The sequence below is a fragment of the Chryseobacterium sp. MIQD13 genome, assembly GCF_050496705.1.
Taxonomy (GTDB): Bacteria; Bacteroidota; Bacteroidia; order Flavobacteriales; family Weeksellaceae; genus Chryseobacterium.
The window spans coordinates 403700-461370 of sequence record NZ_JBNWAF010000002.1 but is presented as its reverse complement, the minus strand read 5'-3'; the positions used below and the strand labels follow the sequence as shown (position 1 = coordinate 461370).

The following is a 57671-nucleotide window of genomic DNA, read 5'->3' as shown; positions in this document are numbered from 1 at the left end:
TGGTTTTTTATCAAATTTGTAAAAAAGTACTGTATTGAATTATAACTTTAATTTCTTCAAAGATTAAATGAGCAAGCTAGAGAATATTTTGAGAGAAATAACTCCATTATCTCCTGAGGACAGTTTTCTTGTGTTTGACCGTATAAAGGCATCTTTTGACTTTCCTTACCACTACCATCCGGAGGTAGAGATCAATTTTATCAGTAAAGGAAAGGGATACCGCAGAATGATCGGGGATCATACAGGGGAGATCAGTGACATTGAACTGGTATTAGTAGGACCCAATCTGCCGCATTGCTGGGCAAATCATAAATGCAAAAACCGGAAAACCCATGAAATAACAGTCCAGTTCAACCAGGATTTTTTTAATCAGTCTATGATGAATAAGAATATTCTGAAGCCTATCAGCAATCTGATGAAGGACTCTATCCGGGGGATTCTGTTTTCACAGGAAACAGCAGAAAAGCTTAAAGACTCTTTTTTCAATTTATCCAAAATGAATAGCTTTGAGTCTTTTATTGAAATCATGAAAATCCTCAATGAATTGGCCATTGCCGAAGACAAAACACTTTTGTCTTCTTACAGTATAGAGCTTGAAACCTTTGCAGATAATGATAAAATGAAGATTGTACATGATTTTGTCCATAAGAATTTTGAGAGTAAAATAACGCTTCATGATGCTGCTTCACTGATTAATATGAGCAGTGTAACTTTCAACAGATTTATCAAGAAAAGAACAGGTAAAACTTTTGTGAATTATCTGAATGAAATCAGGATCAGCTATGCTGCCCGTTGGCTGATGGAGAAGAATCTGACGGTTTTTGAGACTGCTTTTGAGGCTGGTTTTAATAATATTGCCAATTTCAATAAAGTTTTCAAATCTATTAAAAAAACAACACCTACTGAATTTAAAGAGCTTTTTAAAGGAGTGAAAAAAATTGAGTAACCCTGTTAAAATTAAGTAAATACATTTTATAAACATAAAGATCCGGATTGTTCTGTCCGGATCTTTTTTGAATCCATATCAGATATATTTTGATCAAAAAATGTTGAAAAAACATCATATAATTACGAATAATCTACAAGCTGGAAACAGGTGTACAGTACTGCAAATCAGTACGTAAATGCTGTATGTAGAAAATGGCTGAAAAAATAATATCGTTTTATGATAAAATAGTATTATATCTGGTTGTTAACAAAATTTAGATTTGTTAATGTGAATTAAATCTTAACAAAACTTTAATTATTTTATGCAAATGCGATGTAATGTTGCAAAAAAATGAAGATAAATATCATTTTTAAATGTAAACAATATTTAAAGCAATGTAGTTGATTCTCAAACAAATCTTAATAAAACTAACCTTATGAGAAAAACTGTTATACCGGTTTTATTAGCTATTTCTTTATCTGCCTACGCACAGGAAACAAAACCGGCAGATACTGCTAAAACAACCAAAATAGAAGAGGTGGTTGTTACTTCTTTGGGGATAAAAAGGCAGGCAAGGTCTTTAACGTATTCAAGCCAGCAAATTGGAGGGGATGAACTTACGGAAGTAAAAACACCCAATCTTTTAAATTCCATCAACGGAAAAGTTTCCAATGTACAGATCAATAAAACGAATGGCGGTGTCGGTGGATCGGTGAGGGTTGTAATGAGAGGAGATAAATCCACAAGGAACAGCCAGCCTTTGTATGTAATTGACGGTATTCCTATCGTTAATAATACAAAGGGGCCAAACGTAGATTTTTTTGCATCCATGCCGGATACAGGAGATGTACTGAGTACAATAAATCCGGAGGATATTGAAAGCATTAACTTCCTGAAGGGGGCTTCAGCTGCTGCATTATATGGTGCTGCCGGAGGTAATGGCGCGGTTTTGATTGTTACTAAAAAAGGTAAAGCGGGAAGAAGTAAACTGTCCTATACAACAAGTTTAACGCTTGATAAGGCATACAGTCTTCCTGAGCTGCAATACAGCTACCTGCAAAGTATTCCTTATGATCACGCAGCAGGGCAGACCGGTTCCCAACAGAGCTGGGGGCAAAAAGGGGCTTCAAAGGATTATCTTAAAGATTTCTTACAGACCGGAACAACATGGGTAAACAATATTTCTTTCCAGTCCGGAAATGAGAAATCCAACAACTTTTTCTCTATAGGAAATACTACAAATAAAGGAATTATCCCAACATCGGTATTTGATCAGTATAACATCAATTTCAGAAATTCAAGTAAATTCCTGGATGATAAGCTGACACTTGATGCCAATTTCATGGGATCTTTACAGAACAGTAAAAACAGGCTGACTCCGGGGTCATATTACTCACCATTGGTAAACCTTTACTGGCTACCAAGAGGGGTTGATTTCGATCAGTTCAGCGGTTCAAACTATACTTATCAAAATAACAACAGATTGCTTCCAGCTCAGAACTGGTGGGCAATAAAGCCGGACGGAAGTTTCAGTGTAGAATCTCAAAACCCTTACTGGATTCTTTATAAAAACCCTGTTACTACAAAGAATAAAAATCTTTACAGTGCAGCAACCCTGAGCTATCAGATCAATCCGTGGTTATCAGCAAGAGTAAGAGGGAATTACAGTTATACAACTTCAGATAGCCAGCGTAACGTTGCCGTTTATTCCCTGCCGGTTTTATTGGGTGGAAATGATAATGGTAAACTTTACAAAGATGTTATAGAAAGTTCATCTACTTATGGGGATGCTTTATTGATAGGAAGTCCGAAAATTACAGATGATGTTTCTCTGGACTTTACCGTAGGTGGAAGTATTAATACGCAAAGATATACATCAAGCAGTATAGAAAATAACCTATTGGTAATACCTAATTTATTTACACAAAATAACTTACAGTGGCCAGGACAAAACGGAAATGGAGTGAGCTATCTGCAGTATAGTACAAAAAAGCAGACACAATCTGTTTTCGCAAGTGCCAATCTTGGGTATAAAAAATTCTTATATCTTGACCTGACATTCAGAAATGACTGGGATTCTACCTTGTCAGGAACCGACAGAATTTCTTTCGATTATGAATCAATAGGGTTAAATGCAATCTTATCAGAGATTTTCAATATTTCAGAATCCATCAATTTCTGGAAAGTAAGAGCATCATATGCAGAAGTTGGAAATGGGTTGTACTCTAACCTGACCGCAAGTAACATTTACCGTTACCAGGTAAATGCAGGAACTATGATTACGCCAAATTCATCGCCGGTTACCAATCCGGAATTTTCTGAACTTTTTGCTAAGCCTGAACTTAACAGGACTTTTGAAGCGGGAACAGAGCTTAGACTTTTCAAAAACCGCTTAACCTTTGATTTCACGTACTATAATTCAATAGTATCTAACCAGTTGCTTCAGGCTGTGGAAATATCCTCCAATCTAGGGTTTGGAACCGGAAGATTTGATGTCAATGCCGGAAAAATCCAGAACAGAGGATTTGAATCAAGTTTATCCTATAAAATATTTGAAGGAAGTAAATTTGACTGGACAGCAACAGTTAATGCATCTGCCAATAAAAATACAATTAAAGAGCTTTTCCCATCCAGATTGCAAATTCCTGCAGATAAAACTTTTGTACTTACAGGAGGAGGATACAACAGGCTGAAAGTAGGAGGATCTTTTGGAGATATTTACGGATCAGTATTCAAAAGAGACGGGCAGGGAAGAATTATTGTAGATGCTGACGGAGTTCCATTGAGAGATGAAAATCAGGTGCAGTATCTTGGAAATCCGAACCCTAAATTTATTCTGGGTTTCAACAACTCTTTCAATATTGGTAAATTAGGAATCAGCTTCCTTATTGATGGTAAATTTGGTGGAAAAGTATTAGGATATACACAGGCTAAAAACGACCAGTACGGGGTAAGTAAGGTTACTGCGGATGCCCGCGATAACGGAGGAGTATCCATTCCAAACGCAGTTTATGAAAACGGAACTCCATATACAGGTTTAACTGATGCTGAAAAGTATTATTCTAAAGTGTCAGGATCCATTGATGAACCGTATATGTATAAGGCAACGGCAGTACGTCTGAGACAGGCTTCAATTTCATATACTTTTGATGTTCATTCAAAATTGATGGAAAATGCTACAGTAAGTTTGATCGGAAGCAACCTGTTCTTTTTGTATAAAGATGCTCCGTTTGATCCGGAACAAGTATCCGGAGTTAACCCGGGAGGTGTAGGAATTGATATGTTTGGAATGCCAATTACCAGATCTGTCGGTTTATCGTTAAAAGCTAACTTCTAATTTTAAGAACAATGAAACTATCTCATATTAAAACAATATCATTCAGTGCATTAATGCTGTGTACTTCTTTAAGCTGTACGAATGAATTTGATAAATATAATCAGGAGTATATTGGAGGTCCTGAAAATTTCAATGCCGATTTTACCCAGATTGTGAATCCACTGAAATTAATGCAGAGAAACCAGCAAAGTTCCACCAACTGGATCTACCAGCTGCAGACTAACCTTAATGCAGACATGTTCAGTGGTTTATTCAGTACAGCTACTCCTTATAACGGAGGAAGAAATAATACCACCTATTTCATAATGGACGGCTGGAATGAAAGAATTATGATGACACAGCTGGAAGATGTTTTTGATAAATCGAAAACAATCAATGCCGTGATCAAAGAAAACTATCCGGGGATAGACTTTAAGGCATCACTTGCCCTTGCAAAAATTTTAAGAGTAATTTCTGCAAGCAAAGTTTCAGATGCACATGGACCTATTATTTACAGTAAATTTGAGACACCAAATCCGTCAACGGGGATTACCGATTTCGATTCCCAGCAGGAAGCTTATAACAACTTTATTGCAGATCTTACTTCAGCTATTTCAGACTTGCAGCAAACTCCGGGTGTAGAAGATAAAGCAGTTGTTAGTAAATCTGACCTTATGTATGGCGGGAGCCTGGCAAACTGGGCAAAACTTGCGAATTCTTTAAAGCTGAGGTTTGCTATGAGAATCAGTTATGCTGATCCTACTAAATCAAGGCTCTACGCAGAACAGGCGCTGGCTTCACCTGTGGGATTTATTGATGATAATTCTGCAAATGCTTTAATCAACTATGGAGGAGCTTCTCCTCTCAGCGATATTATCTATTCCTGGGGCGACTGTAAAATTGGAGCACCATTGATGGCATTTATGAATGGATTTAATGACCCAAGAAGATCTGCCTATGCCAAACCAGCCACCGACCCTTCTGTTGCAGGGCAATACATTGGTATCAGACAAGGGGTTGATATGGGAGGAAGTAAGGATCGCTATGGAGACTTTTCTCAGCCTATAGCGGCATCCGCAAATGGAGATTACTTCTCTAACAGCAGCGGAAAGAATAAAATCTTTACTGCTGCAGAAATCTGGTTCCTGAAAGCAGAAGCAGCTATCAGAGGCTATACCGGAGCGGGAGATGCAGGAACAAACTACAACAAAGGCATTGAAATGTCATTTGCTGAATGGGGGAAAAGTGCTTCCTATGCAACATATATCGCAGATGCGGTTTCAACAGAGGCGCCCTATATTGATACAAAAAATGCATCAAACAGTATTTTGGCAGGAAGCCCGATGCTGAGCACAATTACCATCAAGTGGAACGAAGGAGATTCTTTTGAAAGAAAACTGGAGAGAATCATGACTCAGAAATGGATCGCGATTTATCCTGATGGTTCCGAAGCATGGGCAGAACAGAGAAGAACCGGATATCCTGTTATTTTCAAAAACGTTCTTAATGACAGCCAGGGAACGATCAGTACAGATGCAATGATCAGAAGAGTTCCTATCCCGACCAAATACAGAAACAATACCCTGAACTATGCTCAGGCATTACAGTATCTTGGTGGTCCTGATACAGGCGGAACTAAACTGTGGTGGGATAAAAAATAATAATTTTAAGCAGATCAATTATAAAGATAAAGAGGCCGTCTCAAAAGTTAGATTTAATTTGTGTTTTTTTCATTTCGGCAGGAGAAATTTCTGATAACGGTTGTTTTTAGATTCTTCAATTTTAGTTTCGTTTCAGGTTCGGAATGATACTTTTGAGAGGCTCTCTTTTTCTTTAATATTTTAGTTTGAATATGGAAAGCAACAGCTCTGAAACTCAATCGGTAAAACCGATTCTCTGGATATCAACATTATACTTTGCAATGGGAATTCCCTTTGTAACTATTAATGCGGTCTCCGGAATCATGTATAAAGACATGGGAATTTCAGATTCTAAGATTACATTCTGGACAGCTTTGATCATGTTTTCCTGGACATTAAAACCACTTTGGAGTCCTTTTCTGGAGATTTACAAAACAAAGAAATTCTTTGTCGTAGCCACCCAGTTTGCCATAGGAATTCTGTTCGCTCTGATTGCGTTAAGTTTACCGATGCCTGACTTTTTCAAATACAGCATTGCCCTTTTTGCAGTCGTTGCATTTTGCGGAGCAACACATGATATTGCTGCAGACGGAACTTATATCAATTTTCTGACGAATAAGGAGCAGGCAAAATATATTGGATGGCAGGGAGCTTTTTACAACCTAGCAAAAATCATCAGCAGTGGCGTTCTGGTTTATTTCGCCGGAGTTTTGGAAAAGACAAAAGGGGTTACCAACGCCTGGATGATCATTATGGGAATTTATGGACTTCTGTTTTTTGCCCTGGCAGTATATCATTATGCTGTTTTACCCAAGGAAAATAAAAAGAAGGAACAAAAGGCAGCAGGAAATGTTCGGAAAGAATTATTGGAAGTAATCACTTCCTTCTTCAAAAAAAAGAATATCCTGTGGGCTGTGCTGTTCATCATTCTCTATCGTTTTGCAGAAGGATTTGCCATAAAAATTGCACCCTTGTTTTTCAAAGCGCCGAGAACCTCGGGAGGTCTTGGGTTGTCCACATCAGATATCGGACTTATTTATGGAACTTACGGTTCGGCTGCATTTATTTTGGGATCTGTACTGGCTGGATATTTTATCGCCGCCAGAGGACTGAAAAGATCACTGATCTGGTTGTGCTCTGCCTTTAATATTCCATTTGTAGTATATGCTTTACTGGCATACTTTCAGCCAACAGAACTAATTCCGGTAGGTATTGCTGTTGTAGTGGAATATTTTGGCTACGGATTCGGATTTGTGGGACTGATGCTGTACATCATGCAGCAGATTGCCCCCGGAGAACACAAAACCGCCCATTATGCTTTTGCAACAGGTATCATGAATCTCGGAGTGATGATTCCGGGAATGTTCAGTGGGATGATCAGTGATTGGGTAGGATATAAAATGTTCTTCATCTGGGTTCTTATCGCAACTATACCTGCATTTATAGTCACATTGCTTGTTCCGTTTTCATATCCTGAAAAACTAAAAGAACACTAAATCATTTATCAAATACATTAAATAAAAAAGTAAAAAATACTTTATGACATTTCAACCAGCAAAGATCCCTTGGCAGGATCGTCCGGAAGACAGCCATGATATTATGTGGCGTTACTCTGCAAATCCTATCATCAACAGATATGCGATTCCTACATCCAACAGCATTTTCAACAGTGCGGTGGTTCCTTTTGAAGATGGATTCGCAGGAGTTTTCCGTTGCGACAATAAAGCAGTGCAGATGAATATTTTTGCAGGTTTCAGTAAGGATGGGATCAATTGGGACATCAATCACGATCCTATCGACATGAAAGCCGGAAATACTGAAATGATAGAATCCGATTATAAATATGATCCCCGCGTTGCCTTTATTGAAGACCGTTACTGGATTACATGGTGTAACGGATATCATGGGCCAACAATCGGGATTGCCTATACTTTTGATTTTAAAGAATTCTTTCAGTGCGAAAATGCATTTCTCCCTTTCAACAGAAACGGAGTTCTTTTCCCTGAGAAAATTAACGGTAAATATGCGATGCTGAGCAGACCAAGCGATAATGGGCATACACCTTTCGGAGATATCTACATCAGCTACAGTCCGGATATGAAATACTGGGGCGAGCACAGATGTGTAATGAAAGTGGCACCTTTTGAAGACAGCGCATGGCAGTGTACAAAAATCGGGGCAGGGCCTGTTCCCATCAAAACAGAAGAAGGATGGCTGCTTTTCTATCACGGTGTGATCAATACCTGCAGAGGTTTCAGATATTCTATGGGAGCATCATTGCTGGATCTTGAAGACCCGTCAAAAGTATTGTACAGAACGAAACCTTATTTACTCGCTCCGGCAGAACTGTATGAGCTTACTGGAGATATCCCGAATGTGGTATTCCCGTGTGCGGCACTTTCAGAAGGAGATAAGGTAACAGTATATTATGGCGCGGCAGATACCGTTGTAGCCATTGTGTTTGGATATATTTCAGAAATTATTGATTTTATGAAAAAGAATTCGCTTTAAACTGATTAAAAACCTGTGAAATATGCCGGTCAACTTCATTTCTTCGCTTGTTGAAATCATTATTGAGGTTTTTATATTGTTAAATAAACTCCTATCTTGAGGAATTTTTAAGATTTCCGTATTATGATTATGAAAAAAGAACTGCTGATATTTTTATTAATTGCCCTGTTTTCTTCTTCCGGGAATGCCCAGAAACAGAAAGAAGATGTTCTTTCGTGGGTAGATCCTTTCATTGGAACAGGAGGGCATGGCCATACATTCCCCGGAGCTACAACTCCTTTCGGAATGATCCAGCTCAGTCCGGATCAGAATACCAAAAGCGGCGACTGGGACTGGTGCTCAGGATATCATTACAGCAGTAAAACCATCATGGGATTCAGTCATAATCATCTCAGCGGAACGGGCTGGGCGGATCTTGGAGATATTCTGGTAATGCCAACTATAGGAAATATAAAAATGCTTCCGGGTACTGAGGACAAACCGGAAAGCGGTTACCGGTCAACATTCAGTCATGATAAAGAAACGGCGTCACCGGGATACTATTCCGTAATGCTGGACAGTTATGGAATCAAAGCTGAACTGACGGCTTCACCAAGAGTAGGATTTCACAAATATACCTTCCCGAAAAGTGAAGAGGCCAATATTATCATTGATCCTACCAATAAAATCTTCGGAAATATTTACCACACCCTTGTGAGCATAGAAGGAAACAATAAAATCAAAGGATATTGTTACAGCAACGGATGGGGAGGAAAAAGATTCGCTTATTTTGTAATGGAATTTTCAAAACCGTTTAAATCCTACGGGACTTATTCGGAAGGAAAAATAAAAGAGAATGAGAAAATTGCACTTGCTAAAGATGCAAAAGCCTTTGTCCGTTTTTCTACACAGGAAAATGAAAGTATAGAAGTGAAAGTTTCTCTGTCTCCGGTAAGCACAGAAGGAGCACAACAAAATTTTGATGCCGAGGCAAAGAATGTAGATTTTGCAAAAGCTAAAGAAACAGCCCAGAATACTTGGAGAGATCTCATCGGGAGATTTCAGGTAACAGGAGGAACTAACGACCAGAGAAAGATTTTCTATACGGGCGTTTACCATACTTTCATAGCGCCTAACCTGTATATGGATACCAACGGAGATTATGTTGCTGCACAGGAAAACATGAATACCAAATGGTTTACGAATTACAGTACCTATTCCTACTGGGATGGCTTCCGTGCGACACATCCTCTGCTTACCATTATGGATCAGAAACATACGAAAGAATTTGCCAATTCCCTGATCAGCAGGTATACAGACCGTAAAGATCATATGCCGATCTGGGAACTGTGCGGATACGATAATTTCTGTATGCTTGGTTACCATAGTGTATCGGTAATCTGGGATGCTATTTCCAAAGGAGTGCCAGGAATTGATCAGGAGAAAGCATTTGCTGCCATGAAAGATGCTTCTTTAACGGATAAAATGAGCAGCAGCGATGGGGGCGGAGGTCTGAATGATTATATCAAACTGGGCTATACTCCATCGGAAAACGGAGCTTCAGTTTCTGCCACTCTGGAATATGCATACGATGACTGGTGTATTCAGCAATTAGCCGAAAAATTAGGAAAAAAAGAAGAAGCGGAAGTGTATAAAAAACGTTCCATGAGCTTCCTCAATACATTCAATAAAGAAAATAATCATTTCTGGCCAAAACAGAAGAATGGTGAGTTCCTTGCTGACTTCCAATTAAACGACTGGAAAAAACTTCAGCCGCATTGGGTTTCCGGAAACATCTGGGCTTATGATTTCTTTGTGCCGCATCAAATTGATGAAATGATCAGTCTTTATGGTGGAAAAAAAGGTTTTGAAGAAAAGCTGGACAGAACTTTTACAGAAGCTTTAAAAATGGAAGGCGAGCAGCATGTTGATATTTCAGGGTTCATCGGCTCTCTGGGGTTTGGTGACGAGCCGGGACACCACGTTCCTTATCTGTATAACTATGCAGGAAGTCCTTACAAGACCCAGAAAATGATCAAATTCATCCGCGATAATATGTATGCGGCAAAACCTGATGGAATTGTCAATAATGAAGACTGCGGCCAGATGTCTGCCTGGTATATTTTCTCATCATTAGGATTTTATCCTGTAACTCCCGGAAAACCTGTCTATGCCATTGGAGCGCCACAGTTTCCGAAAGTATCTTTAAAACTGGAGAACGGAAAAACCTTTACAGTGACTGCTGATAAAATATCCGATAAGAATATCTATGTTCAGAAAATGTTTTTGAATGGCAAAGAATTCAAAAGCTGGGAAATCAATCACAGCGATATCATGAACGGCGGCGAACTGAAATTTGTAATGGGAAGTAAGCCTGTAAAATAAATCAATAAAATAACGAAACAAAAATATAATGGAAAGGAGAAAGTTTATAAAGACAAGTGCACTGGCTGGAGCGGGATTAATGTTTACTCAAAATGTTTTCGCCAAAACATTAAGCATAGAAGATTTTCCTGTGGTGCGTGTTCCAAAAGATAAAAGACACTTTACCAGTGAGGCGGTGGAAGGGGCAATTGCAGCTTTTAAAAAGAAGGTGAAAAATAAAGAACTTGTCTGGCTGTTCGAAAACTGTTTTCCAAATACATTAGATACGACTGTTTTTTATAAAGATATAAACGGAACTCCGGATACTTACGTTATTACAGGAGATATCGATGCCATGTGGCTTCGTGACAGTTCTGCACAGGTTTTTCCATACCTGCAGTTCTCAAAAAAAGACGAAAAACTTCACAAACTGATCTCAGGAGTTATTCACAAACAGACAGAATTTATTATCAAGGATCCATATGCCAATGCTTTCTATAACGATGAAAATAAAATAAGCAAGTGGAAAGAATACGATCACACGGATATGAAGCCCGGTATCCACGAAAGAAAATGGGAGATAGACTCACTTTGCTATCCCATCCGTCTGGCTTATCACTTCTGGAAGACAACCGAAGATACAAAGCCTTTTGATAACAACTGGCTGCAGGGAATCAAACTAACCTTGCAGACTTTTAAAGAACAGCAGAGAAAAACAGATCTGGGACCATACAAATTCGAGCGTACCACAGCCTGGGCTACAGACGGGATTCCGATGGGAGGTTATGGCTATCCCACAAATCCTGTCGGCCTTATCAATTCAATGTTCCGTCCGAGTGATGACGCTACGATTTATGCTTTCCTGATCCCTTCCAATTTATTTGCAGTGGTAAGCTTGCGTCAGGCAGCAGAAATGGTTTCACAGATCAAAAATGAAAAAGCACTGGCTCAGCAGTTAAACAGCTTAGCTGATGAGGTAGACGCCGCCATCAAAAAATATGGAATTTATAACCATCCGGAATATGGAAAAATATACGCTTTTGAAACCAACGGATTCGGAAGCTATAATTTAATGGACGATGCGAACTGTCCGAGCCTTCTGGGTCTTCCTTATCTGGATGCCGTAAAGGCAGATGATCCTGTTTACCTGAATACGAGAAAATATGTCTGGTCAAAAGACAATCCATTCTTCTTTAAAGGAAAACTGGCAGAAGGAATCGGTGGCCCACATATAGGCCTTGATATGATCTGGCCGATGAGTATCATCATGAAAGCACTTACTTCCAATGATAAAAAAGAGATCAGATGGTGTATAGAGACTTTACAGAAAACGCATGGAGGAACCGGATTTATGCATGAATCGTTCCACAAAGACAATGATAAGAAATTCACAAGAGAATGGTTTGCATGGGCCAATACATTATTCGGCGAGCTGCTGTGGAAAACATTTAATGAGAATTCAGACTTGTTAGCTTAGGGTTATTGATTTTATAACACCAAATACCAAAACGTAATGGAAAAGAACAAAACTTTTACGCCTGTAGAACTGTCATTTTTAAATGATGTTCCGCGCAACAATAAGGTGAATGTTCCCTATATCGTTGTAGATAATTTTCCAAACTTAGGAATGCTTACTGCCCTGCGGTTCCTGGAGTGGGTCCATGAAAATCCGACCGGAGTCATCAGTCTTCCCACGGGTAAAACTCCGGAATACTTTATATTCTGGACCAAACATATCCTTGAAAACTGGGAAAAAGAAAACATTGTTGAGCTCAGGAAAAAACATCATCTGCTTTTTCAGGAGAAGCCTTCACTGGCTGATCTTTATTTTGTTCAGATTGATGAATTTTACCCCATACGGTCATCACAGGCAAATAGCTTCTACCATTATGTAAACAAATATTATATTGAAGGTTTTGGATTAAAGCGTGAAAATGCACTGCTTATCAATTCCAATGAAATTCCTTTAGCTGAAGGCAAAAGTTTTGAAGAAGTTTTTCCGGAAAATAAAGTGAATCTCGAGCTGAGATATCGTGAAGCTTTAAATCCTTTGGAAAAATTACAGAAAGAATCCATCTTTCTTATTGATAACTGGTGTACGCAATATGAGGAAAAGATCCGTGAATTGGGGGGCATCGGTTTTTTTCTGGGCGGCATTGGCCCTGATGGACATATAGCCTTCAATATTAAAGGATCGGATCCTTATTCCACAACACGGCTCACGTCCACCAATTTTGAGACACAGGCTGTAGCAGCAGGAGACCTTGGAGGGATTGATATTTCAAAGGAAAGGCTGGTGATCACAATTGGATTAAAAACCATTACCTATAACAAAGATGCTGTAGCCATTATTTTTGCAGCTGGAGAAGCAAAAGCTCCTATGATAAAAAATGCACTGGAGCTGCCGTCATCGAACCTTTATCCTGCCTCTGTACTTGCAGAACTTCCGAATGGCAGATTCTATATCACATTAGGAGCAGCAGGAATGCTGAGTGATTATATTGACGACTATTACCGTTCAGGGAGCTGGTCTCAGGAAAAAACAGACAAAGCCGTTATGTCCCTGACCCGGAAGCTGAATAAATATGCAGAACATCTGACCTTGGAAGACCTCAGAGAAGATCAGTATACACAGATTATTCCCGGTCTTGGAGAACATACAGTTCAATCTGTCATTGATTCTATTACTCATAAAATCAAAAAAGGAACGGAGAAACTCAGCAGCGAAGTTTTTTATCATACAGGACCACATCACGATGATATTTCTTTGGGACTGCTGCCTTATATTCACTATCAGTCACGTAATGAGACCAATGCATCACACTATTCGGTTCTTACATCAGGATTTACTGCTGTTACCAATAAATTCCTGATTAAAATTCTTCGTGACACCCTTTCTTTCGTTCAGAAAAAGGAAATTGAAATGCTTAAATATCCGGACTTCTTTGAAGCGGGATATAAAAATAAAAAAGATAAAGACGTTTATCATTACCTTATCAATATTGCCTCCGGAAATGCTTATGAAAGATCAAGAGCCGTTTCTCACAGGATGGTAAGGAATATTGTTGAGCTGTGGAATCTGAAAAACACACAGGATCTGGAAGCCGCAATCGGTGAAATTATTTCCGCCGTAAACTTTAGTTATGATGGGCAAAATCCGGAACCTAAGATCCAGACTTTAAAAGGAATGATCCGTGAATATGAAGAAGAGCTGGTTTGGGCGCATTTTGGGGTAAGAACCAAAAATGTTCACCATTTGAGACTGGGCTTTTATACCGGAGCTATTTTTACAGAGAAGCCCAATCGGGAAAGAGACGTTATCCCTATCCTGAAACAGCTGAGAGAAATTGATCCTACGGTGATAAGTCTGGCATTTGATCCTGAAGGAAGCGGTCCCGATACCCACTACAAAGTCCTGCAGGCTATTGCTGAGGCAGTAAGAGAGTGGGGGAAAGAGAAAGATCTATCGGATATTAAAATTTGGGGCTACAGAAATGTTTGGTACCAGTTTAATGCAGCAGATGTAACCCATATTTTTCCGGTATCGCTTAATGCAATGAGTACAATGGATGAAAGCTTTACCAACAGTTACATGAGCCAGGTGGATGCTTCTTTTCCAAGTTATCGTTACGATGGAAAATTCAGCCATCTTTCTATTCAGACCTGGGTGGAGCAGCTGAAGGATGTTCAGCTGGTTTTGGGTAAGCCTTATTTCTATGACAATGAAAGCCCGCGCCTGAGGGCAACACACGGCCTGCTTTTTTTCAAAGAAATGAATGTGGAAGAGTTTCTGAAATCTGCACGGGAACTGGAGAAATCAACAGAAGGAGCATTCTAGCCTGAATTTGTATTACCAATTTAAATTTCAATAATGAAGTCTTAAATACTACCAAAATAACTTAAAAATAACACTATGAAAAAAGCCATTACTATGTTGATCGTAATGATCATCCATGCCCTTCCTGTGCTTAATGCCCAGCAGCTAAATCCTACGGGAATCTGCTATGTGGAAGTGAATAACAACAACCTTCTGAATGCAGGATCATATAAATTGCAGACATCAGGTAAATATTTGTTTAATGTCGTCAATATCTTTGCCGCCAATATCAATTATGATACTTCCAGAAGCAGACCTTATCTGTACTGTAATAATAACGTTACAAAAGTATTAACCAATCCAGATACCTATATAAAACCGCTTCAGGCAAAAGGAATGAAGGTGGTACTGACCATTCTTGGAAACCACCAGGGAGCAGGTTTGTGCAATTTCCCTACCCGTGAAGCAGCGAGGGACTTTGCGCAGCAGCTTGCCCACACAGTAAATACCTATGGCCTTGACGGAATCGATTTTGATGATGAGTATTCAGACTATGGGCAAAACGGGACAGGACAGCCCAATGCCAGTTCTTTTGTAATGCTTGTACAGGAATTAAAAGCTCTATTGCCGGATAAAATGATCACATTTTATTATTACGGTCCTGCTGCTTCAAGACTTTCATGGAACGGGCTTAGAGTAGGGGATTACGTTAATCACAGCTGGAATGCAATGTACGGAACTTTCTCTGCACCTAACGTTCCTCCTCTTACCAATGCACAGATTTCTCCGGCAGCAGTATGGCTGGGAAATACTTCCAACTCTACTACCACAAGTCTCGCTACCCAGACAAAGAATGGCGGATACGGAGTATTTATGTGGTATGATCTTCACGGAACCAATGAAACAACACAGCTTTCAGCAGGAACGCAGACATTATACGGAGAACAGACTGTACTGAGCACACCTTTGCAATCATGGACACAGGGAACCAATTGCGATGCTCCGATCGGTTTATTTACCAGTAACCTTACCGGAACAAGTGCAAAATTAAATTGGTCAGCAGTAGGAACCAATACTTATGATGTAGATTATAAACTGGCTTCTTCCACCACGTGGACAAATGCTGTAACAGCTACGACTGCCACTTCGATAACGGTATCAGGATTAACAGCCAATACGGAATACGATTGGAGAATCAGAACAAATTGCAGTGTTAAAAGTACTTATATCTTTGCTCCAAGATTCAACAGCGGAACGGGAACAGCCCCTTCGGGTTCTACCTCTCTTTCTCTGGATGGGAGCAGCGAATCCGGTGCAGCGGGAAACCTTAATTTAAGTGGATCAGCACTATCATTAGAAGGATGGATAAAACCATCGTCTTTTAAATCCGCATCGCCTTATATTTCATCTGTTATGGGAACGGAGGTAAGCGACAGCAATTCTGCTTTTTTGCGTTTAGGAGATGCCAATATTGCCAATAACAAGCTTCAGTTTGTGGTAAGTATCAATAATGTACAGCAAAAACTGACTGCAGCTACAGCGTTAACTGCCAATACATGGTATCATGTTGCGGCAACTTATGATGGTTCTGCAATGAAAATTTATATCAATGGCGTTCTTGATGCCACTAAGTCTCAAACCGGAAATATCAGTTCTAATGGGGCTTTCAATGTAGGGTATTTATACAGTACTTCCAGAAATTTTAATGGCAGAGTGGATGAATTCAGAGTTTGGAAAAAAGCATTGAGCCAGACGGAAATCAGTCAGAATATGTGTAGCGTAACAGTTCCGGCAACTTCTCTTGCAGCCTATTGGAAATTTAATGAAGGGAGTGGTTCATCAGTTCAGGACACTTCAGGAAATGGAGTTACATTAACATTGACGGGGGTGGATGCTTCCAACTGGGGCACAGATATACCATGTCCGGCAGGTACTCAAAAAGTTTCGGCTAAAAATCAGAAAGCAACAGATCTTGAGCAGATAACAGCTAAAAAACAGATCAGATTGTACCCGAACCCTGTAAGTGCATCTTCACCACTTACGGTTTCTGTTCCTGAAGAATATAATAGAGGAAAATTATCGGTTTATAATTTTAATGGTGGTATTGTAGAAACAAAAATATTAAAGGCCGGGGATCATTCATATGATCTGTCGAAGCTTTCAATGGGAAACTATATCATTCAGTTTGAGTCTCAGAACGGAGGTTTTAAACAGATAGAAAAACTAATTGTAAAATAAAACAGTCATTGGGCTTCGGCCCAATGATTTTACCGGCCATTAAAATTAATAAACTATGAAAATGAAATCTATTTTTACTGCCCTGATCTTAGTGATTATGCAGGCAGCATCCACACTCAATGCACAGCAGCTTAATCCCGTGGGAGTATGCTATGTGGAAGTGAATAATAATAACATGCTGAATGCAGGATCTTATACCCTGCAGAATACGAACAGACAGCTTTTTGATGTTGCTATTATCTTTGCTGCCAACATCAACTATGATGTTTCCAAAAACAGGGCTTACATTGCCAACAACAACAATGTCTCCAAAGTTCTGAATGATGTAAATACTTATGTAAGACCTTTACAGCAAAAAGGAATTAAAGTACTGCTGGATATTTTAGGAAACCATCAGGGAGCCGGAATTTCAAATTTTCCAAACAGGGAAGCTGCAAAGGATTTTGCACTGCAGCTCGCACATACTGTTTACACTTATGGTCTGGATGGTATTGATCTGGATGATGAATATGCAGACTATGGAAACAATGGGACGGGACAGCCAAACAACAGTTCTTTTGTAATGCTTTTGCAGGAACTTAAAGCCGCAATGCCGGATAAGTTGATCACATTTTATTATTTAGGCCCGGCAACATCAAGACAAAGTTATAATGGTGATGCAGCCGGAAATTATATCAATTACAGCTGGAATCCGTATTATGGAACTTACAGTGCGCCTTCCGTACCGCCTCTTACCAATGCCAAGCTTTCTGCCGCCGCGACATGGATACGTAATACCAATCCTCAATCCACTTCTGCTGCGACACTTACCACTCTTGCAACCAATACTAAAAATGACGGTTACGGTGTATTTATGTGGTATGATCTTAACGGTGTTGATAACGCCAGTTACCTGAGTACAGGATCAAATATTCTTTATACCGAAAATACATTGCTTACAGGACCGCTTTATTCCTGGACTCAGGGAGATACCTGTAATCCGCCACTGGGACTTGAGGCCACGAATATTACAGGAGTCTCAGCTAAATTAAACTGGACAGCGATTGGTTCACAGACTTACAATATTGACTATAAACCTGCCAACTCAACCACCTGGACAAATGTGGCAACTAATTATTCAGGAAGCAATATCATGGTTAATAATTTAACCCTGAATACAGATTATGACTGGAGAATACAATCTAACTGTTCCGCAACCTTAAAAAGTACCTATCTGTTTGCACCAAGATTCAATTCGGGAAACGGATGCGCCACACCATCAGGGGTAAAATCTGAAAGCTTTTTGGGAACTACAACTAAATTATCCTGGGATGCGGTACCAGGTGCGTCTTCTTACAACTTACAGTACAAAACATCAGCAGCGACAACCTGGATTGATGTTCAGAATATTTCTGCAACTACCCATAATCTTTCTAATCTAACGGAAAATACAAATTATATATGGAAAGTACAGGCGGTCTGCAGTGGAACAAATACGAGCTCATATACTGCCGAAACAACTTTTAACAGCGGATTTGCGCCTGTTCAAAGTCCTGGAGCAAGATCACTTTCTTTCAATGGGAGTACGCAGTATCTTAATGCAGGACAGTTTAATCTTAGCGGAAATGCAGTAACGATAGAAGGATGGGTAAAAGTAAATGCTTTCAAAACTGCTTTTCCTTATATTTCGTCGGTAATTGGGATTGAAGTTGGAGACAGTAATTCTGCAATGCTGAGATTTGGTGACGGAAATCTGGCTAGCAACAGACTGCAGTTTATATTAAGCTTCGGATCCGCTCAGGTAAAGCTTAACAGTATTGCAGCATTAACAACGAATACATGGCATCACATCGCTGCAACTTATGATGGATCTGCAATGAAGATCTATATCAATGGTGTTCTTGATGCAAGTGTGGCGGCTTCAGGTAATTTCACAGCAAACGGGATTCTTTATCTGGGAAGAAACTACGAGAACGGCCGTACTCTTAATGGATTCTTGGATGAATTCAGAGTATGGAAAAGAGCATTGACAGCTTCGGAAATTCTTGCCAATAATTGTAATATTCCGGCTAATTCGTCAGATCTTGAGGCTAACTGGAAAATGAATGAGGGAAGCGGAAACGGAGCTTTGGACGCTACGGCAAACACTCACTTTGCAACATTGATCAATATGTCAGCCACAAACTGGAAAACAGATGTAGCCTGTACTACATTATCTACACAGGATATTGCTTATTCTAAAGAAAATGGGAATCAGGCATATCCAAATCCGGTAAAAAAAGGAAATGATCTTCATTTTACCATCAAAGACAATTCTGCCAGTGAAATAACATTATATGATATGGCAGGGAAATTAATAATAAACCAAAAAATTGATAAAAACGATATGGTTATTACGACCAGAAATTTATCTGCCGGAACTTATGTTTATAAAATAAATTCGAAGGACAGTAAAGTTAAATCTTCCGGAAAAGTAATCATAGAATAACAAATTAATCCTCAGTGCGTATAAAAAGTAAAAATAAAATTAGGGGATTTTAGGATGGACAGGCGGGAAGTTCAGATATTTTCCTGTCTGTCTCCTTTTATAAAGGAAATTATTTACAGAGAAAAAATAAAGCAAAAGCATAATGCAGAATATAGTAGGAATAGACATCGGTGGCTCGCATATAACCATGGCGCAGGTTGATCCTGAAAAACGTGAAATTATCAACTCCACCTATGTAAGAGAGCATGTGGATTCTTTCGGGCCAAAGGAAACAATTTTTTCTGCCTGGATCTCTGCCATAGAAAAAGTATCACATAACCTTGACAAAGATGATCTTCTGATCGGTATAGCCATGCCGGGGCCTTTTGATTATGAAAATGGGATTTCGCTGATGCAGCAGGGGAAATTTATCGATATCTATCAGGTCAATATTAAAGAAGAATTAGCAGGAAGGCTATCCATTTCCTCTGATCAGATTTATTTTATAAATGATGCCGGAGCTTTCCTTGAAGGAGAAGTTTTTGGCGGATGTGTACAGGGTTTCAGCAAAATTTTTGGAGTAACGCTGGGGACGGGATTGGGAACTGCTTTTTATAATGGCGAAACTGCAACAGATGAGGACCTTTGGGATTCACCTTTCAAAAATTCTATCTGTGAAGATTATCTTGCAACACGATGGTTTGTGAATCATTATGCAGAATTAACAGGTGGGAAAATATCGGGAACCAAAGACTTGTTGGATCAGTCAGAAGATATACAGTCCAGAATGTTTGATGATTATGCAGATTCCTTTGCTGAATTCATCATAAAATATGTCAAAAACTATGATCCCGAAGTTTTAGTCATAGGTGGAAACATTGCAAAAGTCTATCCTTACTTTAAAAAGAGGTTAAATCAACATCTGGAAGAGCATAAAATCAATCTTCCTATTAAAATTTCCGCTATTTTTGAAGATGCAGCGATTCTGGGTGCTGCAGGCTATGCTTTAAAGAAAAGTTACAGATAAATTAACAAAACGATATAATGAAGTCTCTATTTTCAACTTTTTTTATTGTACTGAATATTTTCGCGTTTGGACAAGGAATATCTCCTGCAGATTATGTGAATCCTTTGATGGGAACCCAATCCAAACCATCACTGTCCAACGGGAATACCTATCCGGCCATCGGCCTTCCGTGGGGAATGAACCTCTGGACTCCTCAGACCGGGAAAATGGGCGACGGGTGGGCTTACACCTATGATGCAGACAAAATAAAAGGCTTTAAACAAACTCATCAGCCATCTCCATGGATGAACGATTACGGAGCTTTTGCCATCATGCCGGGAGTAGGTAAACTGAAATTTAAGGAAGAGGAACGCGCCAGTTGGTTCAGCCATAAGGCAGAGGTTGCAAAGCCTTACAGCTACAGTGTTTACCTTGCAGATATCAACGTAACTACAGAGCTTACCCCAACAGAAAGAGCTGCTTTTTTCAAATTTGATTTTCCTAAAACAGACAGCGCCTATGTGGTTATTGATGCCTTAAATAAAGGTTCTTACATTAAAATTCTTCCTAAAGAAAGAAAAATTCTGGGCTATACCACGAAGTATTCCAGAGGTAAATATGATAATTTTAAAAACTATTTTGTTATTCAGTTTGATAAAGATTTTGACTTAACGACAACCTGGAAAGACAGTGTTTTTGTGAAAAATCAACTGGAGATTACCAGCGATCATGCAGGCGCAATTGTAGGATTTAAATTGAAAAATAAAGAAAGTGTTTATGCAAGAACAGCTTCTTCGTTTATCAGTTTCGAGCAGGCAGAATTAAATCTTAAAAGAGAAATTGCAGGCAGAAATTTTGAACAGGTAAAAGCTGATGCCAAAAATATCTGGAATAAAACTTTGGGAAGAATTGAAGTGAAAGGAGGAACGGATCAGCAGTTGAGAACATTTTATTCCTCTTTGTACAGAACACTGTTTTTCCCTCAAAAGCTTTATGAAATTGATGCCCAGAACAAAGTAAAACACTGGAGTCCTTATAACGGAAAGATTTTAGACGGTAAAATGTTTGCAGGAACAGGTTTCTGGGATACTTTCCGGGCCCTGTATCCTTTCCTGAATCTCGTATATCCAAGCATCAATGTTGAAATGCAGGAAGGTTTGGCCAATACCTTCAAAGAAGGTGGATTTCTCCCGGAATGGAGCAGCCCCGGGTATTCTGATATTATGATCGGAAACAATTCTGCTTCGGTAGTGGCAGATGCTTACATCAAAGGACTTCGTGGATATGATGTGGAAACCCTTTGGCAGGCAGTGAAACACGGTGCCAATAATGAAGGCCCGATTGATGCAGTTGGGCGTAGAGGAGTAGAATATTATAATACTTTAGGTTACGTTCCTTACGATGTTAAAATCAATGAAAATGCCGCCAGAACATTAGAATATGCTTATGATGATTTTGCAATTTATCAGTTAGGAAAGGCATTAGGGAAACCAGCTTCTGAAATTGATATTTATAAAAAAAGAGCTTACAATTACAAAAATGTTTTTGATTCTCAGTCGGGCTTGATGCGCGGGAAAAACAAAGACGGAAAATTTCAGTCACCATTCAACCCTTTTAAATGGGGGGATGCTTTTACAGAAGGGAACAGCTGGCATTATACATGGTCCGTTTTCCAGGATATTGACGGTTTGTCTAAATTAATGGGAGGCAAAAAGAAATTTGAAGCCAAACTGGATGAGGTTTTCTCCCTTCCTCCGGTATTTGATGACAGTTATTATGGAAGTGTTATCCACGAGATCCGTGAAATGCAGATTATGAATATGGGACAGTATGCTCACGGAAATCAGCCGATCCAGCATATGATCTATTTGTACAACTATGCAGGAGCACCTTACAAAACGCAATACTGGACAAGACAGGTGATGGATAAACTGTATTATGCAACACCGGACGGATATTGCGGTGATGAAGATAACGGACAGACTTCAGCATGGTATGTATTTTCAGCTTTAGGGTTTTATCCGGTAACACCGGCTACAGATCAGTATGTTTTAGGGGCGCCTCTCTTCAAAGAAGCTGTTATTCATTTGGAAAACGGCAAGAAAATTGTAATAAATGCCCCGCAAAACAGTGCTGAAAATTTATATGTAAAATCTTTAAACGTAAACCTTCGGTCTTACTCAAAAAACTGGCTTAGTCACAAAGAATTGATGAATGGAGCTGTTTTGGAATTCCAGATGGACAATCAACCCAATAAAGAAAGAGGCTCGGATGAAAAGGATTTTCCTTATTCGATGTCGAAAGAATAAGAGTTATAAATTTTATATTTGAAAATAATTTAGAAAAAACGCAATTTATATGAGTGCAGAGAAAACAGGAATATTTGATAAAGTAGAGAAAATGCTGGAAGAGCAGGGTTTTCACATTGCTGCAAAAGACAATACAAGACCTTGGGGTGGTTTTTTCGTGATTGATGAAAATCAGGCACAGGACTTTGCCAATCAGTATTTTGACGGAATTAATGTAGAAAGCCTGAAAATTGGAGGAAAACTGAGCCCTAAGATCCTTTTGGTAGCTCCGAATGCCCGTTTAAGCTGGCAGTATCATCACCGCAGAGCTGAAATATGGCAGGTAGTGGAAGGCACTGTTGGGATTAAAACCAGTAATACTGATGAAGAGGGTGAGCTGAAAGAATACCATCCAAAAGATCAGATCAAGCTTCAGCAAGGCGAAAGGCACAGACTAATTGGTTTGGCCGGCTGGGGAGTAGTTGCCGAAATATGGCAGCATACGGATGCATCCAATCCCTCTGATGAAGATGATATTGTAAGAGTGCAGGATGATTTCGGAAGATAGCAATACCTGATATAAAAATAAAACAGCATCAATTTGATGCTGTTTTTTATTTTTCTCTCACAGATTGAGCGGATGTTTATACCTTATTAATCCGCTCAATCTGCGAGAGATTATTTATTTAATTTTTAACAAGAAAGTTTACGAAGAATTTTAATCTTGTGGGAAGCAGTCTGTTTCATCGAATCAACCTGTTGATTCCCTCCTTTGCATCCTCAAATATTCAGTACGAATCTTAAACTTTGCGTTAAAAAATAAAAAGCTTAGAAAGTCACATCCAGACCCACATAGAAATTAGCCTTCATAATAGGTGCATACACCATCCCGCCATCAAAATAATTTCCAAAAGGATTTTTGAAATCAACAATTGCATTTTTCTGATAATAAGACGTAAGATTTTCGCCTCCCAGATAAGCTCTGATCTTTTTATTGAAATTTCTTGAGATCTGTGCATTCAGTACAGCATACGACTCAGAATATACCGGTAGCTGAAATTCAGCTGGGTTGCTTGAGGTATCCGGAAGTCTCTGTTTTCCTACCCAGTTCAGAGTGGTGTCAAAACTCCAGAATCCTCCTTTATCATTTTTATTTGTTGCATAGGCAAGATTCACAAAACCTCTGTGCTTAGCCATGAAAGGAATTTCTCTTCTGCCATCCAAATAATCAGCCTGAACATCATAATATTTATAAGCTAATCTTACATCAAAATTTTTGAAAGGCGTAAAATCCCACTGTGTCTGAAAAGAGTTGGCAAAAGATTTTCCTTCCAAATTATAAAAAATAAGCTGCTGCGGAGAACGATCAAGGTCAACAAGCACCTGATCCTGGAAATCTGTTCTGAAAAAATCGGCAACAATTGAAGATTTTCTTCCGAAAAGCTTAAACTCCTGCTGTAAGCTTGCTCCGTAATTCCATGCAATCTCAGGTTTTAATCCATAAATATTTCCGCCGTTTGGAAGGATCTGGATATTTCTGTTCGATGCAAAGTACTGCTGGTTTTCTGCAAAAACATTCGCCGTTCTGAATCCTCTGCCAGCGGAAAGTCTTAAGATGGTCTGAGGGGTGAAATCATACTTAAAATTAACTCTTGGTGTAAACTGAGTTCCTGCAAGATTATGAAAATCTGCTCTGGCTCCTGCCACTAAAGTATACTTTAATCCCGTTAACGTATATTCTGCAAAAATTCCCGGAACAATTTCATTTCTCTTCATGTCGTCCTTTAAATACGTTTCCTCGTAGCCGTCATATAAAAAGCTGGCTCCTGCTTTGTACTTATGGTTGGTATTTCCGATGATGCTTTCAAAGATCAGATTTGAATAATAGGTATGCTGTTTACCGGTATAATTTCTAAGCCCGAAAAAGCTGTCCTGCTGATGATACACATATTGGTTCATCCACCCTAAACTCTGGTAAGGTTTTCCTTTGAATACATATCCCGTTTTATTCCAAACCTGGAATCTTGAAATATCAATACCTACTCCATATGCATCCTGCTTATCCTGGGATAAATTTTTGTCAAAACCGATCTGTCCTGCTGTTCTCTCATCCCTGATAAAATTGATCCCGAAATGAGATCCGAATCCTGATTTTTCCAAATCATTATAATTAAGGAGATAAGCTGCATTGATCTGCGTTCCTTTCGGTCTGTCCAGAAAGGTATCATCATTCATATCCGTATCCCCGAAAGTTCCGTTTCCGTGCAGTAAAAAAGTTTGCGACCATTTTTCATTGATAGGGGAAACGCTGGTAATATTGGCTTCCGCTCTTCCGTTGAAATCTGCAAAAATATTTAACGAAGTCTCAGGTTCTTTAGCATTTTTCAAAAGTTCAGTGTTGATCTGTCCTGTGATGCTTTCATAGCCATTGGTGACCGTACTTCCTCCTTTTGTAAGCTGAATGCTTTCAATCCATCTTCCGGGAATGAAATTCAGGCCGTAAGCCGAAGCAAGACCTCTGATCTCCGGAAGAAGCTCTTTTGTTAGGCTCGTATATTTTTGATCCAAACCGAGCATTTTTAGTTGTTTAGTACCTGTAACGGCATTACTGAAAGAAACATCTACAGTGGCATTGGTCTCAAAGCTTTCAGACAGGTTACAGCAGGCTGCTTTTAATAATTCCTTTTTATCAATATTAAAAACAAGACCAGCTTCCTTTTTACTTAATGCTGTTGCTGCTTTTGAACCGAAAACCGTTACTCCTTCAATACTTTTCTCATGTTCATGATGTTCATTAACGGTTGCTGTTCCCTGTTCTTTATGCTCTTCATGCTTTGTTCCTTCCTCGAAATGAACATTCGGATTAGCTTCTCCAAAAGGAATATCTCTGTCGTAGAGGCAGCATCCGGGAAGACCTTTGTAAACGGCATCAGAGGTTTTATATTTTTCATTGTCATGGCCTGCATCGGCGATAGCTTTCAAAATTTTATCTGATGAGGTTCTAGAGGGATCGAAATTTAAAATTACGGTTTGTTTTTCGGCACTCCATTCTGCCATATCTGCACCTGCTGTTTTTGCAGCTTTTTCAATTCTTGCTTTGCATGAAGCACAATTTCCTTTTACATAAAATTCATTGTCTTGCTTTGCGTGATCATGATGCTGATGGGCTTCCGTAGGAGAGGGCTGAAGATCTCTCTCATAATGGCAGCATCCGGGAAGGCTTTTATAAGTTTCATCAGATGATTTGAACTTTTCATTGTCGTGACCTGCATCGGCTACTTTCTTTAAAATTTCATCTGTAGAAACTTTGTTGTCTGTTTCCAGTGTTAAAGTTTGCAGATCAACAGAATAAACAGCTGTTTTGGCGCCTGCTTTTTTGGCTGCGGTTTCTATTCTGGATTTACACATATCACAGTTTCCTTTGACTTTAAACTGGTTTTTTGAAAGGTTTTGAGCTGAGATAAAGTGTACGGACAGGATCATTAGACCAAGAATGAACTTGGAAATATATAATTTCATTTTGTTTAAAAGTTTTGATTAATTAAAAACGGTCCATTAAAATATTTAACGGACTCAATGAGTGATAATTAACCTATTTTCGGCGGTTGCCAGATTTCTTTTAAACGGTCTGATAAATGAGGAGGTGAATATTGAAACTGCGGATTCTTATTAGCTTTGTAATAAGAAAGTTCAAAGTGTAAATTTTTTGAAAACGGAGTTTCTATATAAGTATAGCATGCTACGCACGTTGTACAGCAGTCGTCATTGCATGAAGATTTTGTTTTGCTGTCTTTACTTTCCTTGGAAGTGTGGTTTTTGCAGCAGCTGCTTTTTTCAGGCTTTGCTTTACAGCAGGTATCCTGCATAGATTGAGAATAGAAACTGTCTTTAGGAACTAAAAAAATTCCTAGACAAAAAATAACTGCAAGAATGTGAAACAGCTTCATCTCTGCAAAAATACAAATTTTATGACAAAGGATCACCAACTTTTAAAGCGCAATTGTGCCAAGGTTCTCCGTGAGGAGGATTCAGCTTCGGTTTTTCACCTGTTGGCGCTGCAGCCGGTACCGGACCCGGAATATTCTGCGCTGAATTTTGGACAGGCTGTGGAGTTGGTGCAGGTACGGGCTTACTGTTTAAAGGCTGTCCAACCGGAATATCACATCTGTGCCCTGGTTGGCCGTGTGGAGGATTCATTCCCGGAGGAGTTTTAACCTGTTTTCCATTGTTGTCGATCACCACTTTTCCGGGAGACATTGAATTCGGATCTATTTTAATGGCATTGTTTGGATTTTGGCCTGGAGCAGTCTGTATTGCTGCAGGACTCACATTAAGTGGTTGCCCAACCGGAATATCACATCTGTGCCCTGGCTGCCCGTGTGGAGGATTCTTTATTCCCGGTGCTGCTGTAATCACTGCAGGAGTTGGATTGGATTGTACGCCTGCCTGGTCCATCAGGGCTGTTTTAGAAGCAGAATTAACTGAAATACTGTTCTGCTGAACACCGGCTTCTTCTTTTAAATAAGTAGGTTTTTCGTCTTTATTGCATGAAACGGCTAATAAGGAAATGGCAATAACGCCCAAGAATGTATTTTTCATATCCAATCGGTATGAAACAAAATTAGCAAAACATTTTTAATTGTTTTGCTAATTTTATATTTATAATGTGTTTTTAGGCTTAATTTTTAACTAAAAGCCTAAATCCTTCTCCGTGTACGTTGATAATTTCTAATCCTTCGTCATCTTTTAACAGCTTACGAAGCTTGGCAATGTATACGTCCATACTTCTTGCTGTAAAGTAATTTTCTTTTTTCCAGATTTTTCTCAAAGCAAGATCTCTAGGCATAAAATCGTTTCTGTGGATGCAAAGAAGTTTAAGCAGTTCATTTTCTTTTGGAGAAAGCTTGTATTCCTTATCGCCAACTTTCAACTGTCTCAGCATAGAGTCGAAGAAAATATTGCTGATTTTGAATTGCTCCTGCTCTTCATTTTCTAAAGTAGAGCTTCTCTGCAGGATCGCTTTGATTTTGTATAAAAGAAGTTCTGTATCAAATGGTTTCGTAATATAGTCGTCTGCTCCCAGTTGGTACCCTTTAAGGATATCTTCTCTCATATTTCTTGCCGTAAGGAATATGATAGGGGTGTTTTTATCGATTTTTTTTACATCTTCAGCCAATGAAAACCCGTCTTTTTTAGGCATCATTACATCAAAAATACAGATATCAAACTCATTTTCTGTAAATTCTTTCAATCCCTGTTCTCCATCAGTGGCAAGGGTTACCTCAAAGTTGTTGATTGTTAAATAATCTTTCAGCACAGCTCCGAAACTCTGGTCATCTTCTACTAATAATATTCTGTTGCTCATGATTTTAATAATTAAAATTAATAATTAAGAATGAACGTTTTCACTCTATCTTCTATATTTGTTATTTGGTTTCTATATTTTATAATTGATAAATGATCATCTATTAATGATTCTTTATTGTTGTCTAATCACTTATCACTCATTGTTTATCATTTATGATTTAGCTCATTGGCAGCTTTATCGTAAACGTACTTCCTTTGTCTTTGTGGGAGTCTACAATTATTTGTCCCTTATGCAGTTCTACAATTTTCTTTACGTAAGAAAGTCCCAGTCCCTGTCCTTTTACATTGTGGATGTTTCCGGTTTCCTCTCTGAAGAATTTTTCAAATATCTTTGTCTTATTCTGGGTTTCCATACCCATTCCTTTATCGGAAATTTCCATAACATACCAATTTCCTTCGTTTCTTGTTTTTACTTTGATGTCTGGTGTTTCCGGCGAATACTTGTTGGCATTATCCAGTAAATTCACCAGCATATTGGAGATATGAAATTCGTCTATTTTAAAAATGTAATTGGTTGCATTGAATTCCTGCGTCAAAGAACCGTTTCTTTGCTGTACAATGAGATTGAAAGACTCTGTTGTCTTTTTTATCAGTTCCCGCACATTGGTTTCTTTTAAGAATAATTCTACTTCATTTCTTTCAAGCTTGGACATATTCAGGACGTTTTCAACCTGCTTTTTCATTCTTAAATTTTCCTGCTTGATCAGCTCCGAATAGTATTTTACCTTGTCAGGATTCGTCGCAATCTTATCATTAGCTAAAGAGTCTGTAGCTACGGAAATGGTCGCCAGTGGTGTTTTGAACTCGTGGGACATATTATTGATGAAGTCTGTCTTAACCTCTGCAAGTTTTTTCTGTCTCATCATATAATTGATGGAAATAATATAAATTCCAAGAATTGTTAATAATGACAGGAAAGTCCCCAGAAGCATCGGCCAGTTGTTCATGGCCAGCGAGTATTCTTTTTTAGGAAATACCAAGGCCAGACTGTACAAAGTCCGGTCTTTTGTGTCTGTGAAAAGTGGATAAGAATAAGTATTGTTGTCCTTCTTTTCTTTGTAAAGCTTATTTACAACGCTTGTGAGGTTATTATTTTTATCAGAAATTCCATATCCGAATTTTGCGGAAATTCCTCTTATTTTTAATTCTTTTGTGATGACTGAGTCAAGAATTTTATCATCAACTCTTTTTGTGATAGGTAAATTATTCCCATAAATTTTAGCAAATTCTTTTATGGTATAATCTCCGTTTTCTATGTCATTATTGATTTCTGAGGTAAGCTGTTCCGGTTTTGTGGTATCTCTTTTTACTTTATAGGCTGCCTCATCACTGTAAAGAGTAGTCCATTTTATTGAATCTCCTCTTTGCGAAATGGGTAGCTGTGTTTTTTCGATAATATTTTTAGAATAAATAATCTGTCTTTGGGTACCGGAATCTTCTACCTGCTGAATTGTTGTCAGAGAAGGTTGTTTGCTGTTGGCAATAATATTGTTTCGGAAATTTTTATTGTTTTCATTCATGTATTTTTCCACCTCGATTTCTGAAACACTTTTAGCTGTGCTTTCCAGAGCGGTATATACTTTATTTGAAAAATCCTGTTCCAGGGTACCATAGTATCTTTTCAGCCAATAAAATTGGAGTGTAACAAAGACAATCAGTGAGATTGTCATAAACACCGAAATTATTGGGATGAATTTGTTATTCATTATTTGATTTTAATATATTAAGAAAAATGAATGTTAAAATTAATTATTTTAAGACTTGATAAACAAAAAACGAGCCAAAAAATTGTTTAATTTTTCTTAAAAGAAGGTTTTTTAACAAATATTTATGAATGTAAAATAAACTGTCCTATGGAAAGTCCTGTAAACGGATAAATAACTAGCTTTAATAAAAATAATTATTTATGGAATCTAATATCATTTTTAACAAAGATTTTGATTCAAGCAGCGTTTATGTCATGAAGATATATGATGCTGATGTCTCAAAAGTATGGGATTACTTTACCAAATCGGAATTATTGGATCAATGGTGGGCTCCGCAACCCTGGAAATGTGAAACGAAAAGACAGGATTTTAAAGAAGGGGGAACCTGGCTGTATTCAATGGTTGGTCCGGAAGGTGAAAGGCATTATGCACAAGTAAAATATGGTGAGATCACGGAACATCGTAGCTTTGATGGAGTAGATGCTTTTTGTGATGAAAACGGTAATATTAATGAAGACTTTGCCCAGTCGAAATGGCTGTTGGGGTTTACCGGAGTAGATGAGGGAACAAAAGTAACGGTCAACATTCATTTTCCAACCCCGGAAGCTATGAAACAACTGTTGGAAATGGGCTTTGAAGAAGGATTCAAAATGGGATTGTCACAGCTGGAAGGAATTCTAAGATAATATAAGATTAAAAATATGCCGGTTTAACAATGTCAAACTGGCATATTTTACTGCTATACTAATGGATCTCAGATAAGTTTTTCTTCCTGAAAATACTGTATAATTGCTTTTTTCATCAGAAGAGACTGCTCATTCGGCTTTAGCTCCGGAAGTTCTTCCAGTTTATCAAAATGAGGATATCCATCATCATCATAATGTGTGAATTTGTAATATCCAAATGGTTCCAACAGTCTGCAAACCGCAATATGAATTAAGTTAACCTTATCATCTTTCGTGTATTTCTGCTGGCCGCTCCCCAATTCCTGAAGACCTATTAAAAATAAATAAGTTTCAATAGGGGCGTTCTTCTCAGTGTCAAAGTTTTCTATAAAAAACTGTTCTATTTTTTGCCAATATTCGGATTCGTTCATATAATTGATTATTAAGACGTTTTAAGTCTTCGCTTAATTTCTTTTTATAAGATGATGTTGACTTTACTATTTCATCCGCTTCTTTAAGAAGTTTATTTGTTTTTTCTGTTTCGAGCAAGTTGAGTTCATCAATTATGAATTATCATTTATTTTCAACAGGAATGCATATTCCAGTGCATCTTCTTTCAATGATTCAAATCTTCCGCTTGCTCCGCCATGGCCAGAACTCATGTCGGTTTTGAATAATAATAGGTGGCTGTCCGTTTTCATCTCTCTCAGTTTTGCCGTCCATTTTGCCGGTTCCCAGTATTGTACCTGAGAATCGTGAAGGCCGGTTGTAATCAGCATATGAGGATAATCTTTTGCTTCCACGTTATCGTAAGGGGAATATTCTTTCATGTACTGGTAATATTCCTTGTCATTAGGATTGCCCCATTCGTCATATTCTCCGGTTGTCAGTGGGATGGTTTCATCCAGCATTGTGGTAACTACGTCTACGAAAGGAACCTGTGCTACAATTCCGTTAAAAAGTTTAGGTTCATAGTTCACAACGGCTCCTACAAGAAGTCCGCCTGCGCTTCCGCCCATTGCATACATGTGCATTGATGAAGTGTAGTTTTCCTTAATTAAATGTTTTCCTGCATCAATGAAATCGAAGAATGTGTTTTTCTTAAACAGCATTTTTCCATCTTCGTACCATTCTCTACCCAAGTATTCTCCTCCGCGTATGTGGGCAATTGCGTAAATAAACCCTCTGTCCAAAATGGAAAGCCTTACATTGGAGAAACTTGCATCTACAGTATGGCCATAACTTCCGTAACCATATAAAAGTAATGGAGTGTCTGACGATTTTTTAGTGTCTTTATGATAAACCAGTGAGATTGGTATTCTTGTTTCACCGTCTCTGGATTCTGCCCAGATTCTTTCAGAAATATAATTTTCCGGAAGGAATTTTCCGCCAAGAACTTCCTGCTGTTTCAGAAGTTGGGTGGTTTTCTCCTTCATATTATATTCATATGTTGAACTTGGCTGTGTCAGTGATGTGTAACCATAGCGGAGAACTTCGGTGTCAAATTCCATATTGATTCCGATGTAAGCCGTATATGTGGGATCAGAAAATGGAAGATAATAGGCTTCCTGAGTTTTTTCATCAATAATTTTGATCTGCAGAAGCCCTTCCTCTCTTTCTTCAAGAACCAGATAGTCTCTGAAAATTTCAAAACCTTCCAGCAGAACTTCGGCACGATGTGGAATGACGTCTACCCAGTTTTCCATCCCGCAATTGTCAATTTTGGTTTTTACGATCTTGAAATTGGTCGCTTCGTCTGCATTGGTAATGATATAAAACTCATCTTCGTAATGTTCTACTGAATATTCAAGGTCATCTATTCTGGGCTGGATAATTTTCCATTCTGCAAAAACATTATCGGAAGGAATGAATCTGTGCTCATCGGAGATTGTGCTTGAACTTGCAATGAAAATATATTTCATCGACTTTGTCTTGAATACATTTACATCAAACGTATCATCCTTTTCATGGAAAATCAGGATATCTTCCGAAGCATCTGTACCAAGCTTATGTCTGTAAACCTGGAAAGCACGTAAGCTTTCATCCTTTCTGATATAGAAAACATGTTCATTGTCGTTTGCCCAAACAGCTTTTCCTGTTGTGTTCAGGATCTGGTCCGGGAGAATTTCCCCTGTTACGAGATTTTTAAAATTGATGGTGTAAATCCTGCGGCTTACATTGTCTGACGAAAAAGAGACAAGCTCATTATTGGGAGAAACGGCAACGCTTCCTACTTCAAAGTAAGTTTCACCTTCTGCTAATATATTAACGTCAACAAGGATTTCTTCCTTATTATCCAGGCTTTTATGCTTTCTGCAGAAGATAGGATATTCTTTTCCTTCTTCATAGCGTACAATGTACCAGTATCCGTTAAAGAAATAAGGCAGGGATTCATCATCTTTTTTATAGCGGGCTTTCATCTCTTCGAAAAGCTCTTCCTGAAAAGCTTCCGTATCTTTCATCATGAACTCTTCATAGGCATTTTCCTCTTCAAGGTATTTTATAACTTCAGGATTTTCTCTTTCATTAAGCCAGAAATAATTATCAATTCTTCTGTCGCCGTGGATTTCTAATATCTTTTCTATTTTTTTTGCCTGTGGAGCTTTCATTCAACTGTTTTAAATTTTATAGATCTGGTGGAATATGCCCTGGCAATTTTTCTCTTTTTTTAAGAGCTATTGACAGGATATTCTTTAATATTAATTTCTGTTCAAATTTAGTTAAAAAAAAACCATCTTTCCTGTATTGAAAAGATGGCTGTTTTTATGTTAAGTATTAAAGACTATTTGTGAAGTGCTTTAATATACTTTTCAAGTGCCATTGTCATAGATGGAGTTTCCTTTGTAGGAGCCATAAGATCTACTTTTAAGCCTGCTTCTTCCGCTGCAGCCAGAGTAGTGTTTCCGAAAACACCGATCTTTGTTTCTTCCTGCTTAAAGTCCGGGAAATTCTGCTGAAGAGATTTGATTCCCTGCGGGCTGAAAAAGATCAGCATATCATAGTCTTTCGCATTAATGTCTGTCAGATCACTGCATACCGTTCTGTACATGATTGCTCTTGTCCAGTCTACATTGGCAGTTTCCATCGTTTTTACGATATCCGGGCTAAGGACATCTGAAGACGGCAGAAGATATTTTTCGGTAGGGAATTTTTTGAACAGAGGCAGAAGATCCGAGAAGTTTTTCTCCCCAAAACTGATCTTTCTCTTTCTGTAAACAATATGTTTCTGAAGATAGTTGGCAATTGCCTCAGACTGGCAGATGTATCTCATCGTATCAGGAACTGCAAAACGCAATTCTTCCGCAAGTCTGAAGTAATGGTCTATCGCATTTTTGCTGGTGAAAATAATTCCAGTATACTGCGTCAGATCTATCTTCTGAGTTCTGAGTTCTTTGTTGTCAACTCCTTCGACGTGGATGAAAGGACGGAAATCAATCTTTATTTTTTCCTTCTTTGCTATATCCAGATATGGAGAAGACTCACTAGGCGCTGGTTGAGAAACCAATATAGACTTTATTCTCATCATTGACTTTTATTAAAAAAATAACAACTTCCAAAGCAACAATAAAGGTGCAATTTGGAGGGTGCAAATATACAAAAATTTATAATACCATTTTTCGGGAAGTATATTGTTTTTGTGAAACAAATAGAAGAAAATCTTGAAAATAGCTACAAATGCAAAGAAGTAGAAGTAATATGAAAATATTTTATTTCTGTCTATCGGGAAATAATAGTGGGTTACACACAGAATTATGAGTAAAAATGAAAGAATGAAGTAGAATTTTGTGGAGGTAAAATAAAAAACAGTCCATTTTCTGCCATCACCTATACTTTGATAAAATAAAAAGCCCAACGCAGATTTTGAAGCATAAAAAAATATAACTGCCAGTAATGTATATCCAAATTTATTGAGTTGGTAACCGAAAAGCTGCAAATCATTAATGTATTTTGGAACTATAGGGATATATTGTGAAAGTAAAGCGGACAAAGTAAGGGCGGTTACACAGGACGTAATAATCCAACTCGGGAGATTATTGCTGGCGTCAAAATATTTCTGAAGCAGAAAATCTTTCAGGCTGGCGTCTCTTTCTATGACGTTCATCATGAAAACATACAGGAATATGCAGCCTATTAGTATAAAGATTACCCAGTCATTGTTCTCAGGTATTCTTACATGGTTTATAAAATTTTGTGATAACAGCAAAGGAATATTTTTTGCAAAATTATAGATTATTTTGTATAAAATAAAAAGGTTAAATAAACTATCTTTGCAAACTGAAATGAAAAAACTCGTCATTATCCCTACATATAACGAAAAGGAAAATATTGAAAATATTATTTCCGCGGTTTTTGCATTGGAGGACGACTTTCATATTTTAGTGGTGGATGACTCTTCTCCCGATGGAACAGCCGAAATAGTGAGGGAATTGCAAAAAAAGTTTCCACATCATCTGCACCTGTCCGTAAGACATGTAAAAGACGGTCTTGGAAAGGCATATATTCACGGATTCAAATGGGCTATCGAAAATAAGTATGACTATATTTTTGAAATGGATGCCGATTTTTCACATAATCCGAATGATCTGCCCAAACTTTTTGAAGCCTGCTTGAATGCAGATATGGCCATAGGATCACGCTATTCCAAAGGAGTGAATGTGGTGAACTGGCCAATGGGTCGTGTACTACTTTCCTATTTTGCGTCCAAATATGTGAGATTTATTTTGGGACTTCCTATTCATGATACTACGGCAGGTTTTGTCTGTTTTTCAAGAAAAGTTCTCGAAGAAATAGGTTTAAACAATGTAAGACTAAAAGGATACGGTTTTCAGATTGAAATGAAATTCAGAGCTTTTAAAAAAGGTTTTAAAATTGTAGAAGTTCCTATTATATTTACCAACAGAATTTTAGGAGAAAGCAAAATGAACGGCGGCATTATTCATGAAGCCGTATTTGGTGTTTTAAATTTAAAATGGAAATCAATAATCAACAGATTATGAAAAAGCTGATCTTCATTTTCGTTATGCTGTGCATGTTCTCATGCGGAGGCGATTATATCGACAAACCCAAAAACCTGATCGAGCCTGAAAAAATGGCTGAGATCATGGCGGACCTTGCCATTACAGACCAGGCGGTTATTCTATATCCAAACAAAAATTTAGAGGCAGGAACAAGATTTGTACTCAAGACACACAATATAAAGTCTGAAGATTTTATAGAAAGCTTCAAGTATTATGTCATTAAAGACAAAATGAAAGATATTGCTGAGGATGCAAAGAAAATAGTCTTACAAAAAGATCCGAAAGCGGATAAATATATACAGGACAAACTGAATAAAAGCGGAATTCCACCCACTTTAAACAGATAATAATTATGATGCGGAAACGTATTCTGTTTATTACGGATGCGTTAATAGCGGTGAATTAAAAGAATATACGAATGAAATTTTTTAATATAGAAAAAACCTCTGAAGGAAAAGCAAGAGCAGGAGAGATCACTACAGATCACGGGAAAATCCAGACTCCTATCTTTATGCCTGTAGGAACTGTAGCAAGTGTGAAAACGGTTCATCAGAGAGAATTAAAAGAAGACATTAAAGCGCAGATTATCCTGGGTAACACATACCACCTGTATCTTCGTCCTACTATGGATATTATGCAGGAAGCAGGAGGGCTGCACAAATTTATGAACTGGGATCTTCCTATTCTTACCGATTCAGGAGGTTTTCAGGTGTTTTCACTTTCCAAAAGCAGAAAAATGTCTGAAGAAGGAGTGAAATTCAAATCCCACATCGACGGAAGCTATCATATGTTTACTCCGGAAAAATCTATGGAGATCCAGAGACAGATCGGAGCGGATATTTTCATGGCTTTTGATGAATGTACTCCTTATCCTTGCGAATATAACCAGGCCAAAACATCCATGGAGCTTACCCACAGATGGCTGAAAAGATGTATTGACTGGACAGAAGAGAATAAAGAGATTTATGGCCATAAACAAAGGCTTTTCCCAATTGTTCAGGGATCTACTTATTCAGATCTCAGGAAAATTTCAGCTGAGGTTATTTCTGAAGCAGGAGCGGAAGGAAACGCAATCGGAGGACTTTCTGTAGGAGAACCGGAAGAAGAAATGTACAGAATTACGGACGAAGTAACCGATATTCTTCCAAAAGACAAACCAAGATACCTGATGGGAGTAGGAACCCCATGGAATATCCTGGAATCTATTGGTTTGGGAATTGATATGATGGATTGCGTAATGCCTACCAGAAATGCAAGAAATGCAATGCTTTTCACATGGCAGGGTGTAATGAACCTTAAAAATGAAAAATGGAAACGTGACTTTTCCCCTCTGGACGAGTTTGGAACAAGTTATGTAGACAGAGAATATTCAAAAGCATATTTACGTCATTTATTTGTGTCAAAAGAATATCTTGCAAAACAGATTGCGTCCGTACATAATCTGGCATTTTATTTAGACCTTGTGAAAATGGCGAGAGAGCATATTGTGGCAGGCGATTTCTACGAATGGAAAAAATCTATAGTACCGGTTCTTAGACAGAGACTTTAAAATAGAGAAGATCATGATCAAAATTATAGACAGATATATCATTAAAAAATACCTTGGAACATTCAGTTTCATGCTGATATTGCTGTCTATAGTGGTACTGGTAATTGATGTACAGCAAAAAATTCCAAGAATTGAAAATGCAAAAGCATTAGATCCCAAGCTGGATTTAATGTATTTCCTGATCAATTTCTATCCATTCTGGATCATTAATCTTGTGGTGACATTCCTCTCCATTTTGGTGTTTATTTCCGTGATTTATTTCACATCCAGAATGGCAAATAATACGGAGATTGTTGCTGTTATCAGTAGTGGAGCCAGTTTTCACAGGTTTGCCAAACCTTATCTGTATACTTCCCTTTTTATTGCTATGATATCGCTTGTGGTGAACCATATGGTGCTTCCGTGGGCAAATATCAAGAAAAATCAGCTGGAAGCCTATACTTATAACGCTGCAAACAAAGAAAAAATACTTGGGACAGGCCCTGCGTCTGCCCAGTTCAGCAAAACAGAATATATTTTCGTAAACTCCTGGAATAAAAGAGAGGCCCGGGGCTCGGGGTTTGTATATCAGAAATTTGATAAAAACAGAAAGATGATCTACGAGCTTAAAGCATCCGAAGTATATTGGGATAAAGCTAAAAAGCTGTTTACTCTTACCAATTATTTAGAAAAGACCATCAATAAAGACAATACTGAAAAGCTGGGTAACGGTGTTGAAATGAAAAAAAGTTACGGGCATTCCCCTGAAGAACTCTTTCCGAATGAGCTTCTCGGGCAGAATAAAACAACTCCTGAGCTTATAAAATTTATCGACAGGGAAAAAGAAAAAGGGAACAGCAACCTGAACTCTTATCTTAATGAGTTTCATCAAAGAACCTCAATGCCTGTTTCCATTATTATTTTGACGTTCCTGGCGCTTTCCCTGGCTTCCCAGAAGAAAAGAGGAGGTCTTGGAGTCAATCTTGCAATAGGTATTTCCCTTGCCTTTGTTTTTGTTTTCTCTTTTGAAGCATTAAAAGTGGTTTCGGAGAACAAAAGCCTGTCACCTGCTGTAGCCATGTGGCTGCCTAATATGGTTTTCTTCCCGCTTACCTTGTATCTGTATCTGAAAAGAGCCAATCAGTAAAGAAGTTTGATCTCTTTATGATAGAAAGGCTTTAAACCGTCTTTCTCCAGTTCTATCCAGAGTTCACCCTTTTCGTCAGCATTTCGGATAATGCCATTTTGTCTCTCTTTTTCAATTTCGAAAACCGAGATCTCATCTTTGCGGAATAAATTCCGGTTAAACCGATCAATAATTTCCTGTTCATCCGGAATATTTTTCAGTCTTTCCGATAAATATTCGTGAAGATTCAGGACAAAATCATTCAGATCAAAAGCCTGCCCTGTCTGTGTCAGAAGCGATCCTGCATTTGATATTTCATCAAAATGATCCTGCAAAACATTGAAGCCTGCACCAATAATGAAATAATTATCCTGATTGATCTTTTTCTTTTCAATTAAGATTCCGACGATTTTTTTATTTTTAAGAATAATATCATTCGGCCATTTTATTTTAACGTCATTATCAGTCAAATTGGCAAGAAAGTCCCGGATAATAACTGCGGTATAGTAATTGAATATAAAATCTGAAAGCAGAAAGCCTTGAACTTTAACAGCCAGTGTATAAGCTACATTTTTTTCGGCCGCTGCCGCCCATGTATTTCCGTATTGTCCGCGGCCTTTGGTTTGATTAAATGTGTGTAAAGCCGTAAAATCTGAATTTCCGTAAAGTAAAAACTTAGATATTTCGTCATTAGTAGAAGAACACTCTTTTAAATAAAATAATTGACCCATTTAAGAAAACTTTAAGACTTTAAAGGGCTAAAAGTAAGGCTAAAGTAAAAGAAAAACAATAAATTTGCAGATTATAGATATTTTAATGAATAAAACAGCAGAAAAGCAGGCACTAATAGATAAAATTGTTGAAGCCATCCAGGATGTAAAAGGAGAAGATATCATGATTTTTGATCTTTCGAAAATTGAAAATTCTGTAGCGGAAACTTTTATAATTTGTAGCGGAAACTCAAATACGCAGGTTTCTGCATTGGCAGGAAATGTGGAGAAAAAAGTAAGAAATGATCTTAAAGATAGACCTTGGCATGTAGAAGGTACCGAAAACTCAATGTGGGTTTTGGTAGATTACGTAACAGTGGTAGTGCATATTTTCCAGAAAGAAGTACGTGAGTATTACGATATTGAAGAACTTTGGGGTGATGCAGCAATTACCAAAATAGAATATGAATTTTAAATTTTAAAAAGTATAAATGAACAATAAAGGATTCAACTGGTTTTTTCCAATTGCAATCGTGGCTCTTTTGTTATTTTTCGGTTCCAATTTTTTAGGAGGCGACAGTGCAAAATCTATTGATGAGGATGCTTTCTTTAGGGAAATGCAGGCAGGAAAGGTCCAAAACGTTATCATATACAAAGACACAGAGAAAGCTGATGTTTTCCTTACTAAAGCAGCAAAGACAGCAATGGTCAGTAAAACGGCCAACCAAAGCAATCCTCTTTCTGCATTCGATATGGCTCCAAAAGCAGATTTTTCTGTAAAATACGGAGATCTTCAGCTTTTCCTTCAAAAATTTGACCAGATAAAGGCTGCAGACGCTAATATCAAAACCACAAAAGATTACGGAGCAGGTAAGAACCCGTTCATGGATATCTTGGTTTCAGCATTGATATGGATTGCGATCTTGGGACTTTTCTATTTCCTTCTTTTCAGAAAGATGGGCGGCGGCGGAGGCCCTGGAGGACAAATTTTCTCTATCGGGAAATCTAAAGCGAAGCTTTTTGACGAAAAAGAAAGAATTCAGGTGACATTTAAAGATGTTGCAGGTCTTGAAGGTGCAAAAGAAGAAGTACAGGAAGTTGTGGATTTCCTTAAAAACTCTGAAAAATATACCAAACTGGGAGGTAAAATTCCTAAAGGAGTTCTGCTTGTAGGCCCTCCGGGAACAGGTAAAACATTATTGGCTAAAGCCGTTGCTGGTGAAGCTAAAGTACCGTTTTTCTCCCTTTCAGGTTCAGATTTCGTAGAAATGTTTGTGGGAGTAGGTGCATCAAGAGTTAGAGACCTTTTTGCCCAGGCAAAAGCCAAATCTCCGGCTATTATCTTTATTGATGAGATTGATGCTATCGGACGTGCAAGAGGAAAGAATAATTTCTCAGGAGGAAACGATGAAAGAGAAAATACCCTTAACCAGCTTCTTACAGAAATGGATGGGTTCGGAACAGACGTTAACGTAATTGTAATGGCTGCTACCAACAGAGCTGATATCCTTGATAAAGCTTTAATGAGAGCCGGACGTTTCGACCGTTCAATCTACGTAGACCTTCCTGAATTACACGAAAGAAGAGAAATATTCGACGTTCACTTGAAGAAAATCAAGCTGGATGAAAATGTTGACAGAGATTTCCTTGCAAAACAAACCCCTGGATTCAGTGGAGCAGATATTGCAAACGTATGTAACGAAGCAGCCCTTATCGCAGCAAGAAACAGTCATACCTCAGTTACAAAACAGGATTTCCTTGATGCTGTAGACAGAATCATCGGGGGGCTTGAAAAGAAAAATATGGCCATCAAACCTTCTGAAAAGAAAAGAGTGGCTTATCACGAAGCAGGACACGCTACGATCTCATGGTTGGTAGAACATGCAGCACCGCTTTTAAAAGTGACTATCGTTCCGAGAGGGCGTTCCTTAGGAGCAGCATGGTATCTTCCTGAAGAAAGACAGCTGACAACTACTGAACAGATGCTGGATGAATTATGTGCGACTTTAGGAGGTAGAGCAGCAGAGCAGGTTATTTTTAACAATATTTCAACAGGCGCTTTGTCTGATCTGGAATCAGTAACGAAAAGAGCTCAGGCAATGGTTACGATCTATGGTCTAAGCCCGAACATTGGTAATATTTCTTACTATGACAGTTCAGGCCAGTCTGAATACTCTTTTGGAAAACCTTATTCTGAAGAGACGGCAAAGAAAATTGATGCAGAGATCAAAGCGATCATTGAAAACCAATATGAAAGAGCCGTAAGAATTCTGGATGAAAATAAAGATAAACTTGATGCTCTTGCCAACAAGCTTCTGGAAAAAGAAGTAATCTTCCGCGAAGATCTTGAAGATATTTTCGGAAAAAGAGCCTGGGATCCTGAACTGACAGAAAAACCTGTTACGAATACCATCCCGAAAAAGGAGATTGAAACCCCGGTAATACCGGAAATTAAAGAGAAAGAAGAAGACAGCGAAATTCAGGCTCCTGAGAGTCCTTCACAGCTTTAAAGCTCTTTAAAACAGAATATATGAAACCTGACAGTCTTAGAATTGTCAGGTTTTTTCATAATTTAAGGACTATTTTTAGAATCTATTGTAATTTATTTTCTATTTTTGTATAAAGTTGACTAAAAATAGATTAAGTTGAATTTATTCAAGAAGATTGTAAGCAAACTTACCAACCAGCCTGAGGAAGAGGAGAAACAGAGTCTGGAGAAGCTCGGGGATTCGCTGAAAAATGCAGATCTTGACTATAAGTTTGCGCAGTTGTTTACGCATTCAGGGGGATTTTTTAATTATTGTGCAGATGAAGCGGAGGCTCTACAAACTTTAAATCAGATTATCAAAATAGAGGGAATCAGCAATGTTTTCTGTTGGGACAAGGAGCTTCAGAGCTTTTTAAATGTTGTAAAAACACCTTTTACCCCCGAAATGGAGCATTCCAATGATGCTGCTTTCATTACCTGCGAATATCTTATTGCCTACGATGGCAGAATCATGCTTTCACACAACAATATCCTGCATTACCATTCTTCAAGATTACCTGGCAAAATCATTATTATGGCCAATGTATCCCAAATAGTGAACAATCTTAACGATGCAATGGGAAAAATAAAAAGAAACGGGAATATCAAGAATCTTACTTCAATCAGTGGAGGGCAGTCGAGTTTAGATACCTCTTCCAATACGAATACAAAACTGTTTCTATTGCTGCTTGAAGATTAAGCATCAACTTATAAATTATACATTTTGGACAAAAACCTTATTCAGAGAACCATTTCCGGACTTGTTTACGTTGCCGTTATCATTCTTTGCACAACACCGCTGGGCGCCCAGCTCATCAACAAAATTCATCCGGACCTTATCAGACAGGAATATCTGTATCACGGGCTGATTAGTCTTTTGCTGCTGGTAGGTACATGGGAATGTATAAAGATCATGAAATTCGGGAAAGGCTATGAAAAAGGGCTTGTACTACCGCTGGTTATTTTTATCTACTATGTTTTTTCCAAAAGGTATTTCCATCACGATTTCTTTTTCGATTTCAGGCTGAATGAAATACTCGCTATTTCCCTGATCGTTATTGCAGTGGTTACTTTGTTCAAATATCCCAACGAATTATATTTTGACAGCGGAAAGCTGATATTTACAGTAATCTATGTGGCACTGCCATTCAGCTTTGCATTAGGTTTGCCTAAATTTTCAAGTTTTGACGGTACTTTCTCGCTGGAAGTACTTTTCCTGTTTATCCTCATATGGAGCAGTGATACTTTTGCTTATCTCACCGGAAAGTTTTTCGGAAAGCATAAAATGGCCCCGAAAATCTCTCCGAAGAAAACCTGGGAAGGATATGCGGGAGGAGTTGTCTTAACGTTAGTTTTATCCTACTTTATAGAGCAGTATCAGCCCGAACTTCGCGGGAACTGGATGGTGGTTGGTTTCCTTGTAGCTGCATTTGCTCCGCTGGGTGATCTTGTGGAGAGCCAGCTTAAAAGAAATTTTGGTGTAAAAGACAGCGGAAACATCATTCCGGGGCATGGAGGAGTGCTGGACAGGCTGGATAGTTTTTTAATCTGCGTTCCTGTCGTATATTTGTACTTTATTTTAGAAAAATTTATTTAATCTCATGAAATTACATAAGGAGTCAAAAGGAACGATTACCGTAGCGACAATACTGTTTATTATAATAAGTGTGTTGGCTATTTATTTTCTTAAAATGTGGTCGTTACTGATCATTATGCCATTATTGGTTGTTTACAGTTTAGTATTTTGGTTTTTCAGGGTTCCGGACCGTAATATACTTGAGCACAGAGAAAATGTGATTGCTCCGGTAGACGGGAAGGTGGTTATGATCAAAGAAGTGGATGAAACTGAATTTCTGAAAGAAAAAGCTATTCAGGTTTCTATCTTCATGTCACCTCTTAACGTTCATATTTGCAGATACCCGGTTTCTGGGAAAGTGATTTACAAAAAATATCACCCTGGAAAATATCTTGTAGCATGGCATGAAAAATCATCTACCGAGAATGAAAGAACTACGGTTGCCGTGGAAACAGCTACCAATCATAAAGTGGTATTCAGACAGATTGCAGGATATGTGGCGAGAAGGATTGTTTTCTACTGTAATGAAGGAGATCAGGCAAAAGCCGGCCATGAATTCGGTTTTATTAAATTCGGTTCCAGAATGGACGTATTTCTGCCTTTGGATACGGAAATCATCTGTAAGATCGGTGATATTACAAAAGGTGGTTTGGATGTGATTGCCAGAATGAAGGACTAATATCAGTATTTTAAAATATATTATGAAGAGAAAGCGAAAGCTTTCTCTTTTTTGTTTTTATCATGTATCTGCCGTTTAAAATCGTTTTAATGCCTGTAATCCTTCCTGTATATGAGTTTTTATACTCATGCGTAGCATTGAGTAGGGTAGTTCTGATATGAATATGTGCGTTGTTGATAATTTTGCACCACGATAACAATAGTTTATATTTTTCGATCAAAGATAAAAACCGATGAAGAATGAATTTAAAAAGTATACACATTGGAAAGCTCATATATGAGCGGGTTAATGAACTTCGTATGCCTGTTGGCAGAATTGAGAAGTTTATGAAGTGCAGTGAGGAAGAAATTGAACAGATGTACCAGGAAAGTAGTATTGATACCTTTTTCTTATTAAAATGGAGCAAATTACTGGAGTATGACTTTTTCAGATTATATAGCGGACATTTGATTCTTTATGCTCCTCCGGCCAGAACTCATAGTATTTCTAAGGGAAAAGACTCTTTGCCTGCCTTTAGGAAACATATTTATACCGAAGAGGTAAAGAACTTTATACTGGAGAAAATTGCCAACAAAGAGATGACTCTGAATGAGGTGATCCTGAAATACAGAATCCCAAAGACGACGCTCTACACTTGGATTAAAAAATCATAAAAGAGATGGGACCAAATTATAAACAAATATATACTGATATTATTGAGGAAAAATTTCCCAATAAAGCTGATGATTTCAAGATCATACGAAGAATTGAGGCTATTAATAGTGTAATAGACATTATCGCATTAAATACATTGATTTTTGGTGAGCAGGAGTTTTCAATCCATTGCAGAAACCAAAAACTTCGATCCTATGATCATCAATCCATTGTGAATATCCTCGAATATCAGAAAAAAAACAGGCTTAATAATACAGAAACGGCTAATCATTTCAGCATGAGCCGTAATACCATTTCAAAATGGAAACGTATTTTCAAAGTATAATATAATCTGCTTTAATAGGTATATGGACTTTTTTATCACAAAAAAGGAGTCTCTGTTTCATTATATTTTTCTGCCTTCAGTGTATCTTCTTGTGATTCTTTCAAGATAAAATCCTGATTTTTCCTTTTTCTTCTTGTCTGTCTTTATTTATGATAAGGGTATATTCATTCGTGTTTTTCAATAAATAGGGATATATGATGATTATATTCTAATGAAAAATAGATTTTATTGAAAATTATTTAATGTTTGAATCTTAATAATTCCTAAATTTATATGTCCAAATATCTACCTGTGTATTTTAGTTGGTTCACATTTCAAAACGTTTTAGAATATGATAAGCAAGATTTTTAAAATAATTAACAGTGAAGATGAGGTATTTGATAATGATTTTGATCATAATTATGTAAAACTGATCAATCGTTACCTTATATTTCTTTTTTTATTGTTCTTATTTTATTCGGTATTTATTATACTTTTTTTTGGAGATGCTGTAAGTTCTACGTTTCTCATCTTTATTACTGGCTTTTGGTTTTTTTTAATATTCCTCAAGGGAAAAATCAGCAAATTCAGGAAGGTTTTAAAAGTAACAATCATTGCAGTTTTTATAATACTCACGCTTATTGTAAGCTTTTTCTATGTCTATACTTCAAGGGATGCCGGTGTTGAATATTTTTATTTTTCACTTTTGTTTGCGTTACCTTTTTATTTCGATTACAGAGAAGATTATCGTCTTATACTGGCTATTGTAATCATTATTGCCTTGAACTTTATCGGCTGTCTGTTTCTCGAACTGAATTTTTTACCAAAAAGTGAGTATATAAAGAAAGAAGACTTTAAAATAATCCGGTTACTCAATATTATTTTTTCTTTTACTACATTTTTGATAGATGCATTCTTCATATATCAGAAAGATAAACTCATTAATGGCTTAATGAGAGAAACAGAGATCAAGGACTCAACTATTGAAGACCTGCTAAAAGCCAATAATGAATTAATGAAACAGCAGATTATTACGAATAACCTGACCGAAGATAATATTGCCGAGATTTTAGAACTGGCAGATATGGATTCACCTCTTTTTTTAGATAAATTTCAGGCTTATTTCCCGGATTTTATGCCCAATCTTTTAAATATCAATTCAGGACTGATCAGTTCAGAAATACATATCTGTGCATTAATGAGACTGAATTTCGATACCAAAAAAATTGCTTTATGTACAAACAGTAGTGTAAGAGCAATTGAAAGCAGAAAATACAGAATAAGAAAAAAATTGGATATACCTTCTGAGATTAACATTAACAATTTCATACTCAAGATATAGACCTGTTATTCTGAGTTTTTCTACTCGTGCGTAGTGTTGCGTAGTCATATTTTAGTGGTGCACAAGTGGCTTTAGATAACTTTGCAACTCGTTAAATCAAAAAGATTCTAAGGAAATGTAATTTTCTTGATTTAACGAAATACAGAAAGTTAAAACAACAAGTGCTAAAATAAATTAAAAAATGATGACAAAATCTACAAAAATTCAAATCAGAACAATGATTCTGGCTTTGTTTCTGGTTTTTGGGGAGTTTTACTCGCAAATTAATAACGGAGCGGTCGGTATCAATACTGCATCCCCTAATGCAAACAGTGTTCTGGATGTAGTATCCGGCAATAATAACAAAGGAATACTTATTCCCCGCCTTACGGAGGCTCAAAGAGATGGTATTGCAATAAATCCAGCAAAGGATGATGGTCTTACCATCTTCAATACCACTGAAGATTGCTACAATTACTGGAGTCTGGCAGACAACGAATGGAAAAGTGTCTGCGGCCAGATAGGAAAGTCTGTTTTTACCATAGACTGTGCAAATACTAAAGCAATGGGTACATACATACAGGGTAAAGAGCTTACAGCATCCAACTACCTTAGTGTTACCGTAAACGTTACTAAAATTGGAAACTATACCATTACAGGAACTACTACAAATGGATATAATTTTTATGGAACAGGTGTTTTCTTAAATACTGGAATTCAGACGGTACAGATTCCCGGTCAGGGTACACCTGGTGCTGTACAGGTTGATACGGTACAGCTTTCTGCAAACGGTGTAGATGTAAGCTGTACAGTAAGTGTTAATGTATTGAGCTCTGCAGGAACTTATTCTATGTCTTGTGGTAGTGCTATTGTGAATGGAGTATATAAAAAAGGGACAGCTTTGGCAGCTAGTAATACAATTACATTACCGGTGGTTGTAACTTCTCTTGGAAGCTACTCAATAACGACCAATACTGTAGACGGAATTTCTTTCAGTGGATCAGGTACGTTTACAGCTACAGGAAATCAGACTGTAACTCTATCAGGTACAGGTACTCCGACTTCTACTGCAGATAAAGTGTTAACTATTACGTCTAACAGTGCGGATGGTGCTGCAACATGTAATGTAACAGTAGTAATGACAATTCCTGTAAAAAAGATTTTACATATTGGTGCTGAAACGGCTTATGGATACAGTGCATATACAGGACCATCAAGAAGCTTGATGGATTCTCCTACCAACTTCGGAACTACAGCCACAAGTGTTGTAAAATCTGCAGGATATACACATACTTCATTAGGAGCAGCTCCTTCCAATGCAACATTATTGACATCTTTAAACAGTAAGCCGGATATTGTAATTATAGGGTATCCTTATACACCAGACGCTACTGCTGCAGGATATATTGCTAATTATTTGAATAATAAAGGAGTGGTAATCGCATTTGAAGATGATACCCCTTCTTCTCAAAACGTAATGAGAGCTATCTTCTCAGATCCAACAATTTCTGCAAGTACCGGAGGTGGTGCAGGTTCAGTATATGCATTGGTAAATACAAATGATCCGATACTAAACGGACCTTTTGGAGATGTGAGAGGTAAGAACTGGGGGGAAGATGCTTCCACGACTATTAACTTATCAGGATTAACAAGTGGTTTTATCCCATACAGCTACGCACAGCCTATAAACAGTACAACTACAAGAACCGGGATCTCAGGATTAAGACATTCATCACTTAATTTCATCTGGTTCGGGGATGGTGGATTCTTAAGTAATGAAATTGCAGCTGGAACACCATATCCGAGTAATACAATAGAACCATTCGTTGCTCCGAGTTCAGGAGGATATTTTCCGGTACAGAAAGCAACTTATGGAGCTGCAGGTAATGGGTATTCAGCAGGAAGTATGCAGGTACAAAATTCAATTTTGTTTGCCAATATGTTAGCATGGGCTATTAAACAGGCTGAGACCAACGGAATCAACACACAATAAAATGGCGGCTATATTTCCCGATAGTTTAACATTCTAAAAACACAAATGATATGTAAAACACCGATGTTATTTCGACATTGGTGTTTTACAGTTTTAAATATAAAGGACTCATGAAATACTTAAATGACTTTTTTGATTTAAGCTCTACAAGCATTTTGTACTATTTATTCCTTGCAGGATTATATTACTGGTTATGTTATATTTTATTTAAAAAAGCATTGTATAATGCTAAAATCCAACAGAAAGAAATAAAAAAAGCAGATATTATAAGAGAAATTTCCCACTCTGTGATTTCATCTTTTATAATGACATTTTTAATTTTATTGGTAACTCATAGCTCTTTGAAACAATATACCATGATCTACAAAAATATCAGTGATTATTCCCTGTACTGGCTGATTGGTAGTATTTTCGTAGGGCTGTTTATTCATGATACTTATTTTTACTGGATGCATAGGATATTACATCATGAAAAGATTTTTAAATATGTACATCTTATCCATCACAAATCCACAAATCCCAGTCCCTTTGCAGCTTATTCATTTCATATTGCAGAAGCTGTTGCGGAAGGGTTGATTGTGCCGATTTTACTGTTTGTCATTCCTTTACATTCCATCAGTGTTTATATATTTATTATAAGCGCTTTGGTCATCAATATTTATGGACATTTAGGCTATGAAATTGCTCCGAAATGGCTGAGGAACTCTTTTCTTTTTAATATCTTCAATACATCAGTATACCACAACCTGCATCATAATAAATTTAAAGGAAATTATGGGTTGTATTTTAGATTTTGGGATAAAGTAATGAAAACCGAAAATCCGGATTATGTAAAGACTTATGACCGCATCCAGGAAAAACGGTTCGGAAAACAGAGTTAGATATACTGTTTCACATCATCAAGCACATTCATAATAAAAGAAAGAGGTAAATCCTTTTCCATATCAATCAAAAAGATTTTAAACTTCTTTCTGCCCTCCTGAATAAGTTCAGGATAATTAAGCCTGTCTCCATGATAAAAGCTTATGTAATGCTGCTTATGCTTTTTGCTGTAATACAGATAGCACAGCATTTTCTTTTTATACTTAAAAAAAGGCAGTCCAAAGCTGAATGTTTCCGAAATATGTTCAGGATCAGATTCCAGGATCATCTTCCTTAAAAACAAAAGAGTACTTCTTTCAGGTTCTTCGATTCTGTAGAAATACTCTTGTATAGGATTCATTTAAATGAATTTTAATTCAATAAACGATTGATTAGTCAAAATTCTGAAGCTCCACCAGTTTGTGGTACATTCCTTTCTTGCTGATCAGATCGTGATGTGTTCCCTGTTCCACTACAATTCCTTTCTCCATCACTACAATCCAGTCCGCTTTTTGAATCGTTGAAAGTCGGTGGGCAATAACCAGAGATGTTCTGTTTTCCATCATCTTGTCCAAAGCATCCTGTACAAATCTCTCAGATTCCGTATCCAGGGCAGAAGTGGCTTCGTCAAGAATCATCACCGGCGGGTTTTTCAATACTGCTCTGGCAATGGAAACTCTCTGTTTCTGACCTCCGGAAAGCTTATTTCCATCATCGCCGATATTGGAATCGTAGCCTTCAGGAAGACCGGAAATAAAGGTATCTGCATTGGCAATCTTTGCGGCCTCAATTACTTCTTCTCTTGTAGCATCAGGTTTACCCATCAGAATATTATTGTAAACCGAATCATTGAATAATACGGATTCCTGGGTTACCATTCCCAGAAGCTGACGGTATTCCTTTAATTTTAAATGCTTGATATCTGTTCCGTCAATTAAGATTTCACCCTCATTTACATCATAGAATCTTGCTAAAAGGTTGGCAATTGTAGTTTTTCCGCTTCCGCTCTGCCCTACAAGAGCTATGGTTTTTCCTTTCGGAATGATCAGAGAGAAATTTTTAAGGATAACATTGTCTTTATCGTAATAGAATCCAATGTTTTTGAATTCAATCTGGTTGTTCAATGTAGAAATGGAAACAGGTTCTGCAATTTCTTCCACCTTTAAATCATAGTCAAGAACTTCAGCTACTCTTTCCAGACTCGCCATACCTCCCTGAATGGAAGAAATTGCACTGGAAAGCTTTTTTGCAGGATCCAGAATCTGGAAAAACATCCCGATGAAAACCAGGAAAGCCTGAGGTTTCATAGTCTGCTCCTCTAAAATCTGAGTTCCGGCATACCAAGTGATAATAAGAATGGTAACCGAACCAAGGAATTCGCTCATAGGAGATGCCAGTTCTCTTTTTCGGCTCATATCTATAGCGAAATTCTGCCAGTTGGTCGTCGTTTCGTTAAATCTGTTTTTAAGAATCTTATCCGCATTGAAGATCTTGATCACTTTAGAAGATTTTAACGTTTCGTCTACTAATGAGAAAAGATTTCCGAGCTCAGCCTGGGCAAAATGTGCCTGTTTTTTTAAGCTTTTTCCTGTCCATGAGATCAGTAGGCCCATAACCGGGAAAACCACCAGTGAAAACAGGGTCAGCTGGGGAGACAGTAAAAATAAAGCAATCAATGATGAAATGATCATGAACGGAGCATTGATAATATCTACCAGTACACCCATAATTCCGCCTTCTACACCCCCGATATCATTGGAAATCCTGGACATCATATCTCCCTTTCTCTGTTCAGTAAAGAATGAAACAGGAAGCTGCAGGAATTTATTATACATCGCGGTACGAAGATCCCGGGTAATTCCCACACGGTAATTAACCAAAAGGAAAGCCCCGATATATCTGAAAATATTTCTTAATAAAAATGAAAGTCCCGTAATCGCACACAGAACAGCAAGTACATAAACAGCACCATGCTGATCAATCTGTGTCTGAACAAAATAATACGCTTTGTCTTTAATATAATTGAAATAGTCGCCGAAAGCCCCGCTCCATACCGGTTCTTTTGTCTGTTTTTCAATCGTACCGAACATTAATCCCAAAATAGGAAGCATTGTTCCCACGGATAAAATATTCAGTAAAGAGTACAGGATATTGAAAAACATACTTCCGAAAAGGTATTTTTGATGCGGTTTCGCGAAATAAAGTATTCTTTGTAATGGTTTCATTCAATGAAAAATTGGATAGCAAAATTACGTAAAATTAAAGGAAAAGACGTTCTTAATCCTGTTTTACTTTAATTAATATGTTTCAGTTCATCCTCTTTTGTTACAAACGTTTGTTTAATTTTTAATGATCAGAAGAGTTCCGGGCATGAAAAAACCGCCATTCCGGCGGTGTATTAAAGTTATTTAGAATTTTACTTTGTCATTATATTTAGGAGCAAAATTTTGTGGGGTCAGTTTTTCTAAAGTTTTTCCGACATTATTGATGATAGTCGTTAAATTATCAAAATCCACCACGTGCATATCATCACTTTCATTATGATAATGGGAAGCTTTCGTCATATCGACTGTAGAAAATGAGTGTGCAATAATCTTTTTCTTTACAAAGCTTACATTATCTGATCTGTAGAATAATTTTTGGGTAGCATACGGATCCGAATTAATTTTTAACCCGTTTGCTGCATACTTATTAAAAAGCTCATCGAAATCTGAAAATTCATCACCTGTCATGAACAATGCATTTTTTCCGAACTGAGATTCTGTAGCCACCATTTCAAAATTGAAAAGGGCCGTCATATTATTATATATCTTATCTAAATTGGTGTCTTTAGAAATAGCTCTTGATCCCAGCATCCCTTTCTCTTCCCCGTTGAAAGCCATGAAAACCATTGAGAAATCAGGGTTTTTATTTCTGAAATAATCGGCAATACCCGTTAAGGTGGTAATTCCACTGGCATCGTCATCTGCACCGTTATAAATATTGTCTCCTGTTTTATTACTTGTCCCGATGTGGTCAAAGTGTCCTGAGAACCCTAAGTATTTATCCGTTTTTCCTTTTTTGATACCACACACATTATAAGCTTTCTTTCCTTCATAATCAAAAGGGATCAGATAGGAATTTCCTGTACAGTATTCAAGATTGTTTTCCTTAAAAAGCTTTGCAATATATTCTGCGGCCTTATCATTTTCCGGAGTTCCGATCTCGCGGCCCTTCATTTCATCTGAAGCCAGTGTTGAAAGAATAGTCGTTACTCTTTCCTTTGAAACTTCCTGTGCAAATGTGAATGCAGAGAAGAATGACAGGGCAAGGTAGGTTAGTTTTTTCATTTTGATACAAAATTTACAGGATCAGTCGTATTCTTAACGGAAATGTTGCATGAAATGGTATAAATTTAATCTTTAAAGTAAAAATTATTCTAGAGAAGGGTAGGTTTGATCCATTAAGAAATTTTAAGTTGTTAAGTGAAATTAAGATTATTATTTGTGTTTTAAGTTTTCCGTGAAATTGTTTTAAACGCAATGCTTCATATTGAACATGTATTATTTTAAGTTGGGCAAAGATGTCAGCTCTGCCGTTTATTAAGTGACCTGATTAATACGAATGCTTACTCAGATCAATCGAAGATTGATTTTTTCTTTGCACCCTAAAGTATATACTATTAAAATAAAACTTTGCGTTTAAATAAATCTGGACATAAAAAAAACAGCCCCTTTCGGAACTGTTCTCACTCAAAAAATCGTTGTAAGGCTATCGAAGTCGGTCTACAGATTTTACGAGCCTCTCATCTCTTCGGATAAATATATTTGCAATAAGCAGACATATTACCGCAATCAATGGGAAAATCGGCTCAATACCCTTCTCAGGAATCTGAATTCCTCCGGATAAGTTTAGTAACCAGTACGCCAATACACCAATCAACAAAACGTTTATAATGATGCTGAACGTATTCAGCAAAATTTGTCTTTTCCTGTTTTTAAAACTGAAAATACTCAATGCTCCTGCCAAAACAAGGGCAATACAGCTGATATCAACAACCGGAATTTGGCCAAAAACATCAACATCCTGTCCTGTAATGAAAAGGGAAACAGCAGCCAAAACTGCCAAAAGAGTCCATATAGTCTGTATTCTTTGTAACATTGATTATTAAATACCCGGCAAAAATAACATAAATTTTGCACAATTCAAAAATAAGTGTAGATTTGCATTATACATATGTACTTGAAAATAAAAGTCGCCGGACTTACTTTTCTTACTCACAATTAATTACATTTTTACATTAAGTATGTTTAACATAGAAACGTTAAGGTCAAAATCCGTAACGGAACTGACTAAAATCTTAAAAGATTTAGGCGTTAAAGTTGCTAGAAACAGCAATGATAATGATAAGATCTTTGCCGTTCTTGACTTTCAGGCTTCTAATCCTAAAGTTGCAAAAGATTATTTCAACGCCACAGAAACCAGTATGAATACTGAAGAACAACAGGCAGAAAAACCTGCCAAGGCCCCTGTAAAGAAAGCAGCGCCTAAAAGACAACCTGCCAAACCCAAAGCAGAAGTAAAAGCACCAGCTGAAGAAACCCCCAAAGTTGAGGTGAAAGCAGAAGAAAAAGTGCAGACTGCTGAAGAAACAAGACAGGAAGAGCCTAAAACTGAAATAGCTTCCACTTCTGAAGAAAACAATCCGGTACAGGCTAAGAAAAAAAGAAAAAGAGTGACTGCCAATACAGGCAATACAGAAACTCCACAAGAAAGAGCAGAAGCTCCTAAAAATGCAGAATCCCAACAATCTGCTCCATCAGAAGAAAAGCCGAATATTCCTCAATCTCAGGCTAGATCCCAACAAAAAGGGCACAATAATCCGCAAAACAGCGGAAACCAGCATAAAAACCAAAATCAACATCAGAACCAGAATCCAAACCAAAACCAGCACAGACAACATGCTGAAAAGGCTGAGGAACAGCATTCTGAACAGAGAAAAGAATTCAATTTCGATGGAATGGTGAGCATTGAAGGTGTTTTAGAGATCCTTCCGGATAACTACGGATTCCTTCGTTCATCAGATTTCAGCTATATTTCTTCTCCTGATGATGTGTACGTTTCTACTGCACAAATCAGAAATTTTGGTCTTAAAACCGGAGATACCGTTAAAGGAATTGTAAGGCTTCCGAAAGAAGGCGAAAAATATTTTTCATTGCTGAAACCTACGGAAGTAAACGGACGCGATCTTGCATTCATCAAAGACCGTGTTGCATTTGAATATTTAACTCCACTTTTCCCTGAAGAAAAATTTAATCTTGCAGGAAGTGAGTCTACGCTTTCAACAAGAATCGTTGATCTTTTCGCACCAATAGGGAAAGGGCAGAGAGCAATGATCGTAGCCCAGCCTAAAACAGGTAAAACAATGCTGCTTAAAGATATTGCCAACTCTATTGCAGCCAATCACCCTGAAGTATATATGATGGTCCTTCTGATCGACGAACGTCCTGAAGAAGTTACTGATATGGAAAGAAGTGTAAATGCTGAAGTTATTGCATCTACATTTGATGAAGCGGCAGACAAGCATGTAAAAGTGGCTAACCTTGTTTTGGCAAAAGCTCAGAGAATGGTGGAATGTGGTCATGATGTAGTAATTCTACTGGATTCCATTACAAGATTGGCAAGAGCTTACAATACCGTTACACCTGCTTCTGGTAAAGTATTATCAGGTGGGGTAGATGCCAATGCACTTCACAAGCCGAAAAGATTTTTCGGGGCAGCCAGAAAAATTGAAGGAGGTGGTTCATTAACTATTATTGCTACAGCACTTATTGATACAGGTTCCAAAATGGATGAGGTGATCTTTGAGGAATTCAAAGGTACAGGAAACATGGAACTTCAGCTTGACAGAAAAATTGCGAACAGAAGAATTTATCCTGCTATTGATCTTGTGGCTTCAAGCACGCGTAGAGATGATCTTCTTTTAGATGAGGTTACTTCCCAGAGAATGTGGATTTTAAGAAAATATCTTTCTGAAATGAATCCTGTGGAAGCAATGGAATTTGTAAATAAAAACATCAGAGGAACTTTAAATAATGAAGAATTCCTGATGTCTATGAATAAATAGATTAATTTAATTGTTTGTTAAAGAAAGCACGGGGATCAGTGATCTTCGTGCTTTTTCATTACTGCAACGTGACATTGAGGAGGTTTTAAAGAAATTAAGAACAATCCCAAAAGTTTTTTAAACGCAAAGTTTACAATTTAAACTGTACTATTTTAAGAAGAGCAAAGATGCCGGCTTCGCCGTTGATTAAGCAATAGGATAATACGAACGCTTATTCAATCAATCAAAGATTGATTTTTTACTTTGCATCCTTAAAATAGTACAGTTTAAATTGTAAACTTTGCGTTTAAAAAATCACAAGTTTTAAAATGTATGCAGCATTGCAATGACTCATCATTTCTTTACTTTAAAAAATTAATTCATTCTAAATCAATATATCAATGTTAAAGATTTATTAAAGTAATCCCCAGTTTTTGATAGTAGCTTAAATAATGGCTAAATTTGGATATAACATTAAAAATAAAAATTATGTCATTTGAATTACCTAAATTAGGATATGCATACGATGCATTGGAGCCTACTATTGATGCAAGAACTATGGAAATCCACCATACCAAACACCACCAGGCATATATTGACAATTTAAATAAAGCAATCGAAGGAACTGAATTGGCAGGAAAAACTATTGAGGAGATCTGCCAGACAGGAACTGACAAACCAGCAGTAAGAAATAACGGAGGAGGACACTTCAATCACTCTTTATTCTGGGAGATTTTAACTCCGGGCGGAAGCAAAGAGCCTGTAGGAAACGTAAAAGCTGCAATCGAAAATTATGGAGGTATTGAAAAATTCAAAACTGATTTTTCTGAGGCTGCTAAAACAAGATTCGGTTCAGGATGGGCTTGGTTGGTTAAAAATTCTGACGGTTCTGTATCTGTGTCTTCTACTCCAAACCAGGATAACCCGTTAATGCCTGTTGCAGATGTTAAAGGAACTCCGGTTTTAGGACTTGACGTTTGGGAGCATGCTTATTATTTAAATTACCAAAACAGAAGACCGGATTATGTTTCAGCATTCTTTGCTGTTGTAAACTGGGACAAAGTGGAGGAATTATTCAACAAATAATTTTCAGCTATTATAAAAATAAAAGGTTCAGAAGAAATTCTGAACCTTTTATTTTGTTTACAGATCATATAAAATCTTAACGGCTTAAAAGAAATGCTCTATCTCACAGCATCACTTCCCGAAAGGCCATTCATTTTCAGACCATATTTCCAGCTGACATAAGCGAAAACCTGATACAGCTTATATTCAAATTTGATCCCGTAATTTTCTCTTGGATCATAATCTATTCCTGATTCTATAATATTCCTGTATTTTCCTGAATTGTAATAAGAATTCCATTCAGAAACCAGGAATGCATTTTTTGTTTTCAGATAAGATTCCGAATACTGGCTCATTGGCTTGGCTATTGCATTCAGAAAATAATCAAACTGAGTATCAATTACGGTAACATCCCATTCTCCATCTTCATTTTTGGAAGGCCTCATTTCTGATTTTTCTTCATCCTTTTTAGGTCTGTCCTGGGAAAGACAGCTGAAAGGAATACATGCGAAGAAAAACAGGATAATAAGATTTTTCATAATAAAAACATTGTATAATAAATAAGCACTCAAAATGAGTGCCTAAGTTTATTTTTTATGGTTCTTTCTGAAGAACTACAAATGCCGGAAAGTGATCACTGTATCCTCCTGTAAACCGGTCTCCGTCCCAGGATCTGAAAGGATAGCCTCTATAGCTTCCTTCTTTGTTCACCAGATAAGCCGGAGCAAAGATTTCTGCTTTATATACTGAATACTCTTTTGTTACCTGATCGGATATTACGTTTTTAGAAACGATGATCTGGTCGAAAAGGTTTGGTGCATCCTGATAGGCCAGTGAAGCAATTCCTTTTTTATACAAAGGATACATCAGATTAAGATAAGGTGTAGTTTCGCTCAGGTCCTTAGGACTTGGAACAGCTTTTAAATAGTTCTTTAAACTTGCACTTACAGGATCATCATTGAAGTCACCCATTGCAAAAAGCTTAGTAGCAGGATCTGCAGCTCTTACACTGTCCATCTGCTGCTTCAATAAAGCTGCTGCTGCATTTCTTTTAGGTAATGAAACGGCTTCACCACCTCTTCTTGAAGGCCAGTGATTCATAAAAAACGCTACTTTTTCGTTATCAAGGAAACCTGTTACCACCAAAATATCTCTTGTATATTCCCTCTTGCCGTCGTCTCCGAAAACTTTCAATTCTTTTTTCAATGAATTGGTTGGTGTGAATCTTCTTTTCTGATAAATTAAAGCCACATCAATCCCTCTGTAATCATAAGAGTTATAATGGATGATTCCGTAGTCGTATTTGGCAAGAACAGGCTGCTTTACCAAATCTTCAATAACCTGTCTGTTTTCAACTTCTATAAGTCCAACTACTGCAGGTGCGGTTTTGGTATATTGTGCACCCAATTCAGAAATTACTTTAGCTTCATTGGCAAGTTTTGCTTTATAAACTTTGGTATTATAGTTTTTACCGCTGCTGGGTGTGAATTCTTCAGAACCGCCTTGGTATCTTACAACTTTTTTGCCTTTTAAGGCATCGTCGCTCCAGGGCCCCTCATATTTTTCTGCTTCTAAAAATTTGACGGAATCAATGGGAATACTTCTGTGGAAAGCAGGATTTCGGATATCTTTTGTTCCATCAATATAATCTGCGGAACGGATGGTATCCCAAAGGTTTTCCACATTCAAAAAGCCAACAGTAGCTACTTTTCTAAGCTTTCCCTGCTGTGCAAAAGCCATTATTGAAAAAACAACAGCTATAAAACTCATATATCTCTTCATCCTGTAGAGTATTAAATTATTTAAACGACAAATTTACTTTTTTTTAATTCAATGATTTTAAATATTTGTAAATTTAAAACAATATAAAACAAATCTCTTATATAATGAATCATAAAAGGTTGCAATGTTAAGAAAAAACAATGTTAAAAAAATTGGAAATTCTAAATTTTG

Annotated in this window: 46 protein-coding genes; 30 read left to right on the top strand and 16 right to left on the bottom strand. The window is 37.5% G+C overall.

Features of this window, described 5'->3' with window-relative positions; genetic code table 11:
* The first annotated feature begins 67 nt into the window (after positions 1-67).
* The 13 genes from ACQWU4_RS09120 (at position 68) to ACQWU4_RS09060 (ending at position 23101) form a co-directional block, all read left to right on the top strand.
* Positions 68-946 (top strand): AraC family transcriptional regulator, encoded by an 879-nt coding sequence (locus ACQWU4_RS09120; protein WP_429935457.1) that lies wholly within the window; start codon positions 68-70, stop codon positions 944-946.
* A gap of 418 nt (positions 947-1364) precedes the next feature.
* Entirely contained in the window at positions 1365-4265 is a 2901-nt protein-coding gene (locus ACQWU4_RS09115) for a SusC/RagA family TonB-linked outer membrane protein (RefSeq protein WP_429935456.1), read from the top strand.
* A gap of 11 nt (positions 4266-4276) precedes the next feature.
* Positions 4277-5905 carry a SusD/RagB family nutrient-binding outer membrane lipoprotein gene (locus tag ACQWU4_RS09110; protein ID WP_429935455.1) on the top strand — a complete coding sequence of 543 codons (1629 nt, stop codon included), beginning with the start codon at positions 4277-4279 and terminating at the stop codon, positions 5903-5905.
* A 191-nt stretch (positions 5906-6096) separates the two neighbouring features.
* Entirely contained in the window at positions 6097-7380 is a 1284-nt protein-coding gene (locus ACQWU4_RS09105) for an MFS transporter (RefSeq protein ID WP_429935454.1), read from the top strand.
* A gap of 43 nt (positions 7381-7423) precedes the next feature.
* Positions 7424-8395 carry a glycoside hydrolase family 130 protein gene (locus tag ACQWU4_RS09100; RefSeq protein WP_429935453.1) on the top strand — a complete coding sequence of 324 codons (972 nt, stop codon included), beginning with the start codon at positions 7424-7426 and terminating at the stop codon, positions 8393-8395.
* A 129-nt stretch (positions 8396-8524) separates the two neighbouring features.
* Positions 8525-10759 (top strand): GH92 family glycosyl hydrolase, encoded by a 2235-nt coding sequence (locus ACQWU4_RS09095; RefSeq protein WP_429935452.1) that lies wholly within the window; start codon positions 8525-8527, stop codon positions 10757-10759.
* A 28-nt stretch (positions 10760-10787) separates the two neighbouring features.
* Positions 10788-12215 (top strand): glycoside hydrolase family 125 protein, encoded by a 1428-nt coding sequence (locus ACQWU4_RS09090; RefSeq protein ID WP_429935451.1) that lies wholly within the window; start codon positions 10788-10790, stop codon positions 12213-12215.
* Between the two features lie 36 nt (positions 12216-12251).
* Positions 12252-14576: a glucosamine-6-phosphate isomerase gene (locus ACQWU4_RS09085; protein WP_429935450.1), complete on the top strand. Its 2325-nt coding sequence runs from the start codon at positions 12252-12254 to the stop codon at positions 14574-14576.
* A gap of 75 nt (positions 14577-14651) precedes the next feature.
* Positions 14652-16793 carry an endo-beta-N-acetylglucosaminidase H gene (locus ACQWU4_RS09080; RefSeq protein ID WP_429935449.1) on the top strand — a complete coding sequence of 714 codons (2142 nt, stop codon included), beginning with the start codon at positions 14652-14654 and terminating at the stop codon, positions 16791-16793.
* A gap of 61 nt (positions 16794-16854) precedes the next feature.
* Positions 16855-19260: an endo-beta-N-acetylglucosaminidase H gene (locus tag ACQWU4_RS09075; RefSeq protein WP_429935448.1), complete on the top strand. Its 2406-nt coding sequence runs from the start codon at positions 16855-16857 to the stop codon at positions 19258-19260.
* A gap of 142 nt (positions 19261-19402) precedes the next feature.
* Positions 19403-20266, top strand: coding sequence for an ROK family protein (locus ACQWU4_RS09070; protein ID WP_429935447.1), 864 nt, complete (start codon positions 19403-19405; stop codon positions 20264-20266).
* A 17-nt stretch (positions 20267-20283) separates the two neighbouring features.
* Positions 20284-22554, top strand: coding sequence for a GH92 family glycosyl hydrolase (locus ACQWU4_RS09065; protein WP_429935446.1), 2271 nt, complete (start codon positions 20284-20286; stop codon positions 22552-22554).
* Between the two features lie 49 nt (positions 22555-22603).
* A complete protein-coding gene (locus ACQWU4_RS09060; protein WP_429935445.1) occupies positions 22604-23101 on the top strand; it encodes a phosphoheptose isomerase in 498 nt (165 codons plus the stop codon).
* A gap of 260 nt (positions 23102-23361) precedes the next feature.
* Here ACQWU4_RS09060 and ACQWU4_RS09055 read toward each other — a convergent pair whose 3' ends face one another.
* The 5 genes from ACQWU4_RS09055 to ACQWU4_RS09035 form a co-directional block, all read right to left on the bottom strand.
* Positions 23362-26052 (bottom strand): TonB-dependent receptor domain-containing protein, encoded by a 2691-nt coding sequence (locus ACQWU4_RS09055; protein ID WP_429935444.1) that lies wholly within the window; start codon positions 26050-26052, stop codon positions 23362-23364.
* Between the two features lie 68 nt (positions 26053-26120).
* Positions 26121-26480: a hypothetical protein gene (locus ACQWU4_RS09050; protein ID WP_429935443.1), complete on the bottom strand. Its 360-nt coding sequence runs from the start codon at positions 26478-26480 to the stop codon at positions 26121-26123.
* A gap of 19 nt (positions 26481-26499) precedes the next feature.
* Positions 26500-27132, bottom strand: a complete 633-nt coding sequence (locus tag ACQWU4_RS09045; RefSeq protein ID WP_429935442.1) for a hypothetical protein — start codon at positions 27130-27132, stop codon at positions 26500-26502.
* 79 nt (positions 27133-27211) lie between these two features.
* On the bottom strand, positions 27212-27898 hold the full coding sequence (locus ACQWU4_RS09040) for a response regulator transcription factor (protein WP_002982671.1): 687 nt from the start codon (positions 27896-27898) through the stop codon (positions 27212-27214).
* 160 nt (positions 27899-28058) lie between these two features.
* Positions 28059-29606 (bottom strand): sensor histidine kinase, encoded by a 1548-nt coding sequence (locus ACQWU4_RS09035; RefSeq protein WP_429935441.1) that lies wholly within the window; start codon positions 29604-29606, stop codon positions 28059-28061.
* Between the two features lie 200 nt (positions 29607-29806).
* On the opposite strand from ACQWU4_RS09035, the gene ACQWU4_RS09030 reads away from it, so the two are divergent.
* Positions 29807-30292, top strand: a complete 486-nt coding sequence (locus ACQWU4_RS09030; protein WP_429935440.1) for an SRPBCC family protein — start codon at positions 29807-29809, stop codon at positions 30290-30292.
* A 68-nt stretch (positions 30293-30360) separates the two neighbouring features.
* Here ACQWU4_RS09030 and ACQWU4_RS09025 read toward each other — a convergent pair whose 3' ends face one another.
* The 4 genes from ACQWU4_RS09025 to ACQWU4_RS09010 form a co-directional block, all read right to left on the bottom strand.
* On the bottom strand, positions 30361-30702 hold the full coding sequence (locus tag ACQWU4_RS09025) for a hypothetical protein (protein ID WP_429935439.1): 342 nt from the start codon (positions 30700-30702) through the stop codon (positions 30361-30363).
* A 132-nt stretch (positions 30703-30834) separates the two neighbouring features.
* The gene (locus ACQWU4_RS09020; RefSeq protein ID WP_429935438.1) at positions 30835-32880 is read right to left on the bottom strand and encodes a S9 family peptidase; all 2046 of its coding nucleotides are present in this window, start codon (positions 32878-32880) and stop codon (positions 30835-30837) included.
* Positions 32881-33053: 173 nt separating this feature from the next.
* Entirely contained in the window at positions 33054-33794 is a 741-nt protein-coding gene (locus tag ACQWU4_RS09015) for a uroporphyrinogen-III synthase (protein ID WP_429936041.1), read from the bottom strand.
* Between the two features lie 12 nt (positions 33795-33806).
* Positions 33807-34568, bottom strand: a complete 762-nt coding sequence (locus tag ACQWU4_RS09010; RefSeq protein WP_429935437.1) for a DUF4271 domain-containing protein — start codon at positions 34566-34568, stop codon at positions 33807-33809.
* On the opposite strand from ACQWU4_RS09010, the gene ACQWU4_RS09005 reads away from it, so the two are divergent.
* The 4 genes from ACQWU4_RS09005 to ACQWU4_RS08990 all read left to right on the top strand — a co-directional run bounded on the left by ACQWU4_RS09005 (position 34552) and on the right by ACQWU4_RS08990 (position 37964).
* On the top strand, positions 34552-35268 hold the full coding sequence (locus ACQWU4_RS09005) for a polyprenol monophosphomannose synthase (protein WP_429935436.1): 717 nt from the start codon (positions 34552-34554) through the stop codon (positions 35266-35268). The two genes, ACQWU4_RS09010 and ACQWU4_RS09005, sit on opposite strands and share 17 nt — an antisense overlap.
* The gene (locus ACQWU4_RS09000; protein ID WP_429935435.1) at positions 35265-35636 is read left to right on the top strand and encodes a DUF4296 domain-containing protein; all 372 of its coding nucleotides are present in this window, start codon (positions 35265-35267) and stop codon (positions 35634-35636) included. Before ACQWU4_RS09005 ends, ACQWU4_RS09000 begins: the two co-directional genes overlap by 4 nt.
* 71 nt (positions 35637-35707) lie before the next feature.
* On the top strand, positions 35708-36838 hold the full coding sequence (gene tgt / locus ACQWU4_RS08995; RefSeq protein WP_429935434.1) for a tRNA guanosine(34) transglycosylase Tgt: 1131 nt from the start codon (positions 35708-35710) through the stop codon (positions 36836-36838).
* 16 nt (positions 36839-36854) lie between these two features.
* On the top strand, positions 36855-37964 hold the full coding sequence (locus ACQWU4_RS08990; protein WP_429936040.1) for an LptF/LptG family permease: 1110 nt from the start codon (positions 36855-36857) through the stop codon (positions 37962-37964).
* Here ACQWU4_RS08990 and ACQWU4_RS08985 read toward each other — a convergent pair.
* Positions 37958-38674 (bottom strand): biotin--[acetyl-CoA-carboxylase] ligase, encoded by a 717-nt coding sequence (locus ACQWU4_RS08985; RefSeq protein ID WP_429935433.1) that lies wholly within the window; start codon positions 38672-38674, stop codon positions 37958-37960. The genes ACQWU4_RS08990 and ACQWU4_RS08985 overlap by 7 nt on opposite strands.
* Before the next feature lie 85 nt (positions 38675-38759).
* Between ACQWU4_RS08985 and rsfS the strand changes: the two genes are divergently transcribed.
* The 10 genes from rsfS to ACQWU4_RS08935 all read left to right on the top strand — a co-directional run bounded on the left by rsfS (position 38760) and on the right by ACQWU4_RS08935 (position 48588).
* The gene (gene rsfS, locus ACQWU4_RS08980) at positions 38760-39128 is read left to right on the top strand and encodes a ribosome silencing factor (RefSeq protein ID WP_429935432.1); all 369 of its coding nucleotides are present in this window, start codon (positions 38760-38762) and stop codon (positions 39126-39128) included.
* Positions 39129-39144: 16 nt separating this feature from the next.
* A complete protein-coding gene (gene ftsH / locus ACQWU4_RS08975; RefSeq protein WP_429935431.1) occupies positions 39145-41163 on the top strand; it encodes an ATP-dependent zinc metalloprotease FtsH in 2019 nt (672 codons plus the stop codon).
* A 135-nt stretch (positions 41164-41298) separates the two neighbouring features.
* Positions 41299-41880: an LUD domain-containing protein gene (locus ACQWU4_RS08970; protein ID WP_429935430.1), complete on the top strand. Its 582-nt coding sequence runs from the start codon at positions 41299-41301 to the stop codon at positions 41878-41880.
* A gap of 24 nt (positions 41881-41904) precedes the next feature.
* Positions 41905-42777 (top strand): phosphatidate cytidylyltransferase, encoded by an 873-nt coding sequence (locus ACQWU4_RS08965; protein WP_429935429.1) that lies wholly within the window; start codon positions 41905-41907, stop codon positions 42775-42777.
* A gap of 4 nt (positions 42778-42781) precedes the next feature.
* On the top strand, positions 42782-43435 hold the full coding sequence (locus tag ACQWU4_RS08960; RefSeq protein WP_429935428.1) for a phosphatidylserine decarboxylase family protein: 654 nt from the start codon (positions 42782-42784) through the stop codon (positions 43433-43435).
* Between the two features lie 239 nt (positions 43436-43674).
* A complete protein-coding gene (locus ACQWU4_RS08955; RefSeq protein WP_429935427.1) occupies positions 43675-44088 on the top strand; it encodes a transposase in 414 nt (137 codons plus the stop codon).
* 5 nt (positions 44089-44093) lie between these two features.
* The gene (locus tag ACQWU4_RS08950) at positions 44094-44414 is read left to right on the top strand and encodes a helix-turn-helix domain-containing protein (RefSeq protein ID WP_429935426.1); all 321 of its coding nucleotides are present in this window, start codon (positions 44094-44096) and stop codon (positions 44412-44414) included.
* 331 nt (positions 44415-44745) lie between these two features.
* Positions 44746-45735, top strand: coding sequence for a helix-turn-helix transcriptional regulator (locus tag ACQWU4_RS08945; protein WP_429935425.1), 990 nt, complete (start codon positions 44746-44748; stop codon positions 45733-45735).
* A 181-nt stretch (positions 45736-45916) separates the two neighbouring features.
* Complete coding sequence (locus ACQWU4_RS08940; RefSeq protein ID WP_429935424.1) at positions 45917-47707, top strand: hypothetical protein; 1791 nt, start codon at positions 45917-45919, stop codon at positions 47705-47707.
* Positions 47708-47817: 110 nt separating this feature from the next.
* Positions 47818-48588, top strand: a complete 771-nt coding sequence (locus ACQWU4_RS08935) for a sterol desaturase family protein (RefSeq protein WP_429935423.1) — start codon at positions 47818-47820, stop codon at positions 48586-48588.
* Here the strand turns inward: ACQWU4_RS08935 and ACQWU4_RS08930 are convergent.
* From ACQWU4_RS08930 to ACQWU4_RS08915, 4 genes are all read right to left on the bottom strand, one after another.
* On the bottom strand, positions 48585-48929 hold the full coding sequence (locus ACQWU4_RS08930; protein WP_429935422.1) for a DUF1801 domain-containing protein: 345 nt from the start codon (positions 48927-48929) through the stop codon (positions 48585-48587). The genes ACQWU4_RS08935 and ACQWU4_RS08930 overlap by 4 nt on opposite strands.
* Positions 48930-48960: 31 nt before the next feature.
* A complete protein-coding gene (locus ACQWU4_RS08925) occupies positions 48961-50793 on the bottom strand; it encodes an ABC transporter ATP-binding protein (RefSeq protein WP_429935421.1) in 1833 nt (610 codons plus the stop codon).
* Between the two features lie 183 nt (positions 50794-50976).
* A complete protein-coding gene (locus ACQWU4_RS08920; protein ID WP_429935420.1) occupies positions 50977-51897 on the bottom strand; it encodes a M28 family metallopeptidase in 921 nt (306 codons plus the stop codon).
* Between the two features lie 421 nt (positions 51898-52318).
* Complete coding sequence (locus ACQWU4_RS08915) at positions 52319-52708, bottom strand: DUF4293 domain-containing protein (RefSeq protein WP_429935419.1); 390 nt, start codon at positions 52706-52708, stop codon at positions 52319-52321.
* A gap of 145 nt (positions 52709-52853) precedes the next feature.
* On the opposite strand from ACQWU4_RS08915, the gene rho reads away from it, so the two are divergent.
* Together rho and ACQWU4_RS08905 are read left to right on the top strand one after the other, a co-directional pair.
* The gene (gene rho, locus ACQWU4_RS08910; protein WP_429935418.1) at positions 52854-54674 is read left to right on the top strand and encodes a transcription termination factor Rho; all 1821 of its coding nucleotides are present in this window, start codon (positions 52854-52856) and stop codon (positions 54672-54674) included.
* A 468-nt stretch (positions 54675-55142) separates the two neighbouring features.
* A complete protein-coding gene (locus ACQWU4_RS08905) occupies positions 55143-55739 on the top strand; it encodes a superoxide dismutase (RefSeq protein ID WP_429935417.1) in 597 nt (198 codons plus the stop codon).
* Between the two features lie 98 nt (positions 55740-55837).
* Here the strand turns inward: ACQWU4_RS08905 and ACQWU4_RS08900 are convergent, their stop codons facing one another.
* Both ACQWU4_RS08900 and ACQWU4_RS08895 read right to left on the bottom strand, forming a co-directional pair.
* A complete protein-coding gene (locus tag ACQWU4_RS08900; RefSeq protein WP_429935416.1) occupies positions 55838-56257 on the bottom strand; it encodes a DUF6146 family protein in 420 nt (139 codons plus the stop codon).
* A 55-nt stretch (positions 56258-56312) separates the two neighbouring features.
* Positions 56313-57500 (bottom strand): endonuclease, encoded by a 1188-nt coding sequence (locus ACQWU4_RS08895; RefSeq protein ID WP_429935415.1) that lies wholly within the window; start codon positions 57498-57500, stop codon positions 56313-56315.
* Positions 57501-57671: the final 171 nt, after the last annotated feature.

Coding starts and splice junctions, on each gene's coding strand:
- ACQWU4_RS08940 (WP_429935424.1), top strand. CDS start 45,917: ATGATGACAAAATCTACAAAAATTCAAATCAGAACAATGATTCTGGCT.
- ACQWU4_RS09100 (WP_429935453.1), top strand. CDS start 7,424: ATGACATTTCAACCAGCAAAGATCCCTTGGCAGGATCGTCCGGAAGAC.
- ACQWU4_RS09020 (WP_429935438.1), bottom strand. CDS start 32,880: ATGAAAGCTCCACAGGCAAAAAAAATAGAAAAGATATTAGAAATCCAC.
- ACQWU4_RS08895 (WP_429935415.1), bottom strand. CDS start 57,500: ATGAAGAGATATATGAGTTTTATAGCTGTTGTTTTTTCAATAATGGCT.
- ACQWU4_RS09005 (WP_429935436.1), top strand. CDS start 34,552: ATGAAAAAACTCGTCATTATCCCTACATATAACGAAAAGGAAAATATT.
- ACQWU4_RS09010 (WP_429935437.1), bottom strand. CDS start 34,568: ATGACGAGTTTTTTCATTTCAGTTTGCAAAGATAGTTTATTTAACCTT.
- ACQWU4_RS09050 (WP_429935443.1), bottom strand. CDS start 26,480: ATGAAGCTGTTTCACATTCTTGCAGTTATTTTTTGTCTAGGAATTTTT.
- tgt (WP_429935434.1), top strand. CDS start 35,708: ATGAAATTTTTTAATATAGAAAAAACCTCTGAAGGAAAAGCAAGAGCA.
- ACQWU4_RS09110 (WP_429935455.1), top strand. CDS start 4,277: ATGAAACTATCTCATATTAAAACAATATCATTCAGTGCATTAATGCTG.
- rsfS (WP_429935432.1), top strand. CDS start 38,760: ATGAATAAAACAGCAGAAAAGCAGGCACTAATAGATAAAATTGTTGAA.
- ACQWU4_RS08920 (WP_429935420.1), bottom strand. CDS start 51,897: ATGAAAAAACTAACCTACCTTGCCCTGTCATTCTTCTCTGCATTCACA.
- ACQWU4_RS09105 (WP_429935454.1), top strand. CDS start 6,097: ATGGAAAGCAACAGCTCTGAAACTCAATCGGTAAAACCGATTCTCTGG.
- ACQWU4_RS08930 (WP_429935422.1), bottom strand. CDS start 48,929: ATGAATCCTATACAAGAGTATTTCTACAGAATCGAAGAACCTGAAAGA.
- ACQWU4_RS09085 (WP_429935450.1), top strand. CDS start 12,252: ATGGAAAAGAACAAAACTTTTACGCCTGTAGAACTGTCATTTTTAAAT.
- ACQWU4_RS09120 (WP_429935457.1), top strand. CDS start 68: ATGAGCAAGCTAGAGAATATTTTGAGAGAAATAACTCCATTATCTCCT.
- ACQWU4_RS08945 (WP_429935425.1), top strand. CDS start 44,746: ATGATAAGCAAGATTTTTAAAATAATTAACAGTGAAGATGAGGTATTT.
- ACQWU4_RS09070 (WP_429935447.1), top strand. CDS start 19,403: ATGCAGAATATAGTAGGAATAGACATCGGTGGCTCGCATATAACCATG.
- ACQWU4_RS09000 (WP_429935435.1), top strand. CDS start 35,265: ATGAAAAAGCTGATCTTCATTTTCGTTATGCTGTGCATGTTCTCATGC.
- ACQWU4_RS09055 (WP_429935444.1), bottom strand. CDS start 26,052: ATGAAATTATATATTTCCAAGTTCATTCTTGGTCTAATGATCCTGTCC.
- ACQWU4_RS08960 (WP_429935428.1), top strand. CDS start 42,782: ATGAAATTACATAAGGAGTCAAAAGGAACGATTACCGTAGCGACAATA.
- ACQWU4_RS08925 (WP_429935421.1), bottom strand. CDS start 50,793: ATGAAACCATTACAAAGAATACTTTATTTCGCGAAACCGCATCAAAAA.
- ACQWU4_RS09065 (WP_429935446.1), top strand. CDS start 20,284: ATGAAGTCTCTATTTTCAACTTTTTTTATTGTACTGAATATTTTCGCG.
- ACQWU4_RS09090 (WP_429935451.1), top strand. CDS start 10,788: ATGGAAAGGAGAAAGTTTATAAAGACAAGTGCACTGGCTGGAGCGGGA.
- ACQWU4_RS08985 (WP_429935433.1), bottom strand. CDS start 38,674: ATGGGTCAATTATTTTATTTAAAAGAGTGTTCTTCTACTAATGACGAA.
- ACQWU4_RS08915 (WP_429935419.1), bottom strand. CDS start 52,708: ATGTTACAAAGAATACAGACTATATGGACTCTTTTGGCAGTTTTGGCT.
- ACQWU4_RS08950 (WP_429935426.1), top strand. CDS start 44,094: ATGGGACCAAATTATAAACAAATATATACTGATATTATTGAGGAAAAA.
- ACQWU4_RS08955 (WP_429935427.1), top strand. CDS start 43,675: ATGAATTTAAAAAGTATACACATTGGAAAGCTCATATATGAGCGGGTT.
- ACQWU4_RS09015 (WP_429936041.1), bottom strand. CDS start 33,794: ATGAGAATAAAGTCTATATTGGTTTCTCAACCAGCGCCTAGTGAGTCT.
- rho (WP_429935418.1), top strand. CDS start 52,854: ATGTTTAACATAGAAACGTTAAGGTCAAAATCCGTAACGGAACTGACT.
- ACQWU4_RS09025 (WP_429935439.1), bottom strand. CDS start 30,702: ATGAACGAATCCGAATATTGGCAAAAAATAGAACAGTTTTTTATAGAA.
- ACQWU4_RS09115 (WP_429935456.1), top strand. CDS start 1,365: ATGAGAAAAACTGTTATACCGGTTTTATTAGCTATTTCTTTATCTGCC.
- ACQWU4_RS09040 (WP_002982671.1), bottom strand. CDS start 27,898: ATGAGCAACAGAATATTATTAGTAGAAGATGACCAGAGTTTCGGAGCT.
- ACQWU4_RS09030 (WP_429935440.1), top strand. CDS start 29,807: ATGGAATCTAATATCATTTTTAACAAAGATTTTGATTCAAGCAGCGTT.
- ACQWU4_RS09095 (WP_429935452.1), top strand. CDS start 8,525: ATGAAAAAAGAACTGCTGATATTTTTATTAATTGCCCTGTTTTCTTCT.
- ftsH (WP_429935431.1), top strand. CDS start 39,145: ATGAACAATAAAGGATTCAACTGGTTTTTTCCAATTGCAATCGTGGCT.
- ACQWU4_RS09080 (WP_429935449.1), top strand. CDS start 14,652: ATGAAAAAAGCCATTACTATGTTGATCGTAATGATCATCCATGCCCTT.
- ACQWU4_RS09035 (WP_429935441.1), bottom strand. CDS start 29,606: ATGAATAACAAATTCATCCCAATAATTTCGGTGTTTATGACAATCTCA.
- ACQWU4_RS08900 (WP_429935416.1), bottom strand. CDS start 56,257: ATGAAAAATCTTATTATCCTGTTTTTCTTCGCATGTATTCCTTTCAGC.
- ACQWU4_RS09075 (WP_429935448.1), top strand. CDS start 16,855: ATGAAATCTATTTTTACTGCCCTGATCTTAGTGATTATGCAGGCAGCA.
- ACQWU4_RS09045 (WP_429935442.1), bottom strand. CDS start 27,132: ATGAAAAATACATTCTTGGGCGTTATTGCCATTTCCTTATTAGCCGTT.
- ACQWU4_RS08935 (WP_429935423.1), top strand. CDS start 47,818: ATGAAATACTTAAATGACTTTTTTGATTTAAGCTCTACAAGCATTTTG.
- ACQWU4_RS09060 (WP_429935445.1), top strand. CDS start 22,604: ATGAGTGCAGAGAAAACAGGAATATTTGATAAAGTAGAGAAAATGCTG.
- ACQWU4_RS08905 (WP_429935417.1), top strand. CDS start 55,143: ATGTCATTTGAATTACCTAAATTAGGATATGCATACGATGCATTGGAG.